The 55,394-nt window shown below is 72.1% G+C and carries 55 protein-coding genes (2 of these 55 cut by a window edge); 30 read left to right on the plus strand and 25 right to left on the minus strand.

What is annotated here, in order from left to right:
- Both polA and MQE23_RS33130 read left to right on the plus strand, forming a co-directional pair.
- A protein-coding gene (polA, locus tag MQE23_RS33125) for a DNA polymerase I (protein WP_243381023.1) crosses the window boundary here: on the plus strand, positions 1 to 1,008 show its end. The gene continues 1,719 nt to the left of window position 1, outside the view; only the last 1,008 of its 2,727 coding nucleotides appear in the window; its start codon lies off the left edge, out of view; its stop codon occupies positions 1,006 to 1,008.
- Positions 1,009 to 1,294: 286 nt separating this feature from the next.
- Positions 1,295 to 1,882, plus strand: a complete 588-nt coding sequence (locus MQE23_RS33130) for a hypothetical protein (protein ID WP_128092517.1) — start codon at positions 1,295 to 1,297, stop codon at positions 1,880 to 1,882.
- Here MQE23_RS33130 and MQE23_RS33135 read toward each other — a convergent pair.
- Complete coding sequence (locus MQE23_RS33135) at positions 1,794 to 2,657, minus strand: DUF4184 family protein (protein ID WP_020271547.1); 864 nt, start codon at positions 2,655 to 2,657, stop codon at positions 1,794 to 1,796. The genes MQE23_RS33130 and MQE23_RS33135 overlap by 89 nt on opposite strands.
- Positions 2,658 to 2,973: 316 nt before the next feature.
- Between MQE23_RS33135 and MQE23_RS33140 the strand changes: the two genes are divergently transcribed.
- The 3 genes from MQE23_RS33140 (at position 2,974) to MQE23_RS33150 (ending at position 6,007) form a co-directional block, all read left to right on the plus strand.
- Positions 2,974 to 4,716: a lytic transglycosylase domain-containing protein gene (locus MQE23_RS33140; protein WP_037668160.1), complete on the plus strand. Its 1,743-nt coding sequence runs from the start codon at positions 2,974 to 2,976 to the stop codon at positions 4,714 to 4,716.
- A 138-nt stretch (positions 4,717 to 4,854) separates the two neighbouring features.
- The gene (locus MQE23_RS33145) at positions 4,855 to 4,989 is read left to right on the plus strand and encodes an SPW_0924 family protein (protein ID WP_020271549.1); all 135 of its coding nucleotides are present in this window, start codon (positions 4,855 to 4,857) and stop codon (positions 4,987 to 4,989) included.
- A 25-nt stretch (positions 4,990 to 5,014) separates the two neighbouring features.
- The gene (locus tag MQE23_RS33150) at positions 5,015 to 6,007 is read left to right on the plus strand and encodes a DUF3068 domain-containing protein (RefSeq protein ID WP_020271550.1); all 993 of its coding nucleotides are present in this window, start codon (positions 5,015 to 5,017) and stop codon (positions 6,005 to 6,007) included.
- Positions 6,008 to 6,019: 12 nt separating this feature from the next.
- Here the strand turns inward: MQE23_RS33150 and hrpB are convergent, their stop codons facing one another.
- Positions 6,020 to 8,560: an ATP-dependent helicase HrpB gene (gene hrpB, locus MQE23_RS33155; protein ID WP_243381024.1), complete on the minus strand. Its 2,541-nt coding sequence runs from the start codon at positions 8,558 to 8,560 to the stop codon at positions 6,020 to 6,022.
- Positions 8,561 to 8,564: 4 nt separating this feature from the next.
- A complete protein-coding gene (locus MQE23_RS33160) occupies positions 8,565 to 9,425 on the minus strand; it encodes a class I SAM-dependent methyltransferase (RefSeq protein ID WP_020275716.1) in 861 nt (286 codons plus the stop codon).
- 314 nt (positions 9,426 to 9,739) lie between these two features.
- Here MQE23_RS33160 and rpsA point away from each other — a divergent pair, with 314 nt between their 5' ends.
- The 4 genes from rpsA (at position 9,740) to MQE23_RS33180 (ending at position 13,503) form a co-directional block, all read left to right on the plus strand.
- Positions 9,740 to 11,239, plus strand: a complete 1,500-nt coding sequence (gene rpsA, locus MQE23_RS33165; protein WP_020275717.1) for a 30S ribosomal protein S1 — start codon at positions 9,740 to 9,742, stop codon at positions 11,237 to 11,239.
- 173 nt (positions 11,240 to 11,412) lie between these two features.
- Positions 11,413 to 12,351: a PAC2 family protein gene (locus MQE23_RS33170; protein WP_037672104.1), complete on the plus strand. Its 939-nt coding sequence runs from the start codon at positions 11,413 to 11,415 to the stop codon at positions 12,349 to 12,351.
- A gap of 100 nt (positions 12,352 to 12,451) precedes the next feature.
- The gene (gene coaE, locus MQE23_RS33175; protein WP_243381025.1) at positions 12,452 to 13,072 is read left to right on the plus strand and encodes a dephospho-CoA kinase; all 621 of its coding nucleotides are present in this window, start codon (positions 12,452 to 12,454) and stop codon (positions 13,070 to 13,072) included.
- A gap of 50 nt (positions 13,073 to 13,122) precedes the next feature.
- Positions 13,123 to 13,503 carry a tetratricopeptide repeat protein gene (locus MQE23_RS33180; RefSeq protein ID WP_020275720.1) on the plus strand — a complete coding sequence of 127 codons (381 nt, stop codon included), beginning with the start codon at positions 13,123 to 13,125 and terminating at the stop codon, positions 13,501 to 13,503.
- 39 nt (positions 13,504 to 13,542) lie between these two features.
- On the opposite strand, the gene MQE23_RS33185 is transcribed toward MQE23_RS33180, so the two are convergent.
- Positions 13,543 to 13,806, minus strand: a complete 264-nt coding sequence (locus tag MQE23_RS33185) for a DUF6343 family protein (protein ID WP_037672107.1) — start codon at positions 13,804 to 13,806, stop codon at positions 13,543 to 13,545.
- A 159-nt stretch (positions 13,807 to 13,965) separates the two neighbouring features.
- Here MQE23_RS33185 and MQE23_RS33190 point away from each other — a divergent pair, with 159 nt between their 5' ends.
- Together MQE23_RS33190 and MQE23_RS33195 are read left to right on the plus strand one after the other, a co-directional pair.
- Positions 13,966 to 14,655 carry a class I SAM-dependent methyltransferase gene (locus tag MQE23_RS33190; protein ID WP_037672109.1) on the plus strand — a complete coding sequence of 230 codons (690 nt, stop codon included), beginning with the start codon at positions 13,966 to 13,968 and terminating at the stop codon, positions 14,653 to 14,655.
- 157 nt (positions 14,656 to 14,812) lie between these two features.
- On the plus strand, positions 14,813 to 15,277 hold the full coding sequence (locus MQE23_RS33195) for a DoxX family protein (RefSeq protein WP_243381026.1): 465 nt from the start codon (positions 14,813 to 14,815) through the stop codon (positions 15,275 to 15,277).
- A gap of 18 nt (positions 15,278 to 15,295) precedes the next feature.
- On the opposite strand, the gene MQE23_RS33200 is transcribed toward MQE23_RS33195, so the two are convergent.
- Positions 15,296 to 15,907, minus strand: a complete 612-nt coding sequence (locus MQE23_RS33200) for an RNA-binding S4 domain-containing protein (RefSeq protein WP_243381027.1) — start codon at positions 15,905 to 15,907, stop codon at positions 15,296 to 15,298.
- 132 nt (positions 15,908 to 16,039) lie between these two features.
- Between MQE23_RS33200 and MQE23_RS33205 the strand changes: the two genes are divergently transcribed.
- The 3 genes from MQE23_RS33205 to MQE23_RS33215 are packed head-to-tail and all read left to right on the plus strand — an operon-like array spanning position 16,040 to position 18,764.
- On the plus strand, positions 16,040 to 16,672 hold the full coding sequence (locus MQE23_RS33205) for a helix-turn-helix domain-containing protein (RefSeq protein ID WP_020275725.1): 633 nt from the start codon (positions 16,040 to 16,042) through the stop codon (positions 16,670 to 16,672).
- Positions 16,669 to 18,006, plus strand: coding sequence for an MFS transporter (locus MQE23_RS33210; RefSeq protein ID WP_243381028.1), 1,338 nt, complete (start codon positions 16,669 to 16,671; stop codon positions 18,004 to 18,006). Before MQE23_RS33205 ends, MQE23_RS33210 begins: the two co-directional genes overlap by 4 nt.
- A 53-nt stretch (positions 18,007 to 18,059) precedes the next feature.
- Positions 18,060 to 18,764 carry a uracil-DNA glycosylase gene (locus MQE23_RS33215; protein ID WP_020275727.1) on the plus strand — a complete coding sequence of 235 codons (705 nt, stop codon included), beginning with the start codon at positions 18,060 to 18,062 and terminating at the stop codon, positions 18,762 to 18,764.
- Here the strand turns inward: MQE23_RS33215 and MQE23_RS33220 are convergent.
- The gene (locus MQE23_RS33220) at positions 18,761 to 19,453 is read right to left on the minus strand and encodes a GntR family transcriptional regulator (protein WP_020275728.1); all 693 of its coding nucleotides are present in this window, start codon (positions 19,451 to 19,453) and stop codon (positions 18,761 to 18,763) included. The two genes, MQE23_RS33215 and MQE23_RS33220, sit on opposite strands and share 4 nt — an antisense overlap.
- Before the next feature lie 146 nt (positions 19,454 to 19,599).
- Between MQE23_RS33220 and MQE23_RS33225 the strand changes: the two genes are divergently transcribed.
- Positions 19,600 to 21,051 (plus strand): NCS1 family nucleobase:cation symporter-1, encoded by a 1,452-nt coding sequence (locus MQE23_RS33225; RefSeq protein ID WP_037672121.1) that lies wholly within the window; start codon positions 19,600 to 19,602, stop codon positions 21,049 to 21,051.
- Between the two features lie 5 nt (positions 21,052 to 21,056).
- Entirely contained in the window at positions 21,057 to 21,779 is a 723-nt protein-coding gene (locus MQE23_RS33230; RefSeq protein WP_020275730.1) for an aspartate/glutamate racemase family protein, read from the plus strand.
- A gap of 21 nt (positions 21,780 to 21,800) precedes the next feature.
- Here the strand turns inward: MQE23_RS33230 and MQE23_RS33235 are convergent, their stop codons facing one another.
- On the minus strand, positions 21,801 to 22,409 hold the full coding sequence (locus tag MQE23_RS33235; protein ID WP_243381029.1) for a gamma carbonic anhydrase family protein: 609 nt from the start codon (positions 22,407 to 22,409) through the stop codon (positions 21,801 to 21,803).
- 17 nt (positions 22,410 to 22,426) lie between these two features.
- Positions 22,427 to 22,840 (minus strand): RidA family protein, encoded by a 414-nt coding sequence (locus MQE23_RS33240; RefSeq protein WP_037672122.1) that lies wholly within the window; start codon positions 22,838 to 22,840, stop codon positions 22,427 to 22,429.
- A 147-nt stretch (positions 22,841 to 22,987) separates the two neighbouring features.
- On the opposite strand from MQE23_RS33240, the gene MQE23_RS33245 reads away from it, so the two are divergent.
- The gene (locus MQE23_RS33245; RefSeq protein ID WP_020275733.1) at positions 22,988 to 23,767 is read left to right on the plus strand and encodes a nucleotidyltransferase domain-containing protein; all 780 of its coding nucleotides are present in this window, start codon (positions 22,988 to 22,990) and stop codon (positions 23,765 to 23,767) included.
- 47 nt (positions 23,768 to 23,814) lie between these two features.
- Here the strand turns inward: MQE23_RS33245 and MQE23_RS33250 are convergent, their stop codons facing one another.
- From MQE23_RS33250 to MQE23_RS33265, 4 genes are all read right to left on the minus strand, one after another.
- Positions 23,815 to 25,119, minus strand: a complete 1,305-nt coding sequence (locus MQE23_RS33250) for a hypothetical protein (RefSeq protein WP_243381030.1) — start codon at positions 25,117 to 25,119, stop codon at positions 23,815 to 23,817.
- On the minus strand, positions 25,116 to 25,634 hold the full coding sequence (locus tag MQE23_RS33255; protein ID WP_243381031.1) for a hypothetical protein: 519 nt from the start codon (positions 25,632 to 25,634) through the stop codon (positions 25,116 to 25,118). Before MQE23_RS33255 ends, MQE23_RS33250 begins: the two co-directional genes overlap by 4 nt.
- Positions 25,631 to 26,002, minus strand: a complete 372-nt coding sequence (locus MQE23_RS33260; protein WP_020275736.1) for a hypothetical protein — start codon at positions 26,000 to 26,002, stop codon at positions 25,631 to 25,633. Before MQE23_RS33260 ends, MQE23_RS33255 begins: the two co-directional genes overlap by 4 nt.
- A gap of 196 nt (positions 26,003 to 26,198) precedes the next feature.
- A complete protein-coding gene (locus MQE23_RS33265; RefSeq protein WP_243381032.1) occupies positions 26,199 to 28,970 on the minus strand; it encodes an AAA family ATPase in 2,772 nt (923 codons plus the stop codon).
- A gap of 283 nt (positions 28,971 to 29,253) precedes the next feature.
- Here MQE23_RS33265 and MQE23_RS33270 point away from each other — a divergent pair, with 283 nt between their 5' ends.
- Positions 29,254 to 31,173 (plus strand): FUSC family protein, encoded by a 1,920-nt coding sequence (locus tag MQE23_RS33270; protein WP_243381033.1) that lies wholly within the window; start codon positions 29,254 to 29,256, stop codon positions 31,171 to 31,173.
- A gap of 27 nt (positions 31,174 to 31,200) precedes the next feature.
- Here MQE23_RS33270 and MQE23_RS33275 read toward each other — a convergent pair whose 3' ends face one another.
- Positions 31,201 to 32,154: an endonuclease/exonuclease/phosphatase family protein gene (locus MQE23_RS33275; RefSeq protein ID WP_243381034.1), complete on the minus strand. Its 954-nt coding sequence runs from the start codon at positions 32,152 to 32,154 to the stop codon at positions 31,201 to 31,203.
- A 42-nt stretch (positions 32,155 to 32,196) separates the two neighbouring features.
- Between MQE23_RS33275 and MQE23_RS33280 the strand changes: the two genes are divergently transcribed.
- On the plus strand, positions 32,197 to 33,561 hold the full coding sequence (locus tag MQE23_RS33280; protein ID WP_243381035.1) for an amidohydrolase: 1,365 nt from the start codon (positions 32,197 to 32,199) through the stop codon (positions 33,559 to 33,561).
- 202 nt (positions 33,562 to 33,763) lie between these two features.
- Complete coding sequence (locus MQE23_RS33285; protein WP_037674458.1) at positions 33,764 to 33,946, plus strand: hypothetical protein; 183 nt, start codon at positions 33,764 to 33,766, stop codon at positions 33,944 to 33,946.
- A 24-nt stretch (positions 33,947 to 33,970) separates the two neighbouring features.
- Here MQE23_RS33285 and MQE23_RS33290 read toward each other — a convergent pair whose 3' ends face one another.
- From MQE23_RS33290 to MQE23_RS33300, 3 genes are all read right to left on the minus strand, one after another.
- Entirely contained in the window at positions 33,971 to 35,923 is a 1,953-nt protein-coding gene (locus tag MQE23_RS33290; protein WP_243382844.1) for an ABC transporter ATP-binding protein, read from the minus strand.
- Between the two features lie 359 nt (positions 35,924 to 36,282).
- Complete coding sequence (locus tag MQE23_RS33295) at positions 36,283 to 36,717, minus strand: hypothetical protein (RefSeq protein WP_243381036.1); 435 nt, start codon at positions 36,715 to 36,717, stop codon at positions 36,283 to 36,285.
- On the minus strand, positions 36,714 to 37,376 hold the full coding sequence (locus MQE23_RS33300; protein ID WP_243381037.1) for an ATP-binding protein: 663 nt from the start codon (positions 37,374 to 37,376) through the stop codon (positions 36,714 to 36,716). The genes MQE23_RS33295 and MQE23_RS33300 overlap by 4 nt, the downstream gene beginning before the upstream one ends.
- Positions 37,377 to 37,622: 246 nt before the next feature.
- On the opposite strand from MQE23_RS33300, the gene MQE23_RS33305 reads away from it, so the two are divergent.
- From MQE23_RS33305 to MQE23_RS33315, 3 genes are all read left to right on the plus strand, one after another.
- Positions 37,623 to 38,483 (plus strand): helix-turn-helix transcriptional regulator, encoded by an 861-nt coding sequence (locus MQE23_RS33305; RefSeq protein WP_020277665.1) that lies wholly within the window; start codon positions 37,623 to 37,625, stop codon positions 38,481 to 38,483.
- On the plus strand, positions 38,484 to 38,738 hold the full coding sequence (locus MQE23_RS33310) for a DUF397 domain-containing protein (protein WP_243381038.1): 255 nt from the start codon (positions 38,484 to 38,486) through the stop codon (positions 38,736 to 38,738).
- A gap of 93 nt (positions 38,739 to 38,831) precedes the next feature.
- Positions 38,832 to 39,644: an SAM-dependent methyltransferase gene (locus tag MQE23_RS33315; protein ID WP_243381039.1), complete on the plus strand. Its 813-nt coding sequence runs from the start codon at positions 38,832 to 38,834 to the stop codon at positions 39,642 to 39,644.
- Positions 39,645 to 39,666: 22 nt separating this feature from the next.
- Here the strand turns inward: MQE23_RS33315 and MQE23_RS33320 are convergent, their stop codons facing one another.
- Positions 39,667 to 41,079: a PLP-dependent aminotransferase family protein gene (locus MQE23_RS33320; protein WP_243381040.1), complete on the minus strand. Its 1,413-nt coding sequence runs from the start codon at positions 41,077 to 41,079 to the stop codon at positions 39,667 to 39,669.
- A gap of 47 nt (positions 41,080 to 41,126) precedes the next feature.
- Between MQE23_RS33320 and MQE23_RS33325 the strand changes: the two genes are divergently transcribed.
- On the plus strand, positions 41,127 to 41,612 hold the full coding sequence (locus tag MQE23_RS33325; protein WP_020277661.1) for a carboxymuconolactone decarboxylase family protein: 486 nt from the start codon (positions 41,127 to 41,129) through the stop codon (positions 41,610 to 41,612).
- 33 nt (positions 41,613 to 41,645) lie between these two features.
- Here the strand turns inward: MQE23_RS33325 and MQE23_RS33330 are convergent, their stop codons facing one another.
- The 3 genes from MQE23_RS33330 to MQE23_RS33340 all read right to left on the minus strand — a co-directional run bounded on the left by MQE23_RS33330 (position 41,646) and on the right by MQE23_RS33340 (position 44,710).
- Positions 41,646 to 43,136, minus strand: a complete 1,491-nt coding sequence (locus MQE23_RS33330; protein WP_243381041.1) for a glutamate synthase subunit beta — start codon at positions 43,134 to 43,136, stop codon at positions 41,646 to 41,648.
- Between the two features lie 119 nt (positions 43,137 to 43,255).
- Positions 43,256 to 43,735 (minus strand): anthrone oxygenase family protein, encoded by a 480-nt coding sequence (locus MQE23_RS33335; protein WP_020277629.1) that lies wholly within the window; start codon positions 43,733 to 43,735, stop codon positions 43,256 to 43,258.
- 252 nt (positions 43,736 to 43,987) lie between these two features.
- Positions 43,988 to 44,710, minus strand: coding sequence for a DUF2293 domain-containing protein (locus MQE23_RS33340; protein ID WP_020277628.1), 723 nt, complete (start codon positions 44,708 to 44,710; stop codon positions 43,988 to 43,990).
- A 144-nt stretch (positions 44,711 to 44,854) separates the two neighbouring features.
- On the opposite strand from MQE23_RS33340, the gene MQE23_RS33345 reads away from it, so the two are divergent.
- Positions 44,855 to 45,496 (plus strand): uridine kinase, encoded by a 642-nt coding sequence (locus MQE23_RS33345; RefSeq protein ID WP_243381043.1) that lies wholly within the window; start codon positions 44,855 to 44,857, stop codon positions 45,494 to 45,496.
- Between the two features lie 129 nt (positions 45,497 to 45,625).
- The gene (locus MQE23_RS33350) at positions 45,626 to 46,054 is read left to right on the plus strand and encodes a CBS domain-containing protein (RefSeq protein ID WP_020277626.1); all 429 of its coding nucleotides are present in this window, start codon (positions 45,626 to 45,628) and stop codon (positions 46,052 to 46,054) included.
- A 42-nt stretch (positions 46,055 to 46,096) separates the two neighbouring features.
- On the opposite strand, the gene MQE23_RS33355 is transcribed toward MQE23_RS33350, so the two are convergent.
- Positions 46,097 to 47,224 (minus strand): magnesium and cobalt transport protein CorA, encoded by a 1,128-nt coding sequence (locus MQE23_RS33355; protein ID WP_020277625.1) that lies wholly within the window; start codon positions 47,222 to 47,224, stop codon positions 46,097 to 46,099.
- A 239-nt stretch (positions 47,225 to 47,463) separates the two neighbouring features.
- Between MQE23_RS33355 and MQE23_RS33360 the strand changes: the two genes are divergently transcribed.
- Positions 47,464 to 48,258, plus strand: coding sequence for a methyltransferase domain-containing protein (locus tag MQE23_RS33360; RefSeq protein WP_020277624.1), 795 nt, complete (start codon positions 47,464 to 47,466; stop codon positions 48,256 to 48,258).
- A 25-nt stretch (positions 48,259 to 48,283) separates the two neighbouring features.
- On the opposite strand, the gene MQE23_RS33365 is transcribed toward MQE23_RS33360, so the two are convergent.
- Positions 48,284 to 49,249 carry a sugar kinase gene (locus MQE23_RS33365; RefSeq protein WP_243381044.1) on the minus strand — a complete coding sequence of 322 codons (966 nt, stop codon included), beginning with the start codon at positions 49,247 to 49,249 and terminating at the stop codon, positions 48,284 to 48,286.
- Positions 49,246 to 50,154 (minus strand): pseudouridine-5'-phosphate glycosidase, encoded by a 909-nt coding sequence (locus MQE23_RS33370; protein ID WP_243381046.1) that lies wholly within the window; start codon positions 50,152 to 50,154, stop codon positions 49,246 to 49,248. Before MQE23_RS33370 ends, MQE23_RS33365 begins: the two co-directional genes overlap by 4 nt.
- Before the next feature lie 99 nt (positions 50,155 to 50,253).
- Here MQE23_RS33370 and MQE23_RS33375 point away from each other — a divergent pair, with 99 nt between their 5' ends.
- Positions 50,254 to 50,682, plus strand: a complete 429-nt coding sequence (locus MQE23_RS33375) for a VOC family protein (protein ID WP_037674412.1) — start codon at positions 50,254 to 50,256, stop codon at positions 50,680 to 50,682.
- Between the two features lie 12 nt (positions 50,683 to 50,694).
- Here MQE23_RS33375 and MQE23_RS33380 read toward each other — a convergent pair whose 3' ends face one another.
- Together MQE23_RS33380 and MQE23_RS33385 are read right to left on the minus strand one after the other, a co-directional pair.
- A complete protein-coding gene (locus MQE23_RS33380; protein ID WP_020277620.1) occupies positions 50,695 to 51,249 on the minus strand; it encodes a methylated-DNA--[protein]-cysteine S-methyltransferase in 555 nt (184 codons plus the stop codon).
- Between the two features lie 65 nt (positions 51,250 to 51,314).
- Entirely contained in the window at positions 51,315 to 52,181 is an 867-nt protein-coding gene (locus tag MQE23_RS33385) for a glycerophosphodiester phosphodiesterase family protein (RefSeq protein ID WP_020277619.1), read from the minus strand.
- A 287-nt stretch (positions 52,182 to 52,468) separates the two neighbouring features.
- Between MQE23_RS33385 and MQE23_RS33390 the strand changes: the two genes are divergently transcribed.
- Together MQE23_RS33390 and uvrB are read left to right on the plus strand one after the other, a co-directional pair.
- Entirely contained in the window at positions 52,469 to 53,335 is an 867-nt protein-coding gene (locus tag MQE23_RS33390; RefSeq protein WP_020277618.1) for an MHYT domain-containing protein, read from the plus strand.
- 40 nt (positions 53,336 to 53,375) lie between these two features.
- Positions 53,376 to 55,394, plus strand: the 5' portion of a protein-coding gene (uvrB, locus tag MQE23_RS33395) for an excinuclease ABC subunit UvrB (protein ID WP_020277617.1). It continues 126 nt past the right edge of the window; only the first 2,019 of its 2,145 coding nucleotides appear in the window; its start codon is at positions 53,376 to 53,378; the stop codon falls past the right edge of the window.

The following is a 55,394-nucleotide window of genomic DNA, read 5'->3' on the forward strand; positions in this document are numbered from 1 at the left end:
GCCCTGCCCAAGACCAAGCGGACGAAGACCGGCTACACCACGGACGCCGACGCGCTGGCCTGGCTCGCCGCGCAGACGGACAACGAGCTGCCGGTGATCATGCTCCGCCACCGCGAGCAGGCCAAGCTCCGCGTCACCGTCGAGGGCCTGATCAAGACGATCGCCGCGGACGGCCGCATCCACACCACGTTCAACCAGACGGTCGCCGCCACCGGCCGCCTGTCCTCGACGGACCCGAACCTCCAGAACATCCCGGTCCGCACCGACGAGGGCCGCGCGATCCGCCGCGGCTTCGTCGTCGGCGAGGGCTTCGAGTCCCTGATGACGGCCGACTACAGCCAGATCGAGCTGCGCGTCATGGCCCACCTCTCCGAGGACGAGGGCCTGATCGAGGCGTTCACCTCCGGCGAGGACCTGCACACCACGGCCGCCTCCCAGGTCTTCTCGGTCGAGCCGACCGCGGTGGACGCCGAGATGCGCCGCAAGATCAAGGCCATGTCCTACGGCCTGGCCTACGGCCTCTCGGCCTTCGGCCTGTCCCAGCAGCTGAACATCGAGGCGGCGGAGGCCCGCGCCCTGATGGACGCCTACTTCGAGCGGTTCGGCGGCGTACGGGACTATCTGCGCCGGGCCGTCGACGAGGCCCGGGCGACGGGCTACACGGCGACGCTCTTCGGACGCCGCCGCTACCTCCCCGATCTCAACAGCGACAACCGCCAGCGCCGTGAGGCGGCCGAGCGGATGGCCCTCAACGCGCCCATCCAGGGCACGGCGGCCGACATCGTCAAGATCGCCATGCTCAAGGTGGACGGCGCGCTGAAGGACGCCGGACTCGCCTCCCGCATGCTGCTCCAGGTCCACGACGAAATCGTGCTGGAGATCGCCCCCGGGGAGCGGGCCGCCGCCGAGGAGCTCGTCCGCCGGGAGATGGCGAACGCCGTCCACCTCCGCGTCCCCCTGGGAGTCTCGGTGGGCGCGGGCCCGGACTGGGAGTCGGCGGCCCACTAGTCCGGACCGCTGTGCGCACCAGGCCGGTGTGCTGTGCGCACCAGGCCGGTGTGCTGTGCGCAACAGTCCGCAGCGCTGTGCGCACCAGTCCCGCGCTGCGCGAAGCGGTCCCGGAGGAGACGACGCGGGGTGCCCTCGGCCGAGCTCGGGCCGGGGGCCACGCCGCGTGACGACGCTGGTCACCGCTGCCGACCCGCCCCCTGTCCCCGCGGAACGCCCGCGGATCCGTCACTCGCGTGGCCCACGAGAAAGGGCCGCCGCCTCTGGCGGTCGCAAAGATGCGGCCATGGGTATACGCACGCTCCTCCGCGGTACGGCCCCAGGCGTGGTGCTCCCGCCGGTCCCGCCGTTCGCGGTCGCCGCAAGCACGGTCCGCGTCCCCGCCGGTCTCACCACTGTCTTGCGCCGCACGACGGCGGACCTCAGACAGCGCCTGGCCGACGGTGGGCGGCCGGCCGGCCTCACGCGCGCCGCCGTGGTGCCCGCCGCGACCGGGCGCACCGGCGCCGGCGACGTGACGGCCGTCCCGGGTGTCACGGGCGCCCGCGACGTGTCCGCCGTCCCGGGTCTCGCCGGGGCCGGAGACGTGTCCGCCATCCTCGGTCTCACCGGCGGCCCGGCCCCGGCCGCTCAGCAACCGGGCAGTGCCGAGCGCCGGGGCAGGACCGGCCGCCCTTGGGCGGACCTGGCCCGCAGCTACCTGACGCTCGTCCTCACCCTGCTGCCACGGCCCCGCCGCCCTGCGCACACCACCATCACCGTGTACATCACGACGACCGAGCCGCTCAGCGAGCGGCCGACCGGCTCGGCTCCGCGTCATCGACGCGGCCAGGACCGCCCGGGGCCGGGACCGGAGCCGGACGCCACGCCCTGACCCCCACGGCGTACAGCAGCAGCGCCGGGACGAGCCCCGCGCCCGCCCCGAAGCACACCGTCGGAACGATCTCCCACGGTTTCGCGCTCGAACCCCAGTAGGCCCACCACCGCGACGCCCGCTGCACCGCCCCCACCAGCGCGAAGCCGCCGATCACCGCACCGGCCAGCCACCGGTCCCGCACCGACAGCGCCGGGACCCCCACCGGCTCGCGCACCGGCGCCCGCCGCACGGCCCGCGCCAAGAACACGGCGATCACGACAGCGGCCACCGCCGAACCGCCGTACTGCAAGTACCAGTACAGCGGCGAGCCCGCCACCTCCCGGCCCAGCACCGGAAACACCCGCATCCCCCACCGGTCGAGATGCGTGAACGCGTCCCACACGACGTGCGTCAGCGCGCCGAGCACCGCGGACACGTACCACCGCAGCACCAGGGGCGGCCGCACACGCGCGCGTGGCGTCCCGCACCGCACCAGCGCGGAGACCCGTCCCTGCCGGGCCCGCGGCAGCAGCGCCACAAGCGGTTCGCGCACCAGCAGCCACATCCCCACCAGCGCCCAGGCGACGAGCACATCGACCGTGAAGACACCCGGGAACGAGTGCGTGACGTCACCGAACTCCATCGCCCCGGACACCACACTCGCCGCGTAATAGGTCATGTCGGGCGCGAAGGAACCCGCCACGAGCACGGCGGGCACCAGCGGGCCCCGGCCGGTGCCGTCGGTGCGTACGGCGGGCAGTACGGCTGCCGCGTGGCTCAGTGTGAACGGCAACTCGGCTCCTCGTGACGGTCGTTGCCAGGGCGATCGAAGGGCCCAGTATGCGGGATGCCGATTCACCGGCCGCCCAGCCTGCCGGCCACATGACCAACTGGTGAAAAACGGGCACGAACGGGTGCCCGAGCAAAGGAAGTTGTCGTAGGGTCGCCAGGGTCACCGTGCCGGTGGCAGGAGACAGGCCCGGGGAGGGCAACCACTCGGGCCGGTCGATCGTCACAACAGAGCGAGCGCAACAGAAGTACGCGTACGCAACACAAGCGCGCGACAGACGGAGACGGGCGCTCGGGCGTCCACGGGAGGGGTTCACTCTATGGCGGCGCAATTCGGCAGGAGGCTGCGCAAGGGGGCGGCAACCACCGCCGTGGCCGCGGTTGCGGTCGCGGCCCTGTCCGCCTCCCAGGCTCCGGGCGTGAACGACCACGGCAGACAGACGGCCGCGGACGCCACACCCTCACCCGACGCGAGTGCCTCCGACGGCAGCGCCACCGGCAACTCGCCGTACTACACGGACCTGCCGCCGCTCAACAGCCCGAGCCCGTCACCGAGCACGGGGCCGGGCCCCACCCCCTCCGGGACCTCGGAGGCGGGCATCCCCGCGACCGTCCTCGACGCCTACAAGAAGGCCGAGGCCGCGCTGCGCGACTCCAAGCCCGGCTGCAACCTGCCCTGGCAACTCCTCGCGGCCATCGGCCGGGTGGAGTCGGGCCAGGCCCGCGGCGGCCGCGTCAACGCCGAGGGCACCACCATCTCGCCGATCCTCGGCCCGCAGCTCGACGGCAACGGCTTCGCCCTCATCAAGGACACCGACAACGGCGCCTACGACGGCAACAGCACCTACGACCAGGCCGTCGGCCCCATGCAGTTCATCCCGTCCACCTGGGCCTGGGCGGGCCGCGACGCCAACGGCGACGGCAAGAAGGACCCCAACAACATCTACGACGCCGCGCTCGCCGCCGGCCACTACCTGTGCCGCAACAACTGGGACCTGTCCGACCAGGACGACCTCGACCGCGCGATCCTCAGCTACAACAACTCGCGTGAGTACCTGAACCTGGTCATGCGGTGGCTGGACTACTACCGCAAGGGCACGCACGAGGTCCCCGACGGCACCGGCACGCTGCCCGACAACCGCAGCGACGACGGCGCCGGAACGAGCCCCTCACCGTCGACGCCGTCCACGCCCGGCGCGCCGGCTGCGGGCGGCTCCAAGCCCAAGCCCAGCCCCAGGCCCGAGAAGCCCGGCGGGGGCGGCACCACGACTCCGCCGAAGCCGCCCACCACCCCGCCCGACTCCCCGAGCACGCCGCCCCCGACGTCTCCCACGCCCACCGACACGGTGCACCACCTGGAGGACGCCGGGACGGCCAGGCTCACCGCGATGGCGGGCGACGCGTTCGCCAAGCGGATCAGCACCCGCGCCGAGACGAAGGCCGGCAAGGCCGTCGCCAAGGTCAGGATCCGTTTCACGATCGTCGGCGAAACGGACACCACGTTCGCGGGCGGCGAGAGCGTGGCCACGGTTGCCACCAACAGCTCCGGAGTGGCCGTCGCGCCCGCACTCCAGGCGGGGGAGAAGACGGGCGACGTCACCGTCCGGGCCACCGTCGTGGGCCGTACGGTCGCGGGCCTCGACTACACGGCCACCGTCACAGAGCGCGCCGCCGACACCCTGGCCCGCACCGGTGACGCCGCGCTGACCTGCACCCCGGGCGGCGAGTTCGCGAACCAGGTCGAGGTGAAGGCCACGTACAAGGGCGCCGTCGCGGACGGCGTCGCGGCCACCGCCACGCTGATCAAGTCGGCGGACGATCCGACCGTCAACGACAAGGGCCCCTACTTCAAGGACGCCGACGGCAAGGCCGTACGCACCCTGACGGGCCTGAAGACGGACGCGAAGGGCCTGCTGAAACTGCCCAAGCTCTACGCGGACGACACCACCGGCACGTTCCTGCTCCGCGTCAACACCGAGGGCGGGGCGACGCTCACCGTCGAACTGACCGTGGCGGCTGCCGAGACGTCCTCGCCGAGCCCTTCGGCCGGCCCGAGCGCGTAGCTCTCAGGTACGACGGACGACGCCCCTCTTTTCAAGAGGGGCGTCGTTGTGTGTGCAACGTGTTCTCATCTCCGCCGTGCGTTGCTACGGTGCCGAGAAACCTGACGGTGTATCAGCTCAACCGTGGGGAGGCCCCGCATGCGCGTACTCGTCGCCGCCGCCACCGGTCTCGCCGTCGCGTTCGCCGTGGTCCTGACGCTGACCGCCTTCGGCACCCCCTCGGGCGGGACGTCCCCGAAGCCGCTGCTGACGACGGTGCCCGCACACCCCTGACCGCCCGCCCGGGAGGGAGGCCGAGATGCGCCGCAAGGCCGGCCTGGTCCTGCTCGCCCTCGCCGTGTTCTTCGCGGCACTGTCCCCGCTGCTGCGCTGGTACGCCTTCCCGCGCCTCGCCAAGGTCCCCGCGCACCAGTACCAGGACATGGTCCTGGAGGCGGAGAACGCCACCCTCCTCGACTACGGCACGATGCGGGCCCGCACGGTCCCCAAGGTCACCATCGTGCAGACCCTCAAGGGCAACGTCGAGGCCTCCGACCGGATCGAGGAGTCGGCGGGCCGTGACGTGGTCGTCTGGGACGGCCTGTCCTACGTCGTCGGCCCCGACGGCGAGATGGTGTCGAAGATCCCCGAGCGCTACATCTTCGACGCCCACACCCAGGAACCCGTCCACGCCACCGGCGAGACGGTCGACGGCGACCCGGTGCGCCGCGAGGGCATCGAGTTCAAATGGCCGTTCCTCACGGAGAAACGGGACTACGAGTACTTCGACGCCCAGGCCCGCGTCACCGCCCCCATCCACTACAAGGGCACCCAGGACTTCCGCGGCCTGGAGGTCTACTACTTCGAGCAGACCATCCCCTGGACCAAGGTGCGGATCCCGAAGACGCTGCCCGTGGAGGGCTTGACCCCCGAGTCGGTCGCCGGGACCGGCACGACCCGCTGGTACACCACGGTCCGCAAGTTCTGGGTCGAACCCCTCACCGGCGCCCCCGTCTACGGAGAGGAACTCCACAAGGAGGAACTGCGCGGCGGCACCCTCCTCGGCGACCGCGACAAGGTGACCGCGTTCGCCGGGCACGTGAAGATGCGCGAGGACTACATCACGCACACGGTCGACCTGGTGAAGTCCCAGCGCCTGCTCATCCTGCTGCTGACGTCCTACCTGCCCTGGGGGACCCTGACCCTCGGCGTCCTCCTGCTGGCCCTCGCGCTGTACCTGGAGGCCCGCAGCCGCCGCCCGTCCGGCCCGGCCCCCACGGAGGCCGAGGAACCGTCACCGGTCAGCGCCTGAGCCGTGCGGTGGTCAGCGCCTGAGCCTGGCGCTGGTGTGCCGGGTCGGCTCGGCCCCGGCCGGGTCCTCGGGCCACGGGTGCTTCGGATACCGCCCGCGCAGCTCCGCCCGCACGGCCTTGTAGCCGTCCTCCCAGAACGAGGCGAGGTCGGCGGTGACGGCCGCCGGACGCCCGGCCGGGGACAGCAGATGCACGAGCAGCGGCACCCCCGCGACCCTTGGCGACTCCTGGAGCCCGAACATCTCCTGCAGCTTCACCGCCAGTACGGGCTGCTCGGGCCGGGAGTAGTCGATGCGGATCCTCGACCCGCTCGGCACGGTGATCCGCTCCGGGGCGAGCTCGTCGAGCCGCCCGGCCTCCCCGGAGGCCCAGGGCAGCAGCCGCGTGAGCACCTCCCCGGCGTCGATCCGCGCCAGATCGGCCCGCCGACGGGCCCGGCTCAGCTCCGGCTCCAGCCACTCCTCCACGCGCGCGTGGAGCGCGTCGTCGGACACGTCGGGCCACGGATCACCGAGGTGCAGCCGCAGAAACGCCAGCCGCTGCCGCAGGACACCGGCCTCCGGCGGCCACCGCAGCACCCCGAACCCCTCCCGCCGCAGCCCGTCGAGCAGCGCACCGCGTACGAGCCCGGGGTCGGCGTCCCTCAGCGGCCGCACCGCCAACTCCACGGCCCCCAGCCGCTCCACCCGCCGCGCCACGACGTCCCCGCCGTCCCACCCGACCTCGTCCCGCTCCTTCAACAACGCGCCGGCCGCGAGCCGGGCCGTCTCCTCGTCGACGACAGCCCCGAGCTGCACGCGCGCGTGCCCCTTGCCGACGGGCCGGTCGGCCACGGCGACAGCGACCCAGTCGGCCCCCCGCAGCCCGCTGCCCTCGCCGATTTCGGCACGTGTCCCGGACACCATCAAGCACGCCCCGCCGTCGACCCTGCCGACGCGCTCGGGGAAGGCGAGCGCGGCAACGAGCCCCACCTGCCGATCCTCCGAGGCGTTGTCCCACTTCCCGACCTCAACCCCTGGACCCGAGATACGGGTGGGCGGGTGGGAAACGCCTGAAACGACGGCCCGCAGTCGCCGAACCTCGCTCCGCCACCGCGAGGCATAGGCGTCACCCCCACGCCGAGCGCGACGCAAAGCACCCGCCAGATCATCGCCGTACTCCCGCGGAGGCTCCTCGCTCAACAGGGCGACGACCTCCGAGGCACGCTCGGCCCCCACGAACGGAACAGAATCCACCAAAGCCCGCCCCAGCCGGGGATGAAGCCCCAGCCGGGCCAGCGCAGCGCCCCGCTCCGTGGCCCGCCCGCCGGAGTCGACGGCCCCGACTGCCGCCAGGACATCCCGCGCCGCCGCCATCGCCCCACCCGGCGGCGGATCCAGCAACGCCAGCCCGGACGCGTCCGGATCCCCCCAGCACGCCACCTGAAGCGCGAACGCGGTCAGGTCGGCCACCTTGATCTCCGGCGACGGAAAACGCGGCAGACGCGCGTCCTCGGCCTCCGCCCAGCACCGGTACACCGCCCCCGGCGCCTCACGCCCGGCCCGCCCCGCCCGCTGCCGCCCGGCCGCCTGTGACGCCCGTACCGTCGTCAGCGCGCTCAGCCCGCGCGCGTGGTCGACGCGAGGCTCCCGCGCCAGCCCCGAGTCGACGACCACGCGCACACCGGGAACCGTCAGCGACGACTCCGCCACCGACGTGGCCAGCACCACCCGGCGCCGCTGACCGCCGGCCAGCACGGAGTCCTGGACGGCCGCGGGCGCCCGCCCGTGCACCTGGAGCACCTCGACGTCCCCGAGCTCCCCGAGCTGACCGGCGACCCGGGCGATCTCGCCCACGCCCGGCAGGAAACACAGCACGTCCCCGTCCCGCTCGGCCAGTGCCCGCCGCACCACCGACGCCACATGCGTCAGCAGCGCCGGATCGACCCGCATCCCGTGCGGCGGCCGTACGGGCCGCACCGGCGGCGCCCACACGACCTCCACCGGATACGCCGCCCCCCGGGCCTCGACCACCGGAGCGCCGCCCAGCAGCTCGGCCCACCCCTGCGCGTCGGTCGTCGCCGAGGCGGCCACCAGCCGCAGTTCCGGACGGAGCGTCTGCCGTACGTCCCACAGGAACGCCGCCGCCGTGTCCGCGTCCAGATGCCGCTCGTGGCACTCGTCGAGCACCACCGCATCGGCACCGGCCAGCTCCTGGTCCCGCTGCAGCCGCTGCACCAGCACACCGGTCGTGACGACCTCCACGCGCGTGTGCCGCCCGACGACGCGTTCCCCGCGCACCGTGTAGCCGACGCTTTCGCCCACCTTCTCGCCCAGCAGCCACGCCATGCGCCGCGCCGCCGCCCGTGCCGCGATCCGCCGCGGCTCGGCGACGACCACCCGCCGCCGGGGCCCCTCCCCGAGCAGCCCCGCCAGAGCCAGCGGCACCAGGGTCGTCTTGCCGGTGCCGGGCGGCGCCACGAGCACGGCGGTGCCGTGTCCCTCCAGGGCGTCGTCCAGGGCCGGCAGGGCACCGCGCACGGGCAGGGCGTCCAGGGCGTCGTAACGGATCACGCACTCAGTCTCGTACGCACACGAAGATCGCCGTCCCCGGGATCAGGTTCCCGCGCAGCGGCGACCAGCCGCCCCACTCGGACGTGTTCCAGGCCGGCCACTCCGGCTCCACCAGGTCCACCAGCCGGAAGCCCGAGGCCACCACGTCCCGGACGCGGTCGCCGAGCGTGCGGTGGTGCTCGACGTAGACAGCGCGGCCCTCCTCGTCCTGCTCGACGTAGGGCGTGCGGTCGAAGTACGAACCCGACACCGACAGTCCCTCCGGTCCAGGCTCGTCCGGGAAGGCCCAGCGGATCGGGTGCGTCACCGAGAAGACCAGACGGCCCCCGGGCCGCAGCACCCGGCGCACCTCCCGCAGCACCAGCCGCGGATCGGCGACGAAGGGCAGCGCCCCGTACGCCGAGCAGACCAGGTCGAACGAGCCGTCCGCGAAGGGCAGCGCTCCGGCGTCGGCGCACACCAGGGGGAAAGGCCCGCCGATGCGCAGCGCGTGCTGCAACTGCCGGTGCGAGATGTCCAGGGCCACCGGGCGGGCTCCCTGGCCGGCCAGCCAGCGCGAGCACTGCGCCGCGCCCGCGCCGATCTCCAGGACGTCCTTGCCCTTCAGCTCCTCCGGCGGGCCGAGCAGCTCGGCCTCCACCTCGTCCAGACCCTCGGGGCCCCACACGAAGCGGTCGTCACCGAGGAAGGTGCCGTGCTCGGTCTGGTACTCGTCCGCGTTGCGGTCCCACCAGCCCCGGTTGGCCCGGGAGCTCTCCGTGACATCTGCGTCACGCCGGGTCGCCTCCGGTTCGGACGCTTCGGGCTCTTGGATGATCGGCTCCCTCGTCGTACTCTTCCGTCCAGCCGGTCCCGGAGGGGGCACGAAAGGGGCGTCGCACGCCCTGCGTGGCCTCGGACGACACGACTTGTGCCGGGTATGCGGTGTTCCGCCCCGGGTGGGCGGCTTCGCGCATTGACCCTGCCCGGCTGCCCCCGTATGCTACAAGTTGCGCTGCGGGCCTGCGCACCTCAGACGTAGCAGGCTGCGCTCGCATCTGTATGTATGTCCCCTCGGTTGTCGAGGCGCCACCGATCTTGTGTGGCGCTTCCTTGGCTGTCCGGCTTCTGCAGAGCGAAACGGGCTCCCGGCGTAGCAGTACCTACGACTTCAATGTCCGTACCGGAGCCCTTTCCCACATGACGAGCAGCACCGAGACCACCGCCACCACCCCGCAGGTAGCGGTCAACGACATCGGTAACGAGGAAGCCTTCCTCGCCGCGATCGACGAGACGATCAAGTACTTCAACGACGGCGACATCGTCGACGGCGTCATCGTGAAGGTCGACCGGGACGAGGTCCTGCTCGACATCGGTTACAAGACCGAAGGTGTGATCCCGAGCCGCGAGCTCTCGATCAAGCACGACGTCGACCCCAACGAGGTCGTCGCCGTCGGTGACGAGATCGAGGCCCTTGTTCTCCAGAAGGAGGACAAGGAAGGCCGCCTGATCCTCTCGAAGAAGCGCGCCCAGTACGAGCGTGCCTGGGGCACCATCGAGAAGATCAAGGAAGAGGACGGGATCGTCACCGGTACCGTCATCGAGGTCGTCAAGGGTGGTCTCATCCTCGACATCGGCCTCCGTGGCTTCCTCCCGGCCTCCCTGGTCGAGATGCGCCGCGTTCGCGACCTCCAGCCCTACGTGGGCAAGGAGCTCGAGGCCAAGATCATCGAGCTCGACAAGAACCGCAACAACGTGGTCCTGTCCCGCCGTGCCTGGCTGGAGCAGACCCAGTCCGAGGTTCGCCAGACGTTCCTCACGACCCTCCAGAAGGGTCAGGTCCGTTCCGGCGTCGTCTCCTCGATCGTCAACTTCGGTGCCTTCGTGGACCTGGGTGGCGTCGACGGTCTGGTTCACGTCTCCGAGCTGTCCTGGAAGCACATCGACCACCCCTCCGAGGTCGTCGAGGTCGGCCAGGAGGTCACGGTCGAGGTCCTCGACGTCGACATGGACCGCGAGCGCGTCTCCCTGTCGCTGAAGGCGACCCAGGAAGACCCGTGGCAGCAGTTCGCCCGCACCCACCAGATCGGCCAGGTCGTGCCCGGCAAGGTCACGAAGCTGGTTCCGTTCGGTGCGTTCGTCCGCGTGGACGAGGGCATCGAGGGTCTGGTCCACATCTCCGAGCTGGCCGAGCGCCACGTGGAGATCCCGGAGCAGGTCGTCCAGGTCAACGACGAGATCTTCGTCAAGGTCATCGACATCGACCTCGAGCGCCGTCGCATCAGCCTCTCGCTGAAGCAGGCCAACGAGTCCTTCGGTGCCGACCCGTCCGCGGTCGAGTTCGACCCGACCCTGTACGGCATGGCCGCGTCCTACGACGACCAGGGCAACTACATCTACCCCGAGGGCTTCGACCCCGAGACCAACGACTGGCTCGAGGGGTACGAGAAGCAGCGCGAGGAGTGGGAGCGCCAGTACGCCGAGGCGCAGCTGCGCTTCGAGCAGCACCAGGCGCAGGTCATCAAGTCCCGCGAGGCGGACGAGAAGGCCGCTGCCGAGGGTGGTGGCGAGGCCGCCGCTCCGGCCGCGTCCGGCGGTGGCGGTTCGTACTCCTCCGAGGGCCCGGACAACTCCGGCGCGCTGGCCTCGGACGAGGCGCTCGCCGCGCTCCGCGAGAAGCTGGCGGGTGGGCAGAGCTGAACGCCCACTGAGCTGTAGCTCCTGACTGAGGGCCCGCACCTTTCGAGGTGCGGGCCCTCAGCGTGTGTCAGGGGGCGCTGTCCCAGCTGCCAAGATCAATGTTCTCCTTCTCCGGGGAATGCCCATGCCCGCAACGGCGTTGTGGAGTATGAACACGAGGAGGAGCGGTCACTGTGCTAGATCCGCAGGGCTTGTACGCATGGGAGCCGAAGGGGCTGGCCGTCGTCGACATGGCGCTGGCCCAGGAGTCGGCCGGACTTGTCATGCTCTATCACTTCGACGGATACATCGACGCGGGCGAGACGGGCGACCAGATCGTCGACCGGCTGCTCGACTCGCTGCCCCACCAGGTCGTCGCCCGATTCGACCACGACCGGCTCGTGGACTACCGCGCCCGCCGCCCGCTGCTGACGTTCAAGCGCGACCGCTGGAGCGACTACGAGGACCCCGCCATCGAGGTGCGACTGGTCCAGGACGCCACGGGAGCGCCGTTCCTGCTGCTGTCCGGCCCCGAGCCGGACGTGGAGTGGGAGCGTTTCGCCGCAGCCGTCAAGCAGATCGTGGAGCGGCTCGGCGTCCGCCTCTCGGTGAACTTCCACGGCATCCCGATGGGCGTCCCGCACACCCGGCCCGTGGGCCTGACCCCGCACGGCAACCGCACCGACCTCGTCCCGGGCCACCGCAGCCCGTTCGAGGAGGCGCAGGTTCCCGGCAGCGCCGAGTCGCTCGTCGAGTACCGCCTGCTCCAGGCCGGGCACGACGTCCTGGGCGTCGCGGCCCACGTCCCGCACTACATCGCCCGCTCTCCGTACCCGGACGCGGCACTGACGGTCCTGGAGGCCATCACGGCGGCGACCGGACTGGTGCTGCCGGGCATCGCCCACGCCCTGCGCTCGGACGCTCACCGCACCCAGACGGAGATCGACCGGCAGATCCGCGAGGGCGACGAGGACCTCACCGCACTCGTCGAGGGCCTTGAGCACCAGTACGACGCGGTCGCGGGCGCCGAGACCCGGGGCAACATGCTCGCCGAGCCGGTGGACATCCCCTCGGCGGACGAGATCGGCCGCGAGTTCGAGAAGTTCCTGGCGGAGCGTGAAGGCGACGGCTGACAGCCGTGCCCCGACAGGGGCGCGGGGAACTGCCCGACGAGCCCTCCACCGGCCCGCACCCTCCACACGGCATCCCGAGCGGAGCGTCTAGGCTCGGCTCATGCTGAAGGTGGGCCTGACCGGCGGTATCGGCGCCGGCAAGAGTGAGGTGTCACGGCTGCTCGTCGAGTGCGGTGCCGTGCTGATCGACGCGGACCGCATCGCGCGGGAGGTCGTCGAACCGGGGACCCCGGGGCTCGCCGCGGTCGTGGAGGCCTTCGGCGAGGAGGTGCTCGCGGCCGACGGCAGCCTGGACCGGCCCAGGCTCGGCTCCATCGTCTTCGCCGACGCGGCGAAGCTCGCCACGCTCAACTCGATCGTGCACCCCCTCGTGGGAGCCCGCTCCCGCGAACTCGAGGAGGCCGCCGCCGCGGACGCGGTCGTCGTGCACGACGTCCCGCTCCTCACAGAGAACGGCCTGGCGCCGCTGTACGACGTCGTGATCGTCGTCGACGCGAGCCCCGAAACCCAGCTCGACCGCCTCGTCCGGCTGCGCGGCATGACCGAGGAGGACGCACACGCGCGGATGGCCGCCCAGGCGACACGCGAGCAGCGCCGGGAGATCGCGGACATCGTCATCGACAACGACGTCCCGCTGGCGGACCTGGAGCGCCGCGTGAAGGACGTGTGGGCCGAGCTGGCACGCAGGTCGCAGGCGTCCCGGCCGTCCGCACAGGAATAGCGGCATCGCGCGGGGGCGTTGAACCCCTGCAGTGAGGGAAGGACTCTGCCGTGCCCGAGACCAGCGGTTCGACCGGACGTACCCCGGAGACGCACGTCATCGACTTCCGTGCCGCCGAGCAACTGCTCGCGGCGCGGGACCCGCGGGGCGCTGTGAAGCTGCTCGACGGAGTCATCGCCGCGCACCCGGAGAACACCGCCGCGCGGCTGCTGCGCGCCCGTGCCTTCTTCGCGGCGGCGCAGCTGCGGCCCGCGGAGCTGGAGTTCTCGATCGTCCTGGAGCGCGAGCCGGACAACGCGTTCGCGCACTTCGCGCTCGCCCGCACATATGAGCGGCAGAACCGCCCCGACCAGGCCAAGCGCCACTTCCGCCTGGCCGCCGCGCTGGATCCGAACCCGCGGTTCCTGAAGGCGGCGCGCTTCGACTCGTGAGCGGCCCTCCCCGCCTGGCCTGGCGGTGATCGGTCCGCCTCAGGGACGATCTCGCGGTGGACGGTAGGGCGGGATGTCGGGGCCCGGCTGGTAGTGCGGGCCCTGGCGGATGTGCCTGAGGACGATGACGAGGTCGATCGTGACGACCAGCAGCAGCGCACCACACGCGATGGCCCAGCCGGTCCGCCCCGCGAGCGTGAAGGCGACCGTCCCGAAGAGCGCCCAGACCAGCCCCCACAGGCTCAGCCAGAAGCGCGCCCGCAGGGCACTGCGCGCGGTCGTCGGTTCACTGCCTGTACGCATCACGATCTCCGCTCCTCTCTGCAACGTACTCCTCGCCGCGGACGCCGACCAACGGGGGAGCCGGGCCGGCGCGGGACGTCGTTCACTCGGGCGGGTGAACAGGGCGCGGACGGGAACGGGCGTGCGGGTGCGGTCCGTTGGGCGGGCATGGAGCTGAAAATGCGTGAGGGGTACGAGGGGACGGGACCCGGGGCCATCACCCCGGACGGCTGCGCGGTGGAGTTCTACTCACGGCTGCCCGTCGGGGACGAACCGGAGATCATCGCGGCGGCGGTGCCGACGGGCGCGCGCATTCTGGAGCTGGGCAGCGGTGTCGGGCGCATGACCCATGCCCTCCTGGAGCGCGGGTTCGAGGTCACGGCTGTGGACGAGTCCGCCGACATGCTGGAGCGCGTACGCGGGGCGCGGACGATATGCAGCCCGATCGAGGACCTGGACCTGGGCGAGACGTTCGACGTGGTGCTGCTCGCGTCGTTCCTCGTGCACGCCGGGGACGCCGAGGTGCGGCGGGGCCTGCTGCGCACGTGTGTGCGGCATGTCGCGGAGGGCGGCTCCGTGCTGATCCAGCGGGAGGGCGAGGACTACCACGCGAACGTGCCGCGCGAGCGGGTGGACCCCAGCGGTTTCACCGTCCGGATCGTGTCGTCGGAGCCGGTCGGCGACGGGGTCAACTCGGTGCGCGCGGAGTACGAGTTCCCGGACGCGGTCTGGACCCAGACGTTCCGGGCACGACCGCTGACCAGGGAGCAATTCGAGGAGGCACTGAACGAGACGGGCCTGAGGGTGGACCGGTACCTGACGGAGGACCGGGTCTGGGTGCGGGCGGTGCCGGACGTTCCAGGCGGCTGAGGTGTGTGAGAGGTCGTACGGGGTGGGGAGGCCGGGCGACCGACCCACTTCGCTCGGCTCGAGTCGGTGAAAATCCGCCGGAGGGCGATGAGTTCCAGGACGAGGGGCGGTCTATCCCTGCGACATCATCACGGACCGCTTCCCCCAGGAGACCTCCATGTCCGAGACCAACGCTTCCGCCACCGCCGCGCCCTCGGTCCCGGCCGGTGTCCTCGCCGCCGAGTCCGCGACCGCCCGCGGGCGGCGTGCCCGGATCGCCTTGCGTGGTCTCCAGGTGCTGCTCGCCCTCATGTTCGGGATTGCGAGCGCCGTGCCCAAGCTGATCGCGCACCCGTCGGCTGCCGAGTCGTTCGAGAAGCTCGGCTGGGGCAGTGCGGGGATGTACACCATCGGCGTGCTCGAACTGGCCGGAGCGGTCGCCCTGTTGATCCCCGTGCTCCAGTCGGTGGCGGCGATGGCGCTGGGCGCGCTGATGGTGGGCGCGTTCGTCGTCCAGATCGCCGTCATGGACGGGCAGTACGCGGCGACGCCGGTCATCCTGCTGGTGCCGCTGGTCCTCATCGCCTGGGCGCGGCGGAAGCACAACGCGGAGCTGCTGCGCCTGCTGCGGCTCCGGGCGTGACCGTGCCAGGTGCGCTGCTCACGGCCTCGGTTTGTGCGACCCTCCGCCGGGACCGGGACCACCGGGGCCGGGGCCGAAGCCGCCACCCGGGCCGGGTGCGGGGCCTGGACCGGGGCCGGCCAGGCCGCGCAGGCGTTCCATTTCGCGGCGGTCCCGCTTCGTCGGGCGGCCCGCGCCGCGGTCGCGGACGCCGGCCGGGGTGATGGCCTCGCGGGGCGGTGGCGGCGGCGAGTTGTCGACGTAGCACTGGGCGGCCACGGGGGCGCCGACCCGCTTGCGGATCAGCCGTGTGACGACGACGACCCGCTCCCGGCCCTCGTGCCGCAGGCGTACCTCGTCGCCGACGCGTACCGCGTGGGCCGGCTTCACGCGCTCGCCGTTGACGCGGACGTGCCCGCCCCGGCAGGCGGTGGCGCCCAGGGAACGGGTCTTGACGAGGCGTACGGCCCAGATCCAGCTGTCGACCCGGACGGTCTGGCCGCTCTGCGGCCCGGCGGCCTCGGCAGCGGCGATGGCCGCCGCGATCTTCGGGTCCGCGGTCTTCGGGTCCGCGGTCTTCGAGTCCGCGGTCTTCGAGTCCGCAGCCTTCGTGTCGCCCGCCCCGTCGTACTCCGCGCCTTCAGAAGCCATGTCCCCGACCTTAGTCCTTCGAGTCACCGGTTTTCGGGCCGTCCGGGCGGGGAACCGGCCTCCAGGCGTTTCTGCAAAACAAGTTTTGCAGAAACTCTTTGGTAAATGCCCGTGGCGGCCTACTCTCCCGGCATGGACAGTGACGAGCACAAGCGCGTACTCGACCCCGAGCACGACACGGACGCCCTGAAGGCCCTCACCCACCCCCTGCGCATCCAGCTGCTCGGGCTGCTGCGGCAGGACGGGCCCGCCACGGCCAGTGAGCTCGCCGCGCGGACGGGGGAGTCGTCGGCGTCGACCAGTTACCACCTGCGGGTACTGGCGAAGTACGCGTTCATCGCCGAGGCCGAGCACCGTGACGGGCGGGAGCGGCGCTGGCGTGCCCGGCACACCGTGACGTCCTGGAGCAACGAGGCGATGGAGTCCTCCGAGGCGGGCCGTGCCTTCGTCAGCCTGGCGCGGCGGCGGCAGCTGGAGCACCTGGAGATGTCCCTCGCCCGGCACGAGGCGGACATGGCCGCCGGGCGGTTCGGCCAGGAGTGGGTGGAGCCGTCCGGGATCAGCGACCTCATGCCCCGGCTGACGGCCCGGTCGCTCACCGAGCTCTGGGACGCCGTGGCCCGGAAGCTGGAGGAGTTGACGGCCCGGGACGCGGACGACCCCCGCGCCGAGAACGTCCTGTTCCTCACCGCCGGGCTGCCGCTCGCCCCCCACGACCGTGGGGACACGGGCCGCGAGGAGACGGGCCGTGAGGACGCCTCGTGACCGAGCTGACCCAGCTGACCGAGCTGCGGACCGTTCGCCGCCGCTACGTCACCGTCTGCGCGCTCTTATGGCTGCCGGCAGGCCTCGGATTGGCCTCGATGGTCCTGCTGTTCAGCGACCGCGGCATGTCCCTGGCCGCGGTCGCGGGGCTCTTCGCCGCCCACTCGCTGACCGTGGCCGCGCTGGAGCTGCCCACGGGCGGGCTCTCCGACGTCGTGGGTCGCCGGCCGGTCCTGGCCACGTCCGGTGTACTCAACGTGGTCGCCTGCGTCCTGGTCGGCCTCGGTACCACCGCGTGGGTGCTCACCGCCGGCATGGTGCTCATGGGCGTGGCCCGGGCCCTGGCCAGCGGCACCGCCGAGGCCTGGTACGTCGACACCGTCCAGGAGAACTCCGGCCCGGACGCCGAGCTGCGCACGGGCCTTGCCCGGGGCGGCTCCGCGACCTCCGCCGCGCTCGCGGCCGGCATCCTGCTCGGTGGTGCCCTGCCCTGGCTGCTCGGTCTCGGGCCCGGCCTCGGCGGCCGGTTGAGCGAGGCGACATCCGGTGCGGTACTGCCCCTGTCCGTTCCCATCCTGCTGGCGGCTGCCGTCAGGGTCGTCTTCGTCTGCTACGTACTGGCCGTGCTGCGGGAGCCGCCGCGACCGCCGGCCACCCTGCGTTCGGTGCTGCGCGGCGTCCCGGTCACCGTCCTGGACGGGCTGCGGCTGGGCGGCCGGGACACGCTGGTCCGCCGGGTTCTGCTCACCGCCGCGGCCGTCGGCTGCGCCCTGGCCACCATCGAACTGCTCATCCCGGGCCGCACCGTCGAGCTGACCGGAGCGCCCGGCTCCGGAGCGATGGTGTACGCCGCGCTCGCCTGCGCGGGCTTCGTCTGCAACGGTGTCGGCAGCCACCTCGCGCCGCTCGCCGCCCGGACCGCGGGCAGTGGCGAGCGGGCCGTGCTGGTCTGTCTCGGGACGGGCGCGGGCGGCATGCTGCTGCTCGGTGTCACCGCGGCCACCACGCACCCGCTCGCCACGGCCCTCGCGGTCGTCGGCTTCTGCTTGCTCTACCTCGGCATCGGCGCCGCGTCCCCGAACCAGAACGACCTGCTGCACCGCCGCGTCGCCGGCGCGGGCCGCGCCACCGCCCTGTCCGTCCAGTCCCTCGCCCTGCAACTGGTCGGCGCGCTCACCGGCCTCGTCGTCGGCGCGTTGCGGCCGGGCCCGCTGCCGTGGCTGCTGACCGGTGCGGTGCTGTTGTCCGGTGCCCTGCTCTGGCTACGCCGCGTCGAGGCACGGTCCGCGCCGGAGACGACCACCACCCCGGGCTCACGTGCCGGCCTGTCCTGAGCCTTCTGCCTCCCGGTGAGGGGGGCGGCCCCACCGCCGCCTACGGTGGAGTCATGGACGCCAGCGGTCTTCCCCTCCTGGACCAGCGCATCGCGGACTGCCGGGCCTGTCCGCGACTCGTCTCCTGGCGTGAGGAGGTGGCCCGGGCGAAGCGAGCCGCCTACGCGGACTGGACGTACTGGGGACGGCCGGTGCCCGGGTTCGGTCCGGCGGACGCCCGGCTGCTGATCGTCGGACTCGCCCCCGCCGCGCACGGCGGCAACCGCACCGGCCGGATGTTCACCGGCGACCGCTCGGGGGACGTCCTGTACGAGGCGCTGTACGACGTCGGCCTCGCCTCCCGACCCACCGCCGAGCACGCCCACGACGGCCTGGAGCTGTACGGCGTACGCGTCACCTCGCCCGTGCACTGCGCCCCGCCCGCGAACAAACCCACCCCTCAGGAGCGGGACACCTGCCGCCCCTGGCTCGTGCAGGAGCTGCGGCTGCTGCGTCCGACGCTGCGGGCCGTGGTCGTGCTCGGCGCCTTCGGCTGGCAGGCCGCGCTCCCCGCGTTCGCGGAGGCGGGCTGGTCCGTGCCCCGGCCCCGGCCCGCCTTCGGCCACGGCGCCCGGTTCCACCTGGACGGCCTGGAGCTCTTCGGCTGCTTCCACGTCAGCCAGCGCAACACCTTCACCGGCCGGCTCACCCCGGCGATGCTGCGTGACGTCCTGCGGACGGCCGCGCGGGCGGCGGAACTGCCCACCGAAAGCGGCTAAGGAGCCTCCTCCCCGAAAGTCTCCTCCTCGAAAGCCTCCGCCCCGAACAGATGCCGCACCGTGGAGCGGTAGTTGGTCCGCACGTGTGTGAGCGCGTGCGCGCGGGCCCGGTCCGGGTCGCCCGAGGCGATCGCCTCGTACAGCTCGCGGTGCTCCACGAGCAGCTGCGGCCATTCCTCGTTGCGCCGGGTCATCCAGCGCAGCCGCCCGGCGACCGGTTCCAGGGCCTCGGTCAGCAGGCTGTTGGCGGCCATCGCCACGATGCGGTCGTGCAGGCGGCTGTTGAGGTCCGTGATCAGCTCGGCGTCCCCGGCCTCGGTGGCGGCGGCCGCCCGGTCGAGGAGCTCCTGGACCTCGGCCAGGTCCTGCGATGTCGCGCGGGACGCGGCGAGTCCGGCGGCGTAGACCTCCAGGGCCTCGCGCAGTTCGAACAGTTCCTTGACATCGTTCGGGGTGAGACGGCGTACGACCGTGCGGCGGGGCGTCTCGAAGTGGACGAAGCCCTCGGCGACGAGCGCCCGGATCGCCTCCCGGACCGGAACGCGCGAGACGCCGAAGCGCTCCGCCAGCTCGCGTTCGACCAGGCGGTCGCCGGGACGGAGGCTGCCCGCGATGATCTCCTGCCGCAGGTCGGCCGTGACGCGTTCGCGCACCGCTCCGAGGGGTTCGATCTTCGTCATGGAACCCATCCTCGCCGACGCGGAGCCTCTTTTACGGAGCGTTAACAAGAGCGACATCGGTCAGAACGGTTGACGGCGAGACCATGTGCGCAGTTTGGTATACCAAACCCCTCATAGAGCAGTCCTCCTTCGTCCCCTTGCTCATGGAGGCCCCCGTGTCCCTCGCCGACCGTGCCGAAGCCACCGGCACACCAGCGTTCGTCCCCGATCCCCGGCTCACCAACGAAGACCTCGCGCCCGCCAAGAAGCGCAACTGGAAGGTCTTCGACCTCTTCGCCATGTGGATGTCCGACGTCCACAACCTCGGCAACTACACCTTCGCCGCCGGACTGCTCTTCCTCGGCATGAACGTCTGGCAGATCTTCACGTCCCTGCTCGTCGGGTTCGTGATCATCTACATCGGCATGAACTGGATGGGGAAGATCGGGCAGCGCCACGGCGTCCCCTTCCCGGTCGTCAGCCGGATCGCCTTCGGCGTCTGGGGCGCCAACATCCCGGCGCTGATCAGGGCCGTGATCGCCATCATGTGGTACGGCATCCAGACCTACCTGGCCTCCGTCGCCGTCAACGTGATGCTGCTCGCGGCCTGGCCCAGCCTGGAGTCGTGGACGCACAACTCGTTCCTCGGGCTGGACGCGCTCGGCTGGGTCTCCTTCATCGCGCTGTGGCTGGTCCAGGCGGCGATCATCAGCCGGGGCATGGAATCGGTCCGCAAGTTCCAGGACTTCTGCGGCCCGGCGATCTGGCTCGTGATGATCGCGCTGGCCGTGTGGATCCTCGCCAAGGCCGGCTGGACGATCTCGCTCACCTCCACCCCGCACCCGGTGTCCGTCGGTGAGCAGTGGCGCCAGTGGTTCGGCGCGATCGGCCTGGTCCTCGCCACGTACGGCACGCTGATGCTCAACTTCTGCGACTTCTCCCGCTTCGCGCCCGACTACAAGTCCGTCAAGCGCGGCAACTTCTGGGGCCTGCCCGTCAACTCCACGGCCTTCGTGATCGTGTCGGTCATCGTCACCGCGGGCGCCTTCGAGGTCTTCGGCAAGGAGATCACGGACCCGGCCTACCTCGTCGCGGAGATCGGCAACACCTGGGTGCTGGTGCTGGGCGCGCTGACCTTCGCCATCGCCACCATGGGCGTCAACATCGTCGCCAACTTCGTCTCGCCGGCGTACGACCTCGCCAACGTCTGGCCGCAGAAGATCACCTTCAAGGTCGGCGGCATGATCAGCACGGTCGCGGCCCTGCTCGTCACGCCCTGGAACCTCTTCTCCAACCCGACCGTCGTGAACTACTTCCTCGGCGGCCTCGGCGCGTTCCTCGGCCCCCTGTTCGGCGTGATCATGGTCGACTACTACTGGGTCAAGCGCGGCCGGGTGAACGTGGACGAACTGTTCGACGCCACACCCGGCTCCCGCTACCACTACCGCAAGGGCTTCAACCCGAAGGCACTGTGGGCGTTCCTGCCGGCGGCCGGTGTCGCGGCGGTCCTCGCGCTGGTGAAGACCTTCAGCGACGTGGCGCCCTACTCCTGGTTCATCGGCACGGCCATCGCGGCCGGCCTGTACGCGGCCCTGTGCCGCCCCGAGCGCGCCACCGCGGAGGTCTGAGAGACGTGCGGATCGTCGTCACCAACTGCAACACCACGCAGGAGATGACCGAAGAGATCGTACGAGGTGCCCGGGCCGCCGCAGGCCCGGGCACCGCCGTGACCGGTCTGACCCCCGCCTGGGGGCCGGAGTCCGCGGAGGGCTGGCTCGACAGCTACCTGTCCGCCGCGGCCGTCCTGGACACACTGCGCACCTACGACGGACCGCCCTACGACGCCGTGGTCATGGCCGGCTTCGGGGAGCACGGGCGCGAGGGCGTCCGGGAACTGGTGGACGTACCGGTCGTCGACATCACCGAGGCGGCCGCGCACCTGGCCTGTCTGCTGGGCCGCCGCTACGGCGTGGTCACCACGCTGGAGAGGTCCGTCGGCCAGATCGAGGACAGCCTGGAGACGGCGGGCGTGGCCCGGAACTGCGCCGCGATCGTCGGCACGGGCCTGAACGTGCTCGACCTCGGCGACGACGAGCGCACCGAGACGGCGTTCCTGGCCGCCGCCGAGCGGGCGTGCGCGGCAGGGGCCGAGGTACTGGTGCTGGGCTGCGCCGGCATGACGGGGTTGCAGCGGCTGGTCGGCGAGAAGCTGGGCCTGCCCGTCGTCGACGGGGTCGCCGCCGCGGTCAAACTGGCGGAATCGCTGGTGGCGCTGGGGCTGAGGACGAGCCGAGTGGGGAGCTACGCCGAGCCGCTGGCGAAACGGAGGGTGTGGGGGAGGCCCGACAGGCCCTAGGCCACACCGGGTCATGCCGAGTCATGCCGGGCCGTCGTCGAGTGTGACGTCGTCGTGATGAGCCCCGTAGAACGCCACCTGGCGGGCCATGACCTCCCGCATCGACGTGCCGCGCGGGATGCCGTACACCGTGCCGGGGAAGTCCAGCGCCTCCTGCACCTGCCACAGCTCGTCGTGCTCGCCGGGGGCGAAGAGCCGGGCCCGGGGCGCTCCCGCCGCGATCCAGCCGATGGGCAGGACGGTGCCGGGCGGCAGCACGGAGTTGACGTGCAGCACGCTGTGGATCCGCAGTTCGGATCCGGCACTCGCGACGGCGCCCGGGAAGACGCAGGCGCCGGTGGCCACGAAGACCTCGTCCTCCAGGGTCGCCCCGTTGACATGGGCGTGCGGGCCGACGAGCACGGTGTCACCGATCACCGTGGGGTGCCGGGCCCGCCCCCGCACCAGCGCGTTCTCCATGACGACGACGTCCGAGCCCACTCGCACCTCCCCGTCCTCGGCGGTGAGCACGGCCCCGTGCAGCACCCGGCTGCGCTCACCGAGGACGACCGCCCCGCACAGGACGGCCGTCGGGGCGACGTACGCGGACTCGGGGACGACGGGGCGCCGCCCTCGGTGTTCGATCAACATGGCGTTCTCCTCAGGCCTCAGGCCGGCGGCTCGCCGGGCACGACCGCTGTCGCCGTAATCTCCACCAGCTGCCCCGTGTACCCGAGGCACGCCACGCCGATCAGCGTCGACGAGTGCGGACCGGCACTGAGCCCGGACGCCTCGACGACGCCCCAGACGGCGGACAGCACGGCCGGCTCACTGCCCACGACGTACACGTCGGTCGCCACGACGTGCGCCAGGTCGCTGCCGACGGCGCGTAGTTGCTCGCGAAGGTTGTCGATCACCTGCTCGGCCTGCCGCACGGGATCCCCGGGGCCGACGAGTTCGCCGTCGGCGTCCAGTGGGACGGACCCGGCGAGGAAGGCGAGTTTCGTGCCGGCCTCCACGACGGAGGCGTGGGAGTACGTGGGCGGTGGAAACAGGCTCGGGACAGTGACTCGCTGGATCACGGGGATCTCCGATCTACGGGCGGCAGCCGAGGGCAACCCACCGATCATGCGAGCCCCGGCACGCGGACGCACCCGTATTTCGGTTCACCCCGACCGGGCCGTCCCCCTACGCTTCTCCGGACCCCGTCACCCGCCCGCCCAGGAGCAGTGCCCGTGCCCACCCTCCCGGACCAGACCTTCCTCGGCACGACAGCCGACCGCCTCGCCGCCCTCCCGACCGTCAAGGCCGTCACCCTCGGCGGCTCCCGAGCCCAGGGCACCGAACGCCCGGACAGCGACTGGGACCTGGCGATCTACTACCGGGGCGCCTTCGATCCGGACGACCTGCGGGCTGTCGGCTGGGAAGGCGAGGTCTCCGAACTCGGCGCGTGGGGCGGCGGCGTCTTCAACGGCGGCGCCTGGCTGACCGTCGACGGCCGGCGCGTGGACGTGCACTACCGCGATCTCGACGTCGTCGAACATGAGGTGGCGGAAGCGGAAGAGGGCCGCTTCCGCGTAGAACCGCTGATGTTCCACCTGGCGGGCATCCCGACGTATCTGCTCGCCGCCGAACTCGCGATCAACAAGGTGCTGCGGGGCGAACTGCCGCGCCCCGCGGCCTACCCGCCGGCCCTGCGCGAGACCGCCCCGGCCCACTGGCACGGCATGGCCACGGCCACCCTCGCGTATGCGAAGGCGGGCCACGCCCCGAAAGGCGCCGTCACCCAGGTCGCGGGCGCGATCGCCCTCGCCGCGACCCAGACGGCGCACGCGGTGCTGGCGGCACGGGGGGAGTGGGTCACGAACGAGAAGGGCCTCGTCGCGCGTGCCGGGCTGGATGAAGCGGACGCACTGGTCGGGAACCTGACGGCGAGTCCGGACCTCCTCGCCCGGGCGACCGCCGACGCGGAAGCACTCTTCGCCCGCGCCGTGGAGTCGGCCCTCTGATCGCCGGCCCCTGGGACGCGATGCGGTACACGACAGCTGAGGCTCCTTCACCCGAGCATGGTCCACGTCATGACGCCGAGTGAGAGCGCGGCGATCGCCGTGGGCCAGGCCATTCTCGACAGGCGTCCGGACTCCAGGAAAGCGGCTGCCAGGAACTCCGCCACCAGCGCCAGCGCGGTGGCTGCGGCGAGGTACAGGCCTCGATCACCGGCCGCGTCCGCCGCCTCCTTCTGGCGGTTCTGCTCGGCCCGCATCTCCGGCCAGTCTTCGGGCCGGGCCCGCAGGGCGACCACGGACGCGGAGGAAACGCCGTCGCGGACGCCGGGTGGGCGGCCCATGTACTCCGCCGTGAGACGCAACCGGGAGGCATGCCGCGTCTCGGCTGCGGCGACGGCCCGTTCGTGTACTGCGCCAGGAGTGTCCTCCTGGTAGAGGACCGCGGCTTCGCGGGCCGCCGCATGGATATCGGCGACCTGGGACGCGGTGACGGCTTGCGCCAGAAAGGCCTGCCGCTGTCCGCTGGCCACGATGGCGGCTCCGAGCCGGAGTGCCTGGCGGGACGCCTCGGCCTGCGCACGCTGCTCGCCGGAGGCGGCCGCCAACTGGAGCAGGGGCAGCAGGAACAGCAGCAGGACCACGAGCAGGTGCATCCAGGTGCCGCGTCGGTGTGCGCACGGGGCGGTCGCCGGCTGCGGAATGGGGTCGACACCTCTCAGGAAGCGGCGCGGCCGACCGGTGGATGGCGGGTTGCGCCACGACTCGGGGCGCAGAACGCTCGCGGCGACCAGGGCCGAGAGGATCGCCGCGCCGGCCACGGCCAGGGAGACACGCCCCCACGCCGCCCAGCTGTCGCCCTCCGCCATCGTCTTGTCCGGTGAGAGGCGGTAGACGCCCGGAGTCCGTTCCTCCTGGTGGGCCAGGCGACGGGGAACGTCGTAGCCCTTCCGGGGATCCAGGTACTGATCGGTGCCGATGATGCTCTCAGGGGCGGCACTGTGACGGAGGCTGACCGCCTCCTGCTCGGCCAGATAGAACTCCGATGCCGCGAGCCGGCCGTCGTCCTTGAGCGCCTGGAGCGCTTCGGCCCGGGTCGTGGCAGCCGCCACTCTGAACGCGAGCGGTGCCTCGTCGGCGTACACGTGCCGGGCCTCCTCCTGCACCGCCGCGTGCAGTTTGAGTTCCTCGGCGACCGCGTCCTGATAGGAGTCCCCGGCCATCTTGAACTGCCAGGTGGCCAGCAGCGTCGCCAGCGCGATCGCGGCTATCAGCCCGAACTGAACACGCGTACGCAGACAGAACCGCCGCCGGGACGGAGACGAGCCGGCCGGGCCGGTGGGCGCGGGGCTCGTCATTCCGACACCCACCTGAAGGTGAAGCGCGTTTCGTCCTCACGGATGAGCGACAGTTCCCGATCCGCGATCTTCCACTCGAAGCGCTCCGTCTTGAACGGGGCGGGGCTGCTCGTGAAGTCCCGCTCGGGGTTCTCGGGGTTCTTCCTCGTCAGGGTCGCGGAGTGGGGCTTGAGGACGAGGGCGTCCGTCGAGGCCTCGTACGTCCCCTCGACCACGTGGATGAGTTGGTAGACCTCCTGTCCCATGGGATACGAGGTCATCCCGAAGTACTTGTACTTCCCCTCGTCCGTGAACCGGTACGCCAGTGTGGTGTTGCTGCCCGGCTGCGCGCTCTCCCACGCCCCCACGAGGTCCCGGGGCGTGGCGGCCCTGGTTCGTGAGCCGGGCGTCGAGGGCCCTTCACCGGTGCCGCCGTCCGAACAGGCAGCGACGCCGGAAAGCAGCAGCACCACGAACGTGAGGAGCGGCGCGCGAAGCCGCCGGCCGGTGATCCTGCCCAACCCCGGGCTGGTCATGAGCACTTCCCCCGTACGTAGCTGAAGCCGTCGATGTACAGCAGGTCGCCCAGGGTCGGGTCGGAGTACATGGACCACGGGTAGGAGATGACCGGCCGGCCGTCGACGATGAGCGTCATCTGCGCACTGTCGAAGCGCGCCATCCCGGAGTCACCCTGCCCGCTCGCATTGCGCCGGACGTACTGCCCGTCGCCGCCGAAGACGTAGGTCCAGTGCGGCGCCTTGTCCGTTCCCCCGCACCAACTCCCCACCACGCGCGGTGGAGTACGGAAGGAGACGCCGCTCGACGTGTTCCCGGCCGAGCCGGATTCCCGTGTCTCGTTGCCCTTGCAGGCCCCCATGGCCATCAGAGCCGGAGCGAGCAGCACAACGCAGAAGAGACGTGAGACGAAAACATGGGCACGCAACTCTTCCCCCCAATCGTTCGTGTGTGGTGGGCAGGAACGCTACGGAGGAGCAGCCCCGGAGCACCCCAGGGGCGAACCCGGGGGAATCCCGGGGGCGCGAGCCGGCGTGAGCGAGGGCGGGACGGGCGCCCCGGGACGCCTGTGCCGCGCCACGTCGTCAGGCGTCAGGGGCCAGCTGCTCGATCAGCCCCATGCGCGAGGTGATGCCGAGCTTGGTGTAGCTGTTGCTGAGGTGGTACTCGATGGTCTTCACGCTGAGCACGAGTTCGCGGGCGATCTGCTGGTTGGTCATTCCCCGCACGGCCAGTCTGGCGACGGTGAGCTCCTGTGCGGTCAGCACCGGATGCCCGGCGTTCCGAGGACGTACCGTCACGCGTCCGCACCCGGACAGTTCCCTGGCACACCGCTCGAGGTACGGCGTGGCCCGGAGCCGCTGGAAGGTACCGTGCGCGGCTTCGAGCTCGCCCGCCGCTTCCCTGCGCCGGCCGGAGCGCCGCAGAAAAGTGCCGTAGGAGAGGCGCACCAACGCCTCTTCCCAGCAGCTCTCTCCTTGCGAGCAGTGCCGTAGACCGTCCCGGAACGCCCGGTCGGCGGCGTCGGAGTGGCCGCGGGCCTCCTCCAGCAGCCCGCGGCAGCGCGCGGCCGCCGCCTGGTCGATGGGCCGGCTCCGCTCGGTGGCCCGCCTCTCGTACGGGGTGAGCACCTCGTGGGCTTCCTCGGTGCGCCCGGTGCGGGTCAGGGCTTCGGCGAGCAGGGGGCGCCAACCGACGAGGCCGGGTTCCTCGATGCCGTACCGGTGGACGATCTCCGGGCTCAGGAAGGGGTTCAGCTGCCGGATCACCCCCTCGTGATCGCCGCGGGCGGTGTGGACCAGAGCGAGTGCGGTGGCAGCGAAGGCGGAGTCGTTGACGTCTCCGAGCACGCGGGCGTGCTCGGCCGCCGCTCTGGCGTGTGCTTCGGCGGCCCGGAACTCGCCCCGGCCGGCGAGGGGGCATGCGGTCATGGCGTGCACCACGGCGAGGATGGAGATCTGGTCGGTGTCCTCGGCCAGGGACACGGCATGGGTGCCGTGAGCGATGGCTTCGTCCCACTGCCCGGCCCGGTACGCGGCATCCGTGAGGAAGCCCAGCGCCACCAGGGCCGCGTAGGGCAGGCCGCCACGACGGTGGGAGGCGAAGGCTTCCTCCAGGTCCCTGCGCGCCTCACGGAGCTGCCCGTTCCACAGGTGCAGCATGCCGCGGGCGAGGAGGCCGTCCAACTGCTCCGGGGTGTCCCGTGGCCCCGCGTCCGGCAGGTGGGCGAGGGACCGCATGCCTTCTTCGTAGTCGCCGGAGACGGCCAGGCCGATGGCGAGGGAGTCGCGCAGGAAGGACGACCGCTTGCCCGGGGGCAGGTCGAGTCCGCGCCGGGCCCAGTGGATGATGTGCGGCGCGTCCCCCTGGATCAGACACAGCCAGGCCATCTGCTCGGCCGCTTTGCGGAGCGTCTCCGTCCCCGTGGTCGCGTCACAGGTGTCCCAGCAGGCGGCGAGCTCTCGACGGGCTTCGTGGAGCCGGCCCGTGGTGAGCGCGAGATGCCCCAGCACATAGTGCTGTTCCGCGTCGGGAGTCATGCCGCGGATGGTCTGCTCGAGTTCGGCGGCCTGGCTGACGTCTCCGGCGAGCAGCAGGTACTCGGCGCCTCGGAGCAGCCACCGAGATCGCCGGCCGGGCTCGGCGGTCATCCGGGCGGCGGCCATCGCGGCGGAGGCCGCCGCGGACCAGACGCCTCTCGCGGACTGCTGCGCGGCGAACAGGGCGAGTTCCTCGGCGAGTTCCGCGTCCGGCCCTACAGCGGCGTGCAGCCGGTGTTGCAGTGCGATCCACGGCTCGTGCACGAGTCCGGCGGCCGAGCGGTGCAGGCGCGACCGTTCGGTCGGCTCCAGCCCGCGGTAGACGGCCGCGCGCAGCAGGGGATGGGGGAAGACCACCTGCGGCGGAGTGCCCACCGGGCTCTCGTCCAGCAGTTCGCACGCCATCGCCTCGGTGAGCGCTCCCAGGGGCTCCGGTACGGCGCCCAGCTCCGCCGCCAGATGGAGGGGGCCGGACATGCCGAGGACGGCGGCGGCCTGAACGAGGTGACGCGCCCCGGGGCCGCAGGCGCCGAGTCGCTCGGTGATGATCCGCTCGTACCTGCGGGGTGCCGGCAGGACGGAGTGGCCGCCGAGGACGTCGGCCGGGAACTGCTGGAGCAGTGCCCTGACGTGCAGAGGGTTTCCCTGCGTGTGGTCCCGCAGTCTGGCCATGGTCCGGCGAGGCAGCGGCGCGGGTCCGAGGGACGCGTTCAGCGCCATCAGATCCGGCACCGGGAGGCCGTCGAGGCTCAGCCTGAGCGTGGTGTCGTCATTGATCAGCCGGTGGAGTCCCTGCGGCAGCCGCAGATCGGCCGAGTCCCGGGTGGCCAGCACGGTCAGTACCCGGTCCACACGCAGCCGCCGGAGGACGAAGGTGAGGGCATGCAGGGAAGGAGTGTCCGCCCAGTGGATGTCGTCGATCACCATGACCACCGGCTTCCGGCCGTGGAACCGTCCCAGGGCGTCCAGGAACGCGGCCCCCGCGGCGACGGGGTCGTGCCCGGCGATGCCGGAACACGCCCCGTGAGCCGTCCCGGGCAGCGTCGCACCGGGCGTCTCGGGAAGGTGGTGCATCAGTTGCGTGATGACGCCGTAGGCCAGTTCCCGCTCCATTTCCTCACCGCTGGCCGTCACCACGCGGCAGCCCCGGGCCTTGTCGGCGAGAAAGCGACGGATCAGAGAGGTCTTTCCGATCCCGGCGGCACCGTCGATGACGACGATCCGGGGCTCGCCGCCCGCCGCTCGGTCCAGCCAACCGCCCATCCTGGCGAGCTCCTCCTGCCTGCCCAGGAACAGCGCGTCGGTCGTCTGCCGCATTCATCCCCCCCAAGCCGGCACTTCGCCGGGCAGCACTCACCCAGCATCAGGGCTCTGCCCGGGGCCCGCGCAGGCTTCCGCGGAAGTGCTGACGCGGTGCCGGAGAATGTGTTTAGGGGCGGAATCCGGATTGCGTTCATAAAGAACCCGGCTCTCCCGCACTCCGTCACGTTCAGGAAACCTTTCCTCCAGGAACCCCGCCTACTGTGGGCACCCACACCCCCGCCCCGGCCACCGTCGCCCGAAGGCCCACCCCTGCCCTCGACGAGTCGACAGGAGCCCTGTGTCCCGGTCCCGCCGTGCCCATCTCGCCTTGCCGCCCTGGCTCGCGCACGCCCTGCGCGCTCAGCGGGGGCCGGTGCCCTGGAGCGCGGTGACGCGGGGGGCTCTCTCGGCGGGGCCGCTGCTGCTGGTGGCCGTGCAGGTCGGGCGTACCTCGCTCGGGGTCGTCGCCGCGATCGCCGCCATGCTCGCCGGGATCAACGACCGGCCCGGGAGCCGGCGGGCCTCGGTCAAGCGGATCGGGGTGCCCGCGCTGGGCGGTGCCCTGGGGCTCGTGGCCGGGACGTACGCCGGGCAGCAGACCGGCGCGGTCGTGCTGACCGTGCTCCTCACGTTCGTCGGGCTCGTCGCCGGGAGCATCAGCGCGATCGGGCCCGTCGCGTCCGCCGTCGGGACCCAGTTGCTCGTCGCCTCGGCGATCGGCGCCGGGATGCCCCTGCCGGAGGCGGGGTGGGAGCGTGCGCTCGCATACGTCGCGGGCGCCGGATGGCTGCTCGTGCTCCGGCTCGTGGTGCCCACGCCCGGCTCCCTCGCCGGGGACTTCCGGTTCGACGGGGAGCGGGAGGCCGTCGCCGGCGTGTACGAGGCCGTCGCCGAGCTCCTCGACGCCGTCGGCGGGCCCGAGGCCATGCGCCGCCGGGCCGCGCTCACCGCCGCCCTCGACCACGCGCAGGACGCCCTCGCCGGGCCCCGGCTGCGGAGGTACGCCTCCTCCTCCGCCGAGCGGCGGCTGCATGCGCAGTACGCCGCCGCCCTGCCCCTCGCCGAGGCCGCCACCGCGCTCGCGTGGGCCGGAGAGGCCGTCGCCGAGCGGGCCTCCGAAGGACCCCGGCGGCTCGCCGCCGCCGTGCGCGGCAACAGCCACACCGGGCCGCTGCCCGCGCCCTCCCGCTCGGCGCCCGCCCTGCGCGCCCTCGACGACGCCCTCCTGCACGCGGCCGAGGTGTTCGACCAGGGCAGGGGCGGCGATCTGCACACCCGGCCCCGCACCCCCAGGGACCGGCTGCGCGCCGCCTTCGGCAGCGCCGGACGCGAGTACGGGCTGCGGGTCGCCCTCTGCTTCGGGGCCAGTTCGGCGGTCGCCCAGGCCCTGCACCAGGGCCAGTGGTACGGGCAGCACGAGCACTGGTACTGGCTGCCGGCCACCGCCGTCTTCCTCGTCAAGCCGGACCTGGGGCCGCTGGCCTCGCGGGTACTGAACCGGGCCGCCGGGACCGTGCTCGGCGCTGTCGTCTTCGCCGGATTCGCCGCCGTCCTGCCCCGGCCCGAAGGGCTCATCGCGCTCGTCGCCCTCAGCGGGGCGCTCATCCCGGTCGCCACCCGGCACTTCGCCGCCCAGACGGCCGTCGTCACGGTCCTCGTCCTCGCCCTGGTCATGGTCGGCGGCGAGCCGCAGGCCTCCATGGGGCGGATCGGCGAGACGCTGCTGGCCTGCGCGATCGTGCTGATCACCGGGCACCTGCCGATGCCGGGACAGCGGGGCGGGGGAGTACGCGCCCGGCTCGCCGCGGCGAGCGACGCCGCGTACGCCTACCTCACCCACGTCCTCGACGAGGCCGACGCCCCGCGCATCGGCACCCCCGGCACGCCCTCCGACCCCGGCGTCACCCCCGCCGACCACCGCGCCACCCGCTGGACCCTGCGGCGCGAGGCCTACCGCACCCTCGCCGAGGCCCGGACGGCCATCTCCCTGGCCGCGCACGAACTGCCCGCCCTCGCCCGGCACACCGAGGGCGCGGACGAGGTGGCCGACCTCCTCGAACGCCTCGTCGACACCACCACCGCCTGCGCCGTCCACCTCGACGACACCGGACGGATCGGTCCCGAGCACACCGAGCGCCTCACCGCCCTCCTCGGCGAACTCGCCGGACCGGGGGAGCGGGTGGGGCTGCGGCTGCCCAGGACGCGCCGCGTCGGATGACCCACAGCAGATCCCTCAGCTGAGCCCTCAGCCGACGCGTATCCACACCGGCGCGTGGTCCGACCCGGGGGCGCCCCGCCGCTCCGCCGGGTCGGAACCGACCGACGGCAGACCGGGCGGGCCCTCGCCGGGCAGGCCCGTGCCCGCCGCCGTCACCCGGTGCACCAGCCGGTGGCTCACCAGCACATGGTCGATCAGCTCGCGCCGCCCGGAGTCGACGCGGGAGTAGCGCTGTCCGGGCGGGATGAGCGGGGCCACGTCCCACAGCCGGGTCGCGTCGCCCTTGTCGGCCTGCTCGTGGCCCGGCGTGCCGATCTCGGAGCCGGGCGGGCCGAGCAGGATCTGTGTGGTGGCGGCCTGTACCTCGTCGTTGAGGTCGCCCAGTACGGCCACGTCCCTGCCCTGCCCGTCGCCGTCCAGGAGTTCGTCGGCGAGGGCGCGCAGGGCCGTCGCCTCGGCGGCCCGCCGGTACAGGGCGTAGGCGCCGTAGCGGGCCCGTTCGCCCTCGTCGCGCGGCTGGAACCGGCCGTTCGGGTACGACAGCAGCTTGGACTTCAGATGGCAGACGGCCACCCGCAGCGGCCCGTCCCCGACCTCCACGACCTCCACGGCAAGGAAGCCCCGCCCCGCCCGCGTCACCGTCGCCCCCGAGTCGTCCACCTGCACAGGCCGAAACTCCGCCGGGAAGGCCGTCGTGTCGGCCAGCACCTTCACGGCCTTACGGCTCAGGAACCCGACCCGTGTGCCCCGGCTGTCCGGATGCTCGGACAGAGCGACATGCCAGTCGTCGTCGAGCATCCCCGCCAGGTCCTCCAGGGCCTCGGGGTCCCCGACCTCCTGCACGCCGAGCAGCGTCGGGTCGAGTTCCGTGATCACGGCGGCCAGCGCGGCGAGCTTGGCCCGGTACGCGGCCTCGTCCTTCGGACCGAACGGGCCGCCGGGCCGGTAGAGGTTCTCCAGGTTCCACGTGCCGAGGAGCATGCCGGGCTCCTTTCAGAAGCCGACAGGTCGTACGTTGGCGCGATGACGCCTTCCGCCGCGGACAGTCCCACGGACCTCATCATCAGCGCATGTACCGTCCTCGTGCACGACGATCAAGAGCGCATCGGGTTCGAGGAGGACGCCGCGATCGTCGTACGGAACGGGGTCGTCGAGGCCGTGACGACCACCGCCGGGGCCGCGGACCTGCCCGCCGCCGAGCGCCTCGACGCCCGCGGCCAGGTCGCCCTGCCCGGTCTGATCAACTGTCACACGCACGCGCCGATGGTCGCGCTGCGCGGCCTCGCCGAGGACCTGCCGACACAGGAGTGGTTCAACGACGTCGTCTGGCCCATGGAGTCCAACCTCACCGAGAAAGACGTCGAGTTGGGGGCGCGGCTCGCCTGCGCCGAGATGATCCGCGCCGGTGTCACCTGCTTCGCCGACCACTACTTCGCCATGGCCGCGGTGGCGGACGTGGTCGCGGACTGCGGCATGCGGGCGCTGCTGGGGGAGGCCTATTTCTCCTCGCAGGGCCCCGAGGGCCGTGAGCGGTCACTGGAGTTCGCGCTGCGGCACCGCGGCTTCGCCGACGGCCGCGTCACCACCGCCCTCGCCCCGCACTCCCCTTACACGGTCGGCGACACCGACCTCGCCGCCACCGCCCGGCTCGCCGGCGAACACGGCCTGCCCGTGCACCTCCACGCCGCCGAGAACCGCGACCAGACCGAGGCGAGCCTCGCCCGCCACGGCGTCACCCCGATCGAGGTCCTGGAACGCACCGGCATCCTCGACACGGACGTGCTCCTCGCCCACGGCACCGGCATCGTCGACCGCGATCTGCCCGTCCTGGAGCGGGCGGCCGGTTCTGCGGCCGTCGCCACCGCGCCCCGCGGCTACCTCAAGTTCGCCTGGCCCGACACCACCCCGGTCCGCGCCCTGCGCGACATCGGCGTCGACGTTGGGCTCGCCACCGACGGCGCCGCCTCCAACAACTCCCTCGACGTATGGGAGTCGATGGCCCTCACCTCCCTGGTCCAGAAGTCCTCCGAGGGCGACCCCCGCTGGCTCACCTCCCGCCAGGCCCTGCACCACGCCACCCTCCAGAGCGCCCGTGCCGTGGGACTGGGGGACAGCGTCGGCAGCATCGCGCCGGGGCGGCGGGCGGACATCGTCCTGGTCGACCTCACGGGACCGCACACCCAGCCCGTCCACGACCTCGCCGCCACCCTCGTGCACAGCGCCCGCTCCGCCGACGTCCGCACCACGATCGTCGACGGCCGGATCCTGATGCGCGACCGGACGCTCCTGACGATCGACGTGCCGCCGGTGGTACGGGAACTGGAGGAGCGCCTGCCCGCCCTCGTCGACCGCAGCCACGGCCGGCGTATCCAGGACTACGACACCTGACGCTCTCGACGGACCCTCCGAATTATCACGACGAGTGCGACGACTGATACGTAAAGTGAAAAGATAGGCCAAGCGGCTGAGAGTTTGGTCACACTCAGCGGTGAACGAGTGTCAACTACGTCTCAGAACCGTCACTTCGCGAGCCGTTCACCCCATGGTTGGCGTTTAACTCTACGAGTACAGCGCGACATGGAGGTGCAGGGTGAACGGGCGAACGGTGCTCGAGAGCTTTCCCGCCGGTGGGCCGCGTGGCTCCTGGCCGGCGGAGGAGTTCGCGCAGGCGCGGCGTCTGGAGGGCCTGCCTGCCGAGGTCGTCATGGATCTCGCAACGGACATGTTCCTGGTGATCGTGCGCAGCGGGGACGGCGCCGACGCCGCGGCCTGACGCGTGCCCCGAGCCGGGCGTGGCTCAGCCCGCCTTCGGCGCCGGCACCGTCGGGACCGTCGGGACCGGTGCGACCGGCGCGACCGGCTGGACCGTGGAGGGCTGCGGGGCCGTCGCCGGCTGCAGAGCCGTCGTGGGTGACGTGGCGAACTGCTCCGCCTGGAGCGCGTACAGCTCGGCGTAGAGACCGCCGGTCGCCAGCAGCTCGTCCGGAGTGCCCGACTCCACGAGCCGGCCCTGGTCCAGGACGTGCACGAGATCCGCGTGGCGGACGGACGCCAGCCGGTGCGTGATCAGCACGACCGTCTGGCCGCTGTCGGCCAGGGCGCGGATCCGCTCGAAGACCTCCAGCTCGGCCCGGGCGTCCAGGGCCGCCGTCGGCTCGTCCACGATCAGGATGCGGCCCCTGCGGTAGGCCGCCCGGGCGATGCCCAGCCGCTGCCACTGGCCGCCCGACAGTTCGTGACCGCCGCTGAAGTTGCGGGCGAGCAGCGTGTCCAGCCCGCGCGGCAGGTCCGCGATCACCGTCTCGGCACCGGCTTCGGCGATCGACGCGGCCAGCCGCTGCTCGCACACCGGCGCCGACGTGCGCCCCAGGGCGACGTTCACCCGGGCCGTGAACGGCCACCGCTTGAAGTCCTGCGCCACCATCGCGATCCGCTCGGCCAGCCGGTGCCGGTCGGCGGTCGCCGTGTCCACGCCGTCCCACAGGATCCGCCCCTTCTCCGGTGTGTAGAGCCCGGCGAGCAGCTTGACCAGGGTCGTCTTGCCGGAGCCGTTCTCGCCGACCAGTGCCACGATCCGGCCCAGCGGGAGGGTGAGCGACACGTCGTCGAGGGCGGGGCGGGCGGAGTCACCCGGGTAACGGAACGTGACGTTCTCGAAGCGGATCTCGCGCGGATCCTCCGGCAGGGGTGCGCCGCCCGCCGGGATCGCCCACTGGTCCGCCTCGGTGTACAGCCGATGCAGATCGCCGACGAAGAGGGCCTCCTCGTGCAGCGCGTTGACCTCCACCACGAGCGTGTCGAGGCTCTGCGAGCCGGTCCGGATCGCGATCACGGCCGTACCGGCCACCGACAGGGCCATCGCGCCCGCCAGCAGCAGCCCGCCGAGCGTCGCGTACGTCGCCACCGTCGCCAGGCCCGTCCACGCCGCCGCGATCAGACCGGTACGGGCGGCGAGCCGGGCCAGACGGGCCTGCTCGGCCTCCGCCGTCTCCGACATCGCGCGGAAGTGCCGCAGCAGGAACGCGCCCACCCCGTGCACCCGGATCTCGGGGGCCGCCTCGGGCTCGATCAGCAGATTGCCGAGCAGCCGGCCCGCACGGGCGTGCTGCACCCAGGCGTGGAAGGACTCGTAGCGCCGCCGGGCCACGGTCAGCGCGCTCCAGGCGCTCGGCAGCGTCATGGTCACCAGCAGCGGCAGGAGCGCCGGGTGCAGCACGGTCAGCACACCGGCCGCGGCGACCAGCGAGATCATCGCGTTGATCACGCGGGTCCCGTACATGATCATCCGGCGGGCGGAGGCAGCGCCGTACTGGGCGGTGTCCAGCAGCTTGTGGAAGGCGTGGTCCTCGATCGCGGCCAGCTCGACGGCCGCGGCCCGCTCCAGGTACTGCTCGGTCGCCACCCGCTCCACCTTGGGCTCCAGCCGTCCGGTGGCGTAGGTGCTCGCGGCCCGCAGCAGCGCCGCGAGCAGCATCACGACGGCCACGGTGGCCAGCGCGGGGACGGCGCCGCGCAGCCGGTCCTCGATCGCACCGCCGCCCATCAGCCGTGCCAGCACGCTGTTGACCGCGAGCAGCGCCACCGCCTGTGCCACGCCCCGGCCCGCCTCGGCGGCCAGTACGACCCGCGCGGCGCCCCGGTCGGCCTGCCGGGCGAGCCGCAGGCTGGACGCCAGCAGGGACGGCAGCCGGGTGATCATGGCACGGAAGTTCAGCTCCAGGAAGGCGTCGGCGTGCTGGTTCCAGCCCATGTCGTAGCGCAGCGGTCCGCCGAAGAGCAGCCGCTCCGACTCGGACACCTCCGGCGCGGTCCGCTTCTTCGCCACCGTCGACCGACCTCCCTGCTCATGCCCCGCTCGTGGACGAACGGTCACTATGGCGGGGGCGGAGCCCGTCCGGGCAGGGCGCAGCCCGGGGCGCCGGAGGCGCGCGGGCGCACGACCCGACGGGGGGAGGCGTGGGGCGGCGCGGAGTCGTAGGGGTGGTGAGGAGTCGTAGGGGTGGTGCGTACGCCTCGACCGGGCCGCGTTCTACGAGGCCGACGAGCCGTACGAGTTCCAGGAGTTCTCGAGCTGTACGAGTTCCAGGAGTTCTGCGAGTTCTGCGAGTTCTACGCGCTGACCGGCCGCGACCAGGCCGGCGCGGTCCCCGTCACCCGGCACAGCGCCAGATACAGCGGTATCGGCGGGGTGTACGGCAGCGTGCCGTGCGGGCGGTGGATCAGTTCGGGCAGCTCGGGGACGTCCGGGACGACCGCGCCGGTGGCGTAGTGCGCCGGGACGGGCCAGTCCAGGGCTTGGTCGGAGTCGGACGGCACCAGCCACCACCAGTGCGTCTCGTCGGCGTAGACGCAGCCCACGCGGGGCAGCCGGGGCATGACCAGCGGCCCGAGACGGGCGGGTACCGCGACCGCGTCGCAGCCGAGCGGGGCGGTCATGCCGTCGGGCACGGGCAGCCGCAGAGCCGGGGCCGTCGTCCGCAGCTCGCGCCGGAGCCGGGCCAGGGTGTCGAGGTGCAGGACGCGGCCACCGCGCCCGGGGCTCATGCCGGCCCCCGCTGTCGGCGTCGCTCCTGCGCGGGGACTTCCCCAGCGCCCTTCGCGCGGCGCGCCCGGTGTGCTCCGTCCCCGTCGTCCGAGTCGTCGGACGGGCCCGGCTTCGGACGCGCGCCCCAGCCCAGGTCGTTCCGGGGCTCCGCCGGGTCGCGCGGGGTGTCGTCCTTGCGCGGCAGCTCGGCCCAGACCAGCAGCCCGGGGCCGTGCTCATGGGCACCCCAGGCGTCGCAGAGGGCGTCGACGAGGAGCAGTCCCCTCCCGTGCTCCTCCTCGGGCCGGGTGCGGCCGGCCGCGTGGGGCTGGCCCGGGGCGCAGCCCTCGTCACGCACGGCTATCCGCACCAGGTCGTCCCCGTCGTGCAGCTCGCACACTATGTGCGTGCTCGCCGTGTGCACGATGGCGTTGGTGACCAGCTCGGAAACCACCAGGGCCGCGCTGTCGCACGTGTCCTCGCACACCGACCAGCCGGTCAGCCGGGCCCGCGTCAGGCGTCTGGCCTGTGCGGGAGAACCCGGATGTGCGGCCAGCTCGAAACGGAACCGGCGCTCGGCAGCGGCCCTGACGGGGCCTGCTTCCGGGCTGGCACCCAGGCCGTAAGGGCCTGCGGCGGCGTCTGTTCCTAAGGGCGCGGACGGAATCACGCTTGCCACTATCGCCCCGCCGTGAACACTTGGCAAGTGTCACTCTGAAAATTGCAGAGTGCTGTGTGACGGTCTGGAAGGCCGTGGCACACTGCTCGCAACAGCACCCCGCACGGCGCCAGTTGAGACCATCGAAGTCCTGTTCGGAACACGTGTTCGGATAGTCGACTCTTCGAAAAGGCCTTCGAATGGCGCCGCCGGGCTGTCAGCGTTCTTCTGTGGCCGGCTCGTCAGAACTCTTGGTGGAGGTGGGGCGTGAGCGAACCGCGGTCCGCGCCGACGGTGGGCCAGGTCGTCCTCGGCCGGCGCCTGCTGGACCTGCGGGAACGCGCCGGGATGAAGCGTGAGGAAGCCGCCCGCATCCTCCGCGTCGCCCCGGCCACGGTCCGCCGTATGGAGACGGCCGAGGTCGCGCTCAAAATCCCGTATCTGCAACTGCTCCTGAAGGCCTACGGAATCTCCGGCGAGGAGGCCGACGCCTTCGTCCTGCTGGCCGAGGAAGCGAACAAACCCGGCTGGTGGCAGCGTTTCCACGACATCCTGCCCGGCTGGTTCTCGATGTACGTGAGCCTGGAGGGCGCGGCCGGCGTCATCCGCAGTTACGAGCCCCATTTCGTCCCGGGGCTGTTGCAGACCGAGGACTACGCGCGCGCGGTGCTCCGCTCGGGCGCCATCGGCCAGACCCGGCCCGACGACATCGAGCGCCATGTCGCCCTGCGGATGCAGCGCCAGGAACTGCTCACCCGCAAGGACGCGCCCCGGCTGTGGGTCGTGATGGACGAGACCGTGCTGCGGCGCCCGGTCGGCGGCCCGGAGGTGATGCGTGCCCAGATCGACAGACTGCTCGAGGCCACGAAGCTGCCCCATGTGACCCTGCAGGTCGCCCCGTTCGCCAGTGGGCCGCACCCGGGCACGTACGGGCCGTTCGTGCTGTTCCGATTTGCCATGCCCGAACTGCCGGACATGGTCTACAGCGAGTACCTGACCGGCGCGGTCTATCTCGACGCGCGCGCCGAGGTGGCGACCCACCTCGAGGTCATGGACCGCATGGCGGCGCAGGCCGCCACGGCACAACGCACGAAGGAGATCCTCAGGGATCTCCGCAAGGAGCTGTGAATGGATCGCATCAAGCCGCGCAAACACGTCTACAACGGCATGCCCGCGCGCGACTTGGGCAGCGAAGGCTGGCACAAGCCGTGGAGCGGCGGGAACGGCGGGAACTGCCTGGAGGCGATGAAGCTCGCCGACGGCCGGATCGCCGTCCGGCAGTCCACCGACCCGGACGGTCCGGCGCTGATCTGCACCACCGACGAGATGACGGCCTTCATCGAAGGGGCGAAGGCGGGGGAGGCGGACTTCCTGCTGTCCTGACGCGATTGCCTTTTCTGACGCTCGACTTTCTGACGCTCGACTTTCTGACTCTGGTGCTGAATTGACCACCCTTTGTGCCTTACGGAGTGCCTCATGACCGGGCAGGACCCCATACCGGCCGTCCAGATCGACACGACCAGACCCCACCCCGCGCGGATGTACGACTGGTACCTCGGCGGCAAGGACAACTACCCGGTCGACGAGGCGATGGGCCGGCAGATGCTCACCCTCGACCCGAGGGTGCCGGTCATGGCGCGGGTCAACCGCGCGTTCATGCACCGGGCCACCCGCTGGCTGGCCGGGAACGGCGTACGGCAGTTCCTGGACATCGGCACCGGCATCCCGACCGAGCCCAACCTCCACCAGGTCGCCCAGGAGATCGCCCCCGACGCCCGGGTCGTCTACTGCGACAACGACCCCATCGTGCTGGCCCACGCGGCGGCCCTGCTGCGCGGCACGGACGACGGGGCGACCGAGTACCTCCAGGCCGACGTGCGCGACCCCGACGCCATCCTGGAGGGCGCGAGGAAGGCCCTGGACTTCACCCGGCCCGTGGCGCTGTCGCTCATCGCGCTGCTGCACTTCGTCTCCGACGAGGACGGCGCGCACGACCTGGTCCGCCGGCTGCTCGCCGAACTGCCCTCCGGCAGCTACCTGGTCATCACCCACGCCACGGCCGATTTCACGCCGGAGGAGTCGAAGGCGGCCACCGAGAAGCTCCGCGCCGCCGGTGTCACCCTGGCCCTGCGCTCCCGAGAGGAGTTCACCCGCTTCTTCGACGGCCTCGACCTCGTCGAGCCCGGCGTCGAGGTGCCCCACCGCTGGCACCCCGAACTGGGCGAGCCCGTACCGGGGCAGGACGACGGGGTGATTCCGGGGTACGGGGCGGTCGCGCGCAAGCCGTAGCTCCACGCGCTTCACGGGCCGGTCACGGCGGCGGCAGTGCACGGCACAGCGCCTCCAGGGCCGGCCCGTACGCATGTTCGGAGGGTGTCGCGTACCCCACGACGAGGCCGTCGCCCGCCGCCGTGTCCGTGTCCGGGTGCCGGAACGCCGCGAGGCCGTCCAGGGCGATGCCCTGCCAGGCGGCGGCCTTGACCGTGGACGCCTCGGTGCCGGGCGGCAGCCGCAGCACCGCGTGCAGCCCGGCCGCGATGCCGGTGGCCTCGATGTGCGGAGCGTGCTCGGCGAGCGCCGCGAGGAGCCGGTCCCGGCGGCCGCGGTACCGCTGCCGCATCCGCCGTACGTGACGGTCGTACGCCCCGGAGACGACGAAGTCCGCGAGGCTCAGCTGGTCGAGGACGCTCGCCCACGCCTCCCGGTCCCCCTTGACGGCCAGGACGGTGTCGACGTACCGCTCCGGGAGCACCATCCAGCCCAGCCGCACCGCCGGCGAGAGGCTCTTGCTGACCGAGCCGATGTGGATCACGTGCTCGGGGTCGAGGCCCTGGACCGCGCCGACCGGCTTGCGGTCGTAGCGGAACTCCCCGTCGTAGTCGTCCTCCAGGACCAGCCCGCCACGCGCGCGTGCCCAGTCGATCACGGCGGCCCGGCGCGCGGGGTGCAGCGGGCCGCCGGTCGGGAACTGGTGCGCCGGCGTGAGCAGCACGGCACGCTCGCGCCCCAACCGGTCGACCCGGGCGCCGTGTTCGTCGAGGGGGAGCGGCACGGTCCGCACCCCGGCCGCCGCGAGGACCTCCCGGTGGAATCCGAGCCCGTACGCCTCCACCGCCAGGGGGCCGCGCAGGACGCCCCCTCCGAACAGCAGCCGCAGCGCGTGCGCGAAGCCGGAGCAGATCACGATCCTGCCCGGTTCGGTGCGCACACCACGCGCGCGTGCCAGGTACTCGGTGAGCGCCTCCCGCAGTTCGGTCCGGCCGGCCGGATCACCCGGGCCGAACACCTCGTTGGGCGCCTGCTGGAGAGCTCTCCGGTAGGAGGCCAGCCACGCCGTGCGCGGGAACGACGAGGTGTCCGGCGTGCCCTGCGTCAGGTCGTGCCGGGGTCCACGCGCGCGGGCAGGTGCCTTTCGGGGCACGCGCGCGGCGGACCGCAGCGGCTCGGCACGCTCCGCGACCCGGGTGCCCGAGCCCTGCCGGGCGGTGAGCCAGCCCTCCGCGACGAGTTCCGCGTAGGCGTCGGCCACCGTGTTGCGGGCGACGCCGAGATCGGCCGCGAGCGAGCGGTACGGCGGCAGCCGCGTGCCCGGAGCGAGCCGCCCGCTCAGCACGGCCTCCCGCAGGGCCCGGATCAGCGCCGCGCGCCGGCCACCCGGCCCGGTCAGCTCCAGATGCAGGTCCGACCCGATCCGTTCCGCGGAATTGACCCACGAAGTCGCCATGGAAATGCACCCTACAGCGGGTCTTTCCGGCTCGTAGGTTGAGGGACATGACGACGCACACGAGCACGAACAGCACGCAGGTGAAGGCGCCCCGGCTGGAGTTCGCCAAGTCGGCCCCGAAGGCCTTCCGGGCTCTCATCGCCTTCGACGCCGCCGCCCGCGAGGGTCTCGACCCGGCCCTCGTCGAACTGATCCAGATCCGCGCCTCGCACCTCAACCACTGTGCGTACTGCCTGCACATGCACACCAACGACGCCCGCAAGGCCGGCGAGAGCGAGGACCGGCTGCACATGGTCGCCGTGTGGCGCGAGGCCCGGCACTTCTTCACCGAGCGGGAACAGGCGGCCCTCGCCCTCACGGAGGCGATGACGCTCGTCGCCGACGCGGGTGTCCCGGACGAGGTCTACGCACAGGCCGCGGCCCACTTCGACGAGCGGGAACTGGCCCAGGTCCTCGCCCTGATCTGCACGATCAACACCTGGAACAGGGTGGCGCTGTCGACGGGGAAGGTGGCGGGGACGGACGAGCGGTGATCGCCCCCCGGGGGGATCGGACCGGCCGTGTGCCTAGACCGCCATGGGCCGGTCGTACGGTCCGATCGGCGCCGGGAGCCTCGAACTGCCCGTCAGATGGCGGTCGACCGCCGCCGCCACGGCCCGCCCCTCGGCGATCGCCCAGACGATGAGCGACTGGCCGCGGGCGGCGTCTCCGGCGGCGAACACGCCGGGCACGTTCGTGGCGAAACCGGCGTCCCGCGCGATCGTGCCGCGGGGCTCCAGGTCCAGCCCCAGCTGGTCGACGAGCCCGTCCTTCCGGTCGGGCCCGGAGAAGCCGAGGGCGAGCAGCACGAGGTCGGCGGGGAGCGTCCGCCCGGTGCCCTCCACCGGGCGGCGCCGCGCGTCCACCTCTGCCAGGTGCAGCGACCGCACACGGCCTTCCGCGTCGCCCTCGAAGCGCAGCGTGGACGCCGCGAACAGCCGCGCGTCCGCGTCGGCCACCGGAGCTGTTCGCAGGTCACGGGCCTCCTCGTGCGCGGCGGACAGCCGGTAGACCCGCACCGGATACGTCGGCCAGGGCTCGGTGTCCTCGTCGCGCTCGGGGTCCGGCAGCGCGTAGATGTCCAGCTGGGTCACGGACGCGGCGCCGTCCCGGACGGCCGTGCCCAGGCAGTCGGCCCCGGTGTCGCCGCCGCCGACGATGACGACGTGCTTCCCGGCGGCCGACAGCGGGGACGTCTCCAGATCGCCCTCGCACACCCGGTTGGCCAGCGGCAGGTACTCCATCGCCTGGTGAATGCCGGTCAGTTCCCGTCCCGGCACGCCGAGTTCGCGCCAGGTGGTCGCCCCCGTGGCGAGCACCACGGCGTCGTAGCGGGTCCGCAGCTCATCCGCCCCGATGTCCCGCCCGACCGACGTCGACGTACGGAACTTGGTCCCCTCGGCCCGCATCTGCTCCAGCCGCCGCTCCAGATGGTGCTTCTCCATCTTGAACGCGGGGATGCCGTACCGCATCAGCCCGCCGAGCCGGTCGTCCCTCTCGTACACGGCGACCGTGTGCCCCGCGCGGGTCAGCTGCTGGGCCGCCGCCAGCCCGGTGGGCCCCGAACCGATCACCGCGACCGTCTTGCCCGACAGCCGCTCCGGCGGCCTCGCCGGTGCGAAGCCCTCCTCCCAGGCCCGGTCGGCGATCGCGCACTCGACGTTCTTGATGGTGACGGCCGGCTGGTTGATCGCCAGCACACAGCCCGCCTCGCACGGGGCCGGGCACAACCGGCCGGTGAACTCCGGGAAGTTGTTCGTGGCGTGCAGCCGGTCGGCGGCCGCCCGCCAGTCCTCCCTCGACACCAGGTCGTTCCACTCGGGGATCAGGTTGCCCAGCGGGCAGGCCTCGTGGCAGAAGGGGATGCCGCAGTCCATGCAGCGGTCGGCCTGCTTACTGATGATCGGCAGCAGCGCCCCGGGGACGTAGACCTCGTCCCAGTCCCGGACCCGCTCCTCGACGGGCCTGCGCGGCCAGTCCTGACGGGGGGTGGTCATGAAACCCTTGGGGTCGGCCATGGCCGTCTTCCTTGCGTGCGCGTGTGACAGGCCGTGCGTCGCCGGGCGGCGCTCCTTCCGGCCACGATACGTCCGCGGCGGCACACCCGCAGGGGACGGGACAGGACCTGCCGGCGCGCTCAGGTGAGTGCCAGCACGTACGCCACCGCCGCCCCGGCCGAGGCGGCCGTGCGGACGTGGTTCCACATCGTCCACTCGCGCACGTACGCCGGCCAGTACGCGGCCGCCTCCGAGGTGCCCGGCTCCAGCTTCAGCAGCGTGTCATTGCGCGGCACGTTGGCGACCATGGTGAGCCCGAACGAGCCGAACAGGTACAGCGCGCTGCCCACCAGCAGCTCCACCGTCCCCTCCTCCGGCCACAGCACGAACGTCACCACGGCGATCACCGCGCACAGCACGGCCGACCCGAGGAAGACGACCATGAAGGGCGGTGTCACCGCGGCCACGTTGATCGCGTTCATCGCGGCGACCCCCTGTGCGGGCGGCAGCGTGGCGAGGCCCCGCATGACGAAGGTCGAGAAGCCGCAGAACACCCCGGCCACCAGGCCGGTCCCGAGCACACCCAGCACCGTCAGCACGAAGTACGGTCCGTCGATCATGTCAGCCTCTCCCGCCCGTCGAGCCGGATCCTGCCCCGGCGCCCTTCCTCACCACAAGTGAAATCCTGTACGAGCACAGTGACCATGGCCGAACGGCGCGGGACCATACGCGTACGTCCACGGCCCACCCGGTGGGCCGGACCAGCATTCGGCGGCCACACGGATCGGGTTCGGCCGCCACACGGATCAAGGTTCGGCGGCCACACGGATCACGGTGCACGTGAGCATCACCGAATGACCGACCGGCCCGGGTCACCCGGCGGAACCGAGCCCCGCCTCGGTCCACCGCCTGAGCACCGTCTCCACCGCCGCCGCGATCCGCCGCCGCGCCTCGTGCCGCGGCACCCCGCTCATCAGCAGCCGGTCGTACGGCGTGTCCAGATGCCGTACGGACGCCACGACCGCCGAGGTCACCGCCCCCTCCGTCAGGGCCCGCCCGGCCGCGCTGCGGCCCACCCGTCCACTGCCCCGCTCCGAGGCGTGCGCCGCGATGGCCCGCGCACGGTCGGCCGGACAGCCGGGAAACAGCCGCCGTATCTCCGCCGAGAACGCCTCGGCGAACAGGGCGTCCTGAGCCGCCCGCCGCCGCGCGTCCCGCACCCTGCGCCGCCGTCGCGCCTCGGCGTCCGCCAGACACCGCTGCTCGGCCCTCGCGAGCGCCGCCTCCTCGACCAGAACGCCCTGCCGCTCGTAGCGGCTCCTGCGCCGGTTGAACCGTACGACCACCGCCGACAGCGTGCTCTCCTCCCTCGATCTGCGCGTCAGCGCGGTGTCGCCGCGCGGCAGGAACACCAGGTGCCCGAGGTCGGCACAGTCGAGGCAGCGCGGGGCAGCGTCCTCCAGGACGAGCAGGGACAGCGGCCCTCGTCGGCACTCGGCGCAGTGCCGGCGCTTGAGCGGCTGGAAGACGAGGAGTCCGGTGGGGGGGTGGGGCGGGAGCGTCGCGCGCGGGGCCATACGGCGGTCCGGGACCATAGGGGGTTCCTTCCCGCTGACGCGGCGCACACTGCATCCGCCGGAGGAGACCCCGGCGATCGCGGCGCCTCTCGTTCCGCCGCCTCCGCCCCGGTGTCCGCGGTGCTCGTGGGCCCGGCACGTCCTGCCGCGGTCTGGCGCATCATGGGCCGTGTGCGACTCGAAGCGATCACCTGGGACCGGCTCGGCGACACGCTCGCCGAGCGCCTGCTCGATCTGAAGCCCGCCGACGGCAGCCCCTGGCCGCGGATCGCCTTCGACGGCGCTCCGGCCGCCCGCCCGGGAGACCTCGCCCGGCGGGTCTCCGAGGCGCTGCGCATACGCGGCCGCTCCTCGCTCGTCGTGGGCACGGAGGGCTTTCTGCGCCCCGCCTCCGTGCGACTTGAGTACGGCCACCGGGACGTGGAGTCCTACTACAGCGGCTGGTACGACACCAACGCCCTGTGGCGCGAGGTGTTCGGCCCTCTCGAAGCCGGGGGTGACGGCCGCGTCCTGCCGGATCTGTGGGACCCGGACGCCGACCGGGCCACCCGCAGCCCTTACGTCCAACTCCCGCCCGGCGGCGTGCTGTTGCTGCACGGGCCCTTCCTCCTTCGACACTGGTTCCCCTTCGACCTGAGCGTCCACTTCCTGCTCTCCCCGGGCGCCCTGCGCCGCCGCACGCCCGAGGACGCGCACTGGACCCTGCCGGCCTTCGAGCGCTACGAGCACGAGACCGACCCGGCCGACACGGCCGACGTCCTGGTACGGGCCGATGATCCGCGCCATCCGGCGTGGGGCGGCTGAGCCGCTGTCGCGCCGGACCGGGGGCGCTGTTCCGTGTGCGGGCGCCGGGTGACGCGGCGAGAATGAAGGACGCCGGGACTCGCGGTGCCTCCCGCGCCGCGCCGGCCGTCCGGCACCGGGAGGTACTCCATGACCACCGCCGGAGACATCATGCACCGCGGCGCCCAGTGGATCCCCGCCCACGAAACCCTCGACCGCGCCGCCCAGCTCATGCGCGAACTGAACGTCGGCGCCCTGCCCATCAGCGACGAGAACGAACGGCTCTGCGGCATCCTCACCGACCGCGACATCGTCGTCGGCTGCGTCGCCATGGGCCACGACCCCGCCGAGGTCACGGCGGGCGAGATGGCCAAGGGCACGCCTCGCTGGATCGACGCGGACGCCGACGTCGGCGAGGTGCTCCACGAGATGCAGGAGCACCAGATCCGCCGGCTGCCCGTCATCCAGGACAAGCGCCTGGTCGGCATGATCAGCGAAGCCGACCTGGCCCGGCACCTGGCGGGTGACCAGATCGCCTCCTGGGCCGAGAGCGTCTACGCCAGGACCACCCCGCGCTGACCGCGCCTCACCCCACCACGACCCCGCGGGGCACGGCCTTCGTCAGAGCCAGCCGCTGCGCCGGAACCCCCGGTACAGCACCAGGCACGCGACGGATATGACGCCGATGACCATGCCGTAGCCGTACCGCCAGTGCAGCTCCGGCATGTGGTCGAAGTTCATGCCGTACACCCCGCAGACCATCGTCGGCACGGCGATGATCGCGGCCCACGCCGTGATCTTCCGCATGTCCTCGTTCTGCGCGACCGTGACCTGCGCGAGGTGCGCCTGGAGGATGGAGTTGAGCAGTTCGTCGAAGGAGGCGATCTGCTCCTTCGCCCGCAGCAGGTGGTCCGAGACGTCCCGGAAGTACGCCTGTATCTCCGGGTCGATCGCCCGGATCGGCCGGGTGGCGAGATCCTCCAGTGGCCGGCTGAGCGGCACCACCGCCCGCTTCAGCTCCAGGAGTTCACGCTTGAGCTGGTAGATGCGCCCCGGGTCGGCCCGCGCGCCGGTCTCCGCGAACACGTCCGTCTCGACCTGGTCGATGTCCTCCTGCACGGAGTCCGTGACGGTCAGGTAGTCGTCCACCACGTGGTCCGCGATCGCGTGCAGCACCGCGGACGGGCCCTTGGCCAGCTGGCCGGGGTCGGACTCCAGCTCCTCGCGCAGCGGGCCCAGCGAGCCGTGCATGCCGTGCCGCACCGTGATCACGAAGTCCTTGCCGACGAAGACCATGATCTCGCCGGTGTTCACCACCTCGCTGGTGGCCGTGAGTTCCTCGTGCTCGACGTAACAGACCGTTTTGAACACCGCGAAGAGCGTCTCGCCGTAGCGCTCCACCTTGGGGCGCTGGTGGGCCTCGACGGCGTCCTCCACGGCCAGGGGGTGCAGGTCGAAGAGCTCGGCGATGCCCGCGAACTCCCGGTCGGTCGGCTCGTGCAGGCCGAGCCAGACGAAGCCCTCGCCCTTCTTGCGGACCCACTCCATGGCGTCCACCAGGTCGCCGCGCGCCGTGGTGCGGACACCGTCCCGGTACGTCACGCAGTTCACCACCGAGGAGCCCAGCGGGGAGCGGGCCGGGTGACTCAGGTCGACGCGCGGGCGCCGCCGGGCCAGCCGAGCCACCTTGCGGAGGCCGCCGACCCCACCGAGGCCGGTGACCTTCCGCAGATTCCCTGCCATGGACATCTCGATCTCCCCGCGTGGGTTTCTCGCGCTTTCCCGCGCCTTGGCGCGCCAGTCTGCCAGGCCGACGTGAGCTGCGGGTAAGCCTGTGGAAATGGCTCGTTCCGCTTTGTTCCCGGCTGTGGATGAACGACTCCGGGTGCCACTGCCCCGAGACTTCGACGCGTATCGGACGCCGTGCGGTTCTCCGCACCGGAGCGTCGACCATCACGGACAAGTCGGACAACTGGGATGATCGCGGCATGACGCGAACCGACGGGTACCTCCTGGACAACCGGCAGACCGCGGCGGCAGAGCACTTCAGCGCCTTCGCCGCCCTCTTCGACCCCACGACGTTCCGGCACCTCGAAGCGCTCGGCGTCGGATCCGGCTGGCGGTGCTGGGAGGTCGGAGCCGGCGGCACCTCCGTGGTGTCCTGGCTGGCGAAGAAGGTCGGCCCGACCGGACGCGTCGTCGCGACCGGCACCGACACCTCACGGCTCGTCCCCGCCGCCCGGCCGCCCGTCGAGGTGCGTGTGCACGACCTCGGCGCCGAGGAGCCGCCGGGAGAGGGCTTCGACCTGGTGCACGCCCGGCTCGCCCTCGTCCACGTGGCCGACCGACCACGGGCGTTGCGGTCCATGGTCCAGGCGCTGCGCCCCGGCGGGCGCATCCTCGTCGAGGACGCCGACCCCGCCCTCCAGCCGCTGCTCTGCCCCGACGAGTACGGCCCCGAGCAGCAGCTCGCCAACCGGCTGCGGCACGGCTTCCGCAGACTGCTCGCCGACCGCGGGACCGAACTCCCCTGCGGCCGCGTCCTCCCCCGGCTGCTCCGGGAGGCCGGCGCGACCCGGGTGCACGCCGACGCCTACTTCCCCGTCGCCTCACCGGCCTGCGCCGCCCTGGAATCGGTGACGATCCGCCAGATCCGCGACCAGCTCGTCACCGCGGGCCTCGCCACGGACCAGGACATCGACCGGCATCTCGCGAACGTCACGTCCGGCGTCCTCGATCTGACGACGGCCCCGATGATCTCGGCGTGGGGGCGCAAGCAGTAGCCAGGGGTGTGCGGGGCACCGGGGATCAGCCGGGCAGCGGCGGTCTGCCGCCCACCCGTTCCACCGCCGTCGCACCCGCCCGGCAGCCCTCTACCGCCGCCTCCTCCGGCCCGGCACCCGCGAGCAGGGCGGCGAGGAACGCGCCGGTGAAGGCGTCACCGGCCCCCGTGGTGTCCCGAGGCGTCGCCGCTGCGGCGGGCACGCGGGCGCACACCTTTCCCGAGCGGGCCACGAGCGCCCCCTCGTGCCCCTGCTTGGCGACCACGAGCGGAACATGCAGGCTCAGCTCGGCCGCCGCGTCGGCCGCGTCGGTCAGCCCCGTCAGCAGACACGCCTCGTCCCGGCTGGGCAGCAGCACGTCCACGCCCTCCACGAGCGCCAGGAACCGCCCGGCCCCCAGCTGCCCGAGGAAACCGGCCGACGCGGGATCCAGACTCACCGGCACGCCACACGCGCGTGCGGCCCGCAGAACCACCGTCACCAGGGCGCGGCTCGGCTCGGAGAACAGGAGGTAGCCCGACAGATGCAGCCGGGCGACGCCGTCGAGCAGCGCGTCCGACCAGTCGGCGGGTTCGAGCCGCAACGACGCGCCGCTGTCGGTGAGTAACGTGCGCTCCGCCGAAGCGCCCCCGTCCACCAGACAGATCACCGTCCCGGTCGGTGCCCGCGGGTCGACGACGAGCCGCGGACGCACACCGTGGACCACCAGCTCACGCTCGTGCCAGCCAGCGGCCTCCGCCCCCACACGACCGAGCAGCCGAACCTCTGCCGCGCCCCGGTGTGCGGCCCAGCACGCCACGTTGGCGCCCGCCCCGCCCGGCACCGTCCGGATCGATGCAGCCGTGTCCGTACCGGCAGCGAGCGGCCCCGCATGCCGCGCGACGACGTCCGTGATGACGTCCCCGACGACCAGCAGCGCCCCGCCCGCCGGGAAGGTCCCCGCCGAGTCGGCTCCGGCCGCCGCACCGCGGTCGGCCCCGGCCCCGGTCATCCCCGTGCCCAGGCCGCCGCGATCCGCGCCGCCAGGCGTACGTTGCCGCGGACCGCCGCCAGGTTGGCGCTCAGGGAGGCGCCGTCGGTGTGCCGTACGAGGTGGTCGAGCAGGAACGGTGTGACCGCCTGGCCGGTGACTCCCTCCGCCTCGCAGGCATGCAGCGCGTCCGCGAGCACGCGCGCGTGCAGCTCCGGATCGAGCTGCTCCCCCTCGGGGACGGGGTTGGCGACGATCAACGCCGATTCAGGCCCGGCGAGCGCGTCCTGGGCGCGCATGACGTCCGCCACCTGCTCCGGCGTCCGCAGCGTCCAGTCCACCGGATGCCCCGAGTCGGACAGATAGAAGCCGGGGAACCGATCGGTGCCGTAACCGGCCACCGAGACACCCAGCGTCTCCAGCCGCTGCAAGGTCGCCGGCACGTCCAGGATCGACTTCACCCCGGCACACACCACGGTGATCCGCGTCCGCGCCAGCAGCCCCAGGTCGGCCGACTCGTCCTGGGTCACCGTCCACTCCCGGTGCACGCCGCCGAGCCCGCCCGTCGCGAACACGCGTACGCCCGCCAGCGCCGCCAGCAGTGCCGTCGCCGACACCGTGGTCGCCCCGCTCGCCCCGGAGGCCGTCGCGAGCGGCAGGTCGCGGTGGCCCAGCTTGCGGATGCCGTCCTCGTTCGCGACCCGCTCCAGCTGCTCCTTGTCCAGCCCGACGTGGGGCCGCCCGTCCAGCACGGCGATCGTCGCGGGCACCGCGCCCTCCTGCCGCACCGCCGTCTCCAGCTCCAGCGCCACCTGGAGGTTGCGCGGCCGCGGCAGCCCGTGGGCGATGATCGTGGACTCCAGGGCCACCACCGGCCGACGCGCCTCGATCGCCTCACGCACTTCTTCTGACACCACCAGCACCACGCGCCTGCCTCCTGTCGGTCGGTCTTCCCTCATCTCTGGCGGGCGGCGCGCCGGGCCAAACCCTTGCGGGCTGTCGGCGACGTCACGAGCCTGGAGGGCATGACGGACAACACACCGCGACTCGACCACGTCGTCCTCTGGGTGCGCGACCCGGTCGCCGCCGCAGACTTCTACGAGAAGGCCGTCGGCCTGGAGACGGTCAGGCTCACCGAGTTCGCCGCCGGTGAGGTGCCGTTCCCCTCCGTACGCGTCAACGACGGGACCATCCTCGACCTCATGCCGCTGACCTTCGCGGAACGCATGACGATGCTGCCCGGCGCCGCCGACAGCGCGGGGCACCCCGTCAACCACGTCTGCCTGTCACTGCCCCGGGGAGACTTCGACGCCCTCCTCAGCCGCCTGGCGGAACGCTCCGTACCGGTGTCGGACCTCTCGTACGACTCCTTCGGGGCCCGGGGCAAGGCCACACGCAGCTTCTACTTCCGCGACCCGGACGGCAACGTCTTCGAGGCGCGGCACTACGACTGACCGGGCCCAGGCTCAGAACAGCGGCTCGGGCAGCACCCCTTCGAGGGCCAGCAGCTTCCGCTTGGTCTCCAGGCCGCCCCCGAAGCCCCCGATGCCGCCGCCGCTCTCGACGACCCGGTGACAGGGCACCACCACCGGCAGCGGATTGGCGCCCATCGCCGTGCCCACGGCCTGGGCGGCGCCCGGCTGGCCGACGCGCCCGGCCAGATCGCCGTACCCGACGACCGTGCCGTACGGCACACCGGACGACAGCTCGCGCAGGACCTCACGGTTGAAGCCGGAGATCAGCGACCAGTCCAGCGGCAGGTCGAAGTCGCGGCGCTCACCCGCGAAGTACGCCTCGACCTGACGTATCGCCTCGGCCAGCAGCGCGGAGCCGGGCGCCTCGGCGGGCTCGGTGCCGAGCCGTGACGCCAGCCGCTCGACCGCCCGGTCCCGCACCGCGTCCGTGGCGTGGAACACGACGTTCACCAGGCCCTCGCGGGTCGCCGCGAGCAACAGCGGGCCGATGCCGCTGTCGACGACGGCCCACACGACCCGCTGCTCAACCTGCCCATGGCTGTCCATGCGCCCACCGTACGACCCACCACTGACAACGCCGCCCGGCCGGACGCCCCGCCCGCCGGCCTGCCTCACCCGCCCACGGCCTCCCGGACCACATCCGGCTTGTTCGTGATGATCCCGTCGACCCCGTACCCGGCCACCCGCTGGGCCGTCGCCGCGTCGTCGACCGTCCAGGTGAGGACCTCCAGAGGCCTGCCGTGCGGTCCGGTGAACGCCTGGACGGAGGAGGTGTACGCCGCGGAGAGCGAGCCGTACGACGGGTTGATCTGGTCGGCGAAGCCGGCGTAGACCGGCAGGTCCGCCACGGGCGGCGTGCCCAGGAAGCCGGTCTTCACGGCGGGCTTCAGCTCGTGCACGGTCCGCACGCTGTCCGCGCTGAAGCTCTGCACGATCAGCCGGCCGGCCAGATGCGAGCGGTCCAGCCAGCCCTCGTTGCCGAGGACCTTGAGGGTCTGCCGCTCGATGCCCGGATACAGCTCCGGGTTCTTGATCTCCAGAAGAAGCTTCTGGTGATGATGCTCGACGCGGTTCACGAACTGCTCCAGCGTGGGCACGCGCGCGCCCGCGTACGCGGGGGCGAACCAGCTGCCCGCGTCGAGGCGGGCGATCTCGGCGGCGGTGAAGTCCTTCACCTTCCAGGGAGCCCGGTCGGGATAGACCTCCTCCACGTCGGTGGTGCGCCGCAGGTTGTCGTCGTGGAGGACGACGAGCTCACCGTCCCTGGTCCGCTGCACGTCGTTCTCCACCCAGCGGATGCCCAGCCCGGCCGCCCTGTCCACGGCGGCCAGCGTGTTCTCGGGGGCGTACGCGGAGGCCCCCCGGTGCGCGATGACCAGCGGCGAACCGCCGGCGGCCCGCGCGGGGGAGACGGGGAACAGGAGTGCGGCGGTCCCCAGGAGCGCGGTGGTCGAGGCGGCAACAGCGCGCGCGTGCATACGTACTCCTCGCGTCGAGCGATCACACCGTCACAGACAGCTCAACTGTGACAGCAGAGGGTCAACGAGAGAGGGGTGCAGGATGGCCACAGGTTGAACGGAGAGGACCCAACTCCGCTCACCGGTACCGCACAACTGGGGCAAGGGCGTGTTTCTTTGCCGGAAAGTCGTTCGACCATTCCGGTGGGGGTCATACTCTCTGCGTCAACCCTGACCGCTGCAGCGGTCCTGGGAGGGAGCGCACATCGGGAATTCCGGGACGCAAAGGGCGGGAAGGGCAGCCGCGCATGCAGGGCACGGTCGACGGATTCAGCTACGGCCTGGTCACACCCCTGGTGGCCTACCTCATGGCCTGCCTCGGAGGTGCCCTGGGCCTGCGCTGCACCACCAGATCCATGCTCGTCGCCCAGTCCTGGCGCCCCGGCTGGCTCGCCCTCGGCTCGGCCGCCATCGGCTCCGGCATATGGACCATGCACTTCATCGCCATGATGGGATTCACGGTCCGGGGGGCCACGATCCACTACGACAAGCCGATGACCTTCGCGAGCCTGGCCGTCGCGATCGTGATGGTGGGCATCGGGATCTTCATCGTCGGCTACAAGGGGGCCCGCGGGACGGCCCTCTTCACCGGCGGCACCATCACCGGCCTGGGCATCGCGTCGATGCACTACCTCGGCATGGCCAGCATGCACCTGGACGGGAAGCTGGAGTACGACACACTCACCGTCGGCATCTCCGTCGCGATCGCCATGGCCGCCGCCACCGCCGCCCTGTGGGCGGCCGGCCAGGTCAGGGGCCTGCTGTGGAGCGTGGGCGCCAGCCTCGTCATGGGACTCGCCGTCAGCGGCATGCACTACACCGGCATGGCCGGCCTCAGCGTCCACCTGCACGGCACGGCCGAACCCACCACGGGAGAATCGCCCGCGGCCCTGCTCGCGCCCATGCTGATCGGCCCGCTCGCCTTCCTCCTCCTCGCGGGCGTCGTGGTGATGTTCGACCCGCTGATGGTCATGGGGAAGCCCACGGTCGTGCCCGTCGAACAGAGGCCGGGCGTTCCCGCCCACATCCACACCGCCCACAATCCCCAGCGCCTGCGGTTGCGCCCCCGCCGCACCGTGGAGCACCGCGGCTCCCGAACCCCGCAGAACCGCTGATCGGAACCCATTGTCAGTGCGGGGTCGTACGGTGGATCCCATGCGGCCCGTTTCCCAGATCGAACGCACGGTGGCGCCCTTCGAGGTCGTCAGCCCCTACCAGCCGAGCGGCGACCAGCCGACGGCCATCGCCGAGCTCGCCCAGCGCATCCAGGCAGGTGAGAAGGACGTCGTCCTCCTGGGCGCGACCGGCACCGGCAAGTCCGCCACCACCGCGTGGATGATCGAGAAGCTCCAGCGCCCCACGCTCGTGATGGCGCCGAACAAGACGCTGGCCGCCCAGCTGGCGAACGAGTTCCGGGAGCTCCTCCCGAACAACGCCGTCGAGTACTTCGTCTCGTACTACGACTACTACCAGCCCGAGGCCTACGTCCCGCAGTCGGACACCTACATCGAGAAGGACTCCTCGATCAACGAGGAGGTCGAGCGCCTGCGCCACTCCGCGACCAACTCGCTGCTCACCCGCCGCGACGTCGTCGTGGTCGCCTCGGTCTCCTGCATCTACGGCCTCGGTACGCCGCAGGAGTACGTGGACCGCATGGTCCCGCTCCGCGTCGGCGAGGAGCACGACCGCGACGAGCTGCTGCGCCGCTTCGTGGACATCCAGTACACGCGCAACGACATGGCCTTCAGCCGCGGCACCTTCCGCGTCCGCGGCGACACCATCGAGATCTTCCCGGTCTACGAGGAGCTGGCCGTCCGCATCGAGATGTTCGGCGACGAGATCGAGGCGCTGTCCACGCTGCACCCGGTCACCGGCGAGATCATCAGCGACGACCAGCAGCTGTACGTCTTCCCGGCCTCCCACTACGTCGCAGGGCCCGAGCGTCTGGAGCGGGCCATCAACGACATCGAGAAGGAGCTGGGCGAGCGCCTCGCCGAGCTGGAGAAGCAGGGCAAGCTCCTGGAGGCCCAGCGCCTCAGGATGCGCACGACCTACGACATCGAGATGCTCCGCCAGATCGGCTCCTGCTCCGGCGTGGAGAACTACTCGATGCACTTCGACGGCCGCCTGCCCGGCTCCCCGCCCAACACCCTGCTGGACTACTTCCCGGACGACTTCCTCCTCGTCATCGACGAGTCGCACGTCACGGTCCCGCAGATCGGCGCCATGTACGAGGGCGACGCCTCGCGCAAGCGCACCCTCGTCGACCACGGCTTCCGGCTGCCCTCCGCCCTGGACAACCGCCCGCTGAAGTGGGAGGAGTTCCAGGAGCGCATCGGCCAGACGGTCTACCTGTCGGCCACCCCGGGCGCCTACGAGCTCTCCCGCTCGGACGGTTTCGTCGAGCAGATCATCCGCCCCACCGGCCTCGTCGACCCGGAAGTCGTCGTCAAGCCCACCGAGGGGCAGATCGACGACCTGGTGCACGAGATCCGGCAGCGCACCGAGAAGGACGAGCGCGTCCTGGTCACCACGCTCACCAAGAAGATGGCCGAGGACCTCACGGACTACTTCCTGGAGCTGGGCATCCAGGTGCGCTACCTGCACAGCGACGTCGACACCCTGCGCCGCGTCGAACTCCTGCGTGAGCTGCGCGCCGGCGAGTACGACGTGCTGGTCGGCATCAACCTCCTGCGGGAGGGCCTCGACCTGCCCGAGGTGTCCCTGGTGGCGATCCTGGACGCCGACAAGGAGGGCTTCCTGCGCTCCGGCACCTCCCTGATCCAGACCATCGGCCGCGCCGCGCGCAACGTCTCCGGTCAGGTCCACATGTACGCCGACAAGATCACCCCGGCGATGGAGAAGGCCATCGAGGAGACCAACCGGCGCCGGGAGAAGCAGATCGCGTACAACAAGGAGCGGGGCATCGACCCCCAGCCCCTCCGCAAGAAGATCAACGACATCGTCGCCCAGATCGCCCGCGAGGACATCGATACCGAGCAGCTGCTCGGCTCGGGCTACCGCAAGGCGAAGAAGGACGGCGGGGGCACCAAGGCGCCCGTCCCCTCCCTGGGCAGGGGCGCCGAGGGCGCCAAGCCGGCCAAGGGCAAGGGCAAGGCCAAGGAGACGGTGCCGACCGACCGCCCCGCGGCCGAGCTCAGCGAACAGATCGAG

The sequence above is a fragment of the Streptomyces sp. HP-A2021 genome, assembly GCF_022807935.1.
In the GTDB taxonomy this organism is placed as follows: domain Bacteria; phylum Actinomycetota; class Actinomycetes; order Streptomycetales; family Streptomycetaceae; genus Streptomyces; species Streptomyces afghaniensis.

Bases quoted from the DNA above. Each gene is read 5' to 3' on its own strand.
- MQE23_RS33130 (WP_128092517.1), top strand. From the start codon at position 1,295: ATGGGTATACGCACGCTCCTCCGCGGTACGGCCCCAGGCGTGGTGCTC.
- MQE23_RS33140 (WP_037668160.1), top strand. From the start codon at position 2,974: ATGGCGGCGCAATTCGGCAGGAGGCTGCGCAAGGGGGCGGCAACCACC.
- MQE23_RS33145 (WP_020271549.1), top strand. From the start codon at position 4,855: ATGCGCGTACTCGTCGCCGCCGCCACCGGTCTCGCCGTCGCGTTCGCC.
- MQE23_RS33150 (WP_020271550.1), top strand. From the start codon at position 5,015: ATGCGCCGCAAGGCCGGCCTGGTCCTGCTCGCCCTCGCCGTGTTCTTC.
- rpsA (WP_020275717.1), top strand. From the start codon at position 9,740: ATGACGAGCAGCACCGAGACCACCGCCACCACCCCGCAGGTAGCGGTC.
- coaE (WP_243381025.1), top strand. From the start codon at position 12,452: ATGCTGAAGGTGGGCCTGACCGGCGGTATCGGCGCCGGCAAGAGTGAG.
- MQE23_RS33185 (WP_037672107.1), bottom strand. From the start codon at position 13,806: ATGCGTACAGGCAGTGAACCGACGACCGCGCGCAGTGCCCTGCGGGCG.
- MQE23_RS33190 (WP_037672109.1), top strand. From the start codon at position 13,966: ATGCGTGAGGGGTACGAGGGGACGGGACCCGGGGCCATCACCCCGGAC.
- MQE23_RS33195 (WP_243381026.1), top strand. From the start codon at position 14,813: ATGTCCGAGACCAACGCTTCCGCCACCGCCGCGCCCTCGGTCCCGGCC.
- MQE23_RS33200 (WP_243381027.1), bottom strand. From the start codon at position 15,907: ATGGCTTCTGAAGGCGCGGAGTACGACGGGGCGGGCGACACGAAGGCT.
- MQE23_RS33205 (WP_020275725.1), top strand. From the start codon at position 16,040: ATGGACAGTGACGAGCACAAGCGCGTACTCGACCCCGAGCACGACACG.
- MQE23_RS33215 (WP_020275727.1), top strand. From the start codon at position 18,060: ATGGACGCCAGCGGTCTTCCCCTCCTGGACCAGCGCATCGCGGACTGC.
- MQE23_RS33220 (WP_020275728.1), bottom strand. From the start codon at position 19,453: ATGGGTTCCATGACGAAGATCGAACCCCTCGGAGCGGTGCGCGAACGC.
- MQE23_RS33235 (WP_243381029.1), bottom strand. From the start codon at position 22,409: ATGTTGATCGAACACCGAGGGCGGCGCCCCGTCGTCCCCGAGTCCGCG.
- MQE23_RS33250 (WP_243381030.1), bottom strand. From the start codon at position 25,119: ATGACGAGCCCCGCGCCCACCGGCCCGGCCGGCTCGTCTCCGTCCCGG.
- MQE23_RS33255 (WP_243381031.1), bottom strand. From the start codon at position 25,634: ATGACCAGCCCGGGGTTGGGCAGGATCACCGGCCGGCGGCTTCGCGCG.
- MQE23_RS33265 (WP_243381032.1), bottom strand. From the start codon at position 28,970: ATGCGGCAGACGACCGACGCGCTGTTCCTGGGCAGGCAGGAGGAGCTC.
- MQE23_RS33275 (WP_243381034.1), bottom strand. From the start codon at position 32,154: ATGCTCCTCGGCACGTGGAACCTGGAGAACCTCTACCGGCCCGGCGGC.
- MQE23_RS33280 (WP_243381035.1), top strand. From the start codon at position 32,197: ATGACGCCTTCCGCCGCGGACAGTCCCACGGACCTCATCATCAGCGCA.
- MQE23_RS33290 (WP_243382844.1), bottom strand. From the start codon at position 35,923: ATGGGCTGGAACCAGCACGCCGACGCCTTCCTGGAGCTGAACTTCCGT.
- MQE23_RS33295 (WP_243381036.1), bottom strand. From the start codon at position 36,717: ATGAGCCCCGGGCGCGGTGGCCGCGTCCTGCACCTCGACACCCTGGCC.
- MQE23_RS33310 (WP_243381038.1), top strand. From the start codon at position 38,484: ATGGATCGCATCAAGCCGCGCAAACACGTCTACAACGGCATGCCCGCG.
- MQE23_RS33315 (WP_243381039.1), top strand. From the start codon at position 38,832: ATGACCGGGCAGGACCCCATACCGGCCGTCCAGATCGACACGACCAGA.
- MQE23_RS33320 (WP_243381040.1), bottom strand. From the start codon at position 41,079: ATGGCGACTTCGTGGGTCAATTCCGCGGAACGGATCGGGTCGGACCTG.
- MQE23_RS33325 (WP_020277661.1), top strand. From the start codon at position 41,127: ATGACGACGCACACGAGCACGAACAGCACGCAGGTGAAGGCGCCCCGG.
- MQE23_RS33330 (WP_243381041.1), bottom strand. From the start codon at position 43,136: ATGGCCGACCCCAAGGGTTTCATGACCACCCCCCGTCAGGACTGGCCG.
- MQE23_RS33335 (WP_020277629.1), bottom strand. From the start codon at position 43,735: ATGATCGACGGACCGTACTTCGTGCTGACGGTGCTGGGTGTGCTCGGG.
- MQE23_RS33340 (WP_020277628.1), bottom strand. From the start codon at position 44,710: ATGGTCCCGGACCGCCGTATGGCCCCGCGCGCGACGCTCCCGCCCCAC.
- MQE23_RS33345 (WP_243381043.1), top strand. From the start codon at position 44,855: ATGGGCCGTGTGCGACTCGAAGCGATCACCTGGGACCGGCTCGGCGAC.
- MQE23_RS33350 (WP_020277626.1), top strand. From the start codon at position 45,626: ATGACCACCGCCGGAGACATCATGCACCGCGGCGCCCAGTGGATCCCC.
- MQE23_RS33355 (WP_020277625.1), bottom strand. From the start codon at position 47,224: ATGTCCATGGCAGGGAATCTGCGGAAGGTCACCGGCCTCGGTGGGGTC.
- MQE23_RS33360 (WP_020277624.1), top strand. From the start codon at position 47,464: ATGACGCGAACCGACGGGTACCTCCTGGACAACCGGCAGACCGCGGCG.
- MQE23_RS33365 (WP_243381044.1), bottom strand. From the start codon at position 49,249: ATGACCGGGGCCGGGGCCGACCGCGGTGCGGCGGCCGGAGCCGACTCG.
- MQE23_RS33375 (WP_037674412.1), top strand. From the start codon at position 50,254: ATGACGGACAACACACCGCGACTCGACCACGTCGTCCTCTGGGTGCGC.
- MQE23_RS33380 (WP_020277620.1), bottom strand. From the start codon at position 51,249: ATGGACAGCCATGGGCAGGTTGAGCAGCGGGTCGTGTGGGCCGTCGTC.
- MQE23_RS33385 (WP_020277619.1), bottom strand. From the start codon at position 52,181: ATGCACGCGCGCGCTGTTGCCGCCTCGACCACCGCGCTCCTGGGGACC.
- MQE23_RS33390 (WP_020277618.1), top strand. From the start codon at position 52,469: ATGCAGGGCACGGTCGACGGATTCAGCTACGGCCTGGTCACACCCCTG.